The sequence below is a fragment of the Ulvibacterium marinum genome, assembly GCF_003626755.1.
Lineage (GTDB): Bacteria > Bacteroidota > Bacteroidia > Flavobacteriales > Flavobacteriaceae > Ulvibacterium > Ulvibacterium marinum.
Window position 1 is genome coordinate 749606 of record NZ_RBCJ01000002.1, and the last position, 57671, is coordinate 807276.

A 57671-nucleotide genomic window follows, 5' to 3' on the forward strand; every position below is an offset into this window, starting at 1 on the left:
AGTTCTTACTTCCCTCCTATACAAAAAACATCCTGCCGAGGTGAAGTTTATTCTTGTGGATCCCAAAAAAGTTGAACTTACCCTTTACAATAAGATAGAGCGGCATTTTTTGGCGAAATTGCCGGACTCGGAAGAAGCTATCATAACGGACAATACCAAGGTGATCAACACCTTGAACTCCCTCTGTATTGAAATGGACAATCGGTACGAATTGTTGAAGTCCGCCATGGTACGAAATATCAAGGAATACAACACCAAGTTCAAAACACGGAAATTGAATCCGAACGATGGCCATAAATTTTTACCTTACATTGTTTTGGTTATTGATGAGTTTGCCGATTTGATTATGACCGCCGGCAAGGAAGTAGAGACTCCTATTGCCCGTCTGGCCCAATTGGCGAGGGCCATTGGTATCCATTTGATCATCGCCACGCAACGACCCTCCGTAAATGTGATAACCGGTATAATTAAGGCCAATTTTCCGGCACGTATCGCTTTTAGGGTGACCTCCAAGATAGATTCACGAACCATTTTGGACGCCCAGGGCGCAGATCAGTTGATCGGACGGGGAGACATGTTGTTTACCCAAGGAAATGATGTTACACGTTTACAATGTGCATTTGTGGACACTCCTGAGGTGGCCAAAATAACGGAATACATCGGTTCACAACGTGCCTACCCGCATGCTCATGAACTTCCCGAATATGTAGGCGAAGATTCTGGCACAAGTATTGATTACGATATTCAGGATCGGGATGCTATGTTCCGCGAGGCTGCGGAGGTTATTGTAACTGCACAGCAGGGCTCCGCCTCGTTGATACAGCGAAAGTTGAAATTGGGCTATAATAGGGCAGGGCGTATTATAGATCAATTGGAGGCTGCTGGAATCGTAGGTCCCTTTGAGGGTAGCAAGGCCAGACAGGTTTTGGTTTCCGATATATATGCCCTGGACCAATTATTGAATAATGAATAAAATTAAGGTAGCATGAAGAAGTTTTTTTTGTTTGTGATAACCATTTTGATATGTACTGCTGGTTTTTCCCAGAATTCAGATAAAGCTAAAACTTTGCTGGATGAGGTATATACCAAGGTTAAGGGGTATGGAAATATCTATGTGGATTTTAAATATGTATTGAACAATACCGAAGCTGCCATTAACCAGGAGACCCGGGGCGATGTTACCTTGGAAGGGGACAAATACCTGATCAATTTTATGGGTTCCCAACAATTGTACGATGGCAAAAAAGTATATACCATTGTTCCCGAGAACGAGGAAATTACTATTGAGAACCGAATTGATGATGAAAATACGGTGACTCCCTCAAAAATGCTTACGTTCTACAAACAGGGGCATAACTATGAATGGGACATACTTCAGAATGTACAGGGCAAAAAAATACAATATGTGAAATTAATTCCCATTGACACCAATACAGAGATAAAATCCATCTTACTAGGCATAGATATAGAGACCAAACATATCTATAAATTAATAGAGACGGGCAAAAATGGCACCACCACTACCTTCATTGTTAATTCTTTTAAAACAGATCAGCCATTATCAAAAACCTTATTTACCTTTGATGAGGGCAAATACGAAAACGAGGGATACTACATTATAAGGGAATAATACATTGAGAATTCTAGACGGATATATCTTATCGAGGTTCCTATTCAATTTTTTTAGTTCGTTTGTCATATTGATGTTTATCTTCATTTTTCAGACGATATGGCTCTTTATTGATGATTTTGCAGGGAAAGGCCTAGACTTGGTCATTATAGGCAAGTTTTTCTTCTACATGATGCCCAATCTTACGGAAAAAGTGCTGCCTCTTACCGTTCTTTTGTCTTCCATTTTAACTTTTGGAACTTTTGCCGAGAACTACGAGTTTGCCGCGATGAAGGCTTCCGGTATTTCCCTGCAACGATCCATGTTGAGCCTTGTTGTGTTTATGGTCATACTAGGGGGGGTTACCTTCTACTTTGCCAATAGCGTCATTCCGGCATCGGAACAGAAAATCTACAATATGCGAAGGAATATCGCAAAGGTAAAGCCTGCGGTTGCCATTGCAGAAGGTGTTTTTAGTGATTTTGAAGGAGCGGACATGAATATCAAGGTTGAGAAAAAATTTGGCGAAAACGACAGGTTTCTTGAAAATGTAATCATCCATAAAAAAACAAAGACCAGCGTTAATAATACGGTCATTAAGGCCGAGACCGGAGAACTTAAGAGTAACGAAAATTCTGATATCCTTCAATTGGTACTTAAGGACGGTCATTACTATGAGAATGTAGTCAAAAAGAAAAGTGAAGAAAAACGGAAATATCCCTTTGCTCAGGCTGAATTTGAGACCTATGTTATGAATATTGACCTTTCAGAATTCAATAATGTGGATTTGGAAGAGGATCTCAATACCACTACAGACAAGATGAAGAACGTTTCGCGTTTGATCAAGGACATAGACTCCCTGGAGGAAAACAACCTTCGTATTGTGCAATCGTTTTCCAAAAGTATTTCCAATAGAGTCGGGGCCTTTGTTCCTCTGCAGCCCGTAGATACCAATTTGCATAAATCCAGGGCGAAAAATAGTGTGGACACCCTCGCCCTATCAAAAACGGAAGAACTTCCGAAAACAGTAAATGATTCTATGTATTCCGTTGATATCGTTAGCCTGTTCGAGAATTGGCAGAAAGTTCAATTGATCAACAGCGCAAAGAATAATGCGTCGAATATTTTAAACTCGGTACAGGGTAAGAAAAAGGAATTGCAAAAGCGATATGAAATCTATAACCGTCATATCCTTTCCCTTCATAAAAAATATGCCCTGGCCCTTTCCTGCATTATTTTATTTTTCGTAGGTGCCCCATTAGGGGCCATTATCCGGAAAGGGGGTATTGGACTTCCTATGGTCATAGCCATTATGCTCTTTTTGGTGTATTATTTTATTGGGGTGTTCGCGGATAACTATTCCAAGAAAAACGAAATTCATCCTATATTGGGGGCATGGTTGTCTACCATGATAATGTTACCTTTAAGCATATGGTTGACCAAAAGGGCCACCGCGGATAAGGGACTTATGAATTTTGCCAGTGTTTTGGATAGGGCCAAGGATTTTTTCAAGAAGAAGACCTCAAAACCCAGTACCTCATGATAACGACAATGGAAAAAAATATTCAACTCAATACAATAGAAGAAGCCATTGAAGAAATTCAAAACGGAAAGGTAATTATAGTAGTGGACGATGAAAATCGGGAAAATGAGGGAGATTTCATTGCCGCTGCAGAAATGGTGACCCCAGAGATGATAAATTTTATGGCCCAACACGGCCGTGGACTTATCTGTGCTCCCTTGACCGAGGAACGCTGTGATCGTCTTCAACTGGACATGATGGTGCAGAACAATACCGTACTCCATCAGACCCAGTTTACGGTATCTGTAGATTTGATAGGACATGGCTGTACCACGGGAATTTCGGTCCAGGACCGTGCAAAAACTATTTTAGCCTTGACCGATGAAAACACAAAGCCCCATGACCTGGGTAGGCCTGGGCACATATTTCCTTTACGGTCCAAAAGCGGTGGTGTCCTAAGACGTACCGGACACACGGAAGCGGCCATAGATTTGGCACGTTTGGCCGGTCTAAAACCTGCAGGGATTTTGGTAGAAATATTGAACGAAGACGGTACCATGGCCCGCTTACCAGAATTAATTGGAGTTGCCAAAAAATTTGACCTCAAGATTATCTCAATCGAGGATTTGGTGGCCTATCGCATGCAGCATGATTCCCTAATTGAAAAAAAGGAGGATTTTCAGCTAAAGACCCGTTTTGGGGATTTTAGGCTTAGAGCCTACAAGCAAACTACGAACAATCATGTACATATCGCATTGACCAAAGGGACTTGGAAAGAAGGCGAACCGGTGTTGACACGTATCAACGCGACCTTGGTGAACAGTGACATTTTAGGAACTCTTACGGACAAACCCGAAAAAAAATTGGAGGATATGTTCCATGCCATCAATTCCGAAGGAAAGGGTGCCTTTGTCTTCATCAATCAAGAGTCTCAATCGCTTAACTTAATCAAACGTTTAAGCGAGATGAAGGAACTACAAAAAAAGAATATTTATCAAGCCCCGAGAGTACATATGGATACCAAGGATTTTGGCATTGGGGCCCAAATCTTACATCACTTGGGTATCAGTAAGTTAAGGCTGCTAACAAATTCCGAACACTCTCAACGCCGCGTTGGCATGGTGGGTTATGGTCTCGAAATTGTGGAGTATGTTCCCTATTAAAACTATTTTAGCAGGTCCCTAATAATTTTGGCCATTTTTTTGGCTTTGTCCTGTACCTCACTTTCTGTCCATCCCAGTTTAATAAGGCAAGAAACGTTTCGACCGATCCACTCATCGGACTGCGCAAAATTGGATTTTGAATAATCGGGCAACTGTTCATGAACTTCTTTCGGCAGTTTGCCCAAGGATTTTTTATGAATAAGATGTTCCCATTCGCGATAGTAATGCCAATTATTGTCAAACCAATAAAAACAGCCGTCCACACCTTCTTCGCCCAAAGCTGTATGAACCTTTTTTGCCATCTTTACATTTGGAAGAAAGAAACTCAAAAAAGCATAGCTTTCCTCTCCACCTCGGGGAACACGTCTAAAGCTGATTTCGGGAATACTTTCCAGAGTTTCGCGTAAAATCAAGTAGTTTCTTTTTTGAATGGCCAAAAATTCATCCAACCGTTGAATCTGGGCCAATCCCACAGCCGCGTGAAGTTCCGATATTCGAAAATTATATCCTAAAAAGGGATGCCCCTCTGCTCCCCTATCCTTTCCAATATGATCGTGTCCATGATCGGAATAATGGTCGGCATTTGAATAATACTTCTCATTATTTGTGATGATAGCACCGCCTTCACCACAGGTGATAGTCTTCACATAATCGAACGAAAAACAACCCAAATCCCCATAACTACCCAAAGGTTTTCCTTCAAAAGTACCGCCTATGGCCTGGCAGGCATCTTCCAACAACAAAAGTCTATGGTCTTGGCAAATAGATTTCAAAGCCCTTAAGTCGGCCATAGATCCACACATATGTACAGGCATCACTGCTTTGGTGCTTTTGGTAATGGCTTGCTCTACCGCCTTGGGATCCAAGGTCAAGGTATCGTCTACATTGACCAAAATTGGAACGGCTCCAAGGGCCAAAATGGATTCAAAACTGGCCACAAAAGTAAAAGTAGGCATAATTACCTCGTCCCCAGCCCCTATTCCTGCACTTGCCAAGGCTATGGTAAGGGCAGCGGTACCACTACTCACCACTTGGGCATAGTTCACTTCCATTCGCTCGGCCAAGGCTTTTTCCAACGCTAGGGCTTTCCAATGTCCCTTACGCATTGCATCAAACCCGTAGCGCATTAACACGCCTGAATCCAAAACATCGTTTACTTCCTTTCTTTCCTTATCGCTAAAAAGCTCAAATCCTGGCATATACTAGTTGATGATTGATGGTTGATGGTTGATGGTTGATGAAAATCTAAAATATTTCAATAATACTGTCATCCATCTTTTTTCGAACTTTTTTAAAGCCGGAGAACATATCGTCCTTTGCCCGATACCCTACCGGCAAAACCAATACGGAATTCAGACCCTTTTCAGGAAGCTCCAATAGTTTGTCATAACCTTCTGGATTAAAACCTTCCATGGGACAAGAGTCGATCTTTTCCATGGCACATACAGTCAATAGGTTACCCATGGATAAATATGCTTGATTGATACACCATTGTTGAATTTCCGGAGTCTTTTTCTGTGAAAAATCATCCAAAAGTGCTACCAAATAGGGCTCCAAAACCTCATCAGGAGTATTCCTGATTTTTTTTACTCTTTTAAAATAGTTCTTAATGAAATCTGTATTGATAACACTTTCAATACAAATCACCAATACATGGGACGCCTGGGCTACTTGTTGTTGTCCAAAAGAATGGGATACCAACTGTTTTTGTAGGTCCTTATCCTTCAAAACAACCATTCTAATAGGCTGTAGCCCATAGGAAGTTGCCGTAAGATTGAAAGCTTGTTTTAGTAATTCGACCTTTTCCTGCGAGAGCACTTTCTCATGGTCGAATTTTTTCACGGCATAACGCCATTCAAGATTTTCTATACTGTTAGACATCGTAATATTTAAATTTTCCAATGCGATGGAAAGCTCAACTAATTAAAATGCATTATCCAAAAAACCACAGTTTTATGGACATAGCGATGACCATTATGACCAAAAACGTTTTGATAAAGCCATCTCCTTTTTTCACTGAAATCCTACTGGAAAACCAAGCTCCAGTCCCATTACCGATTGCTAAAATAAGACCCACTTCCCAGTTTACTTTGTCATTGATAACAAATACTATCAAAGCTGCAATCGTATAGATGAGCACCACGGCCACCTTTGTGGCATTGGCCCTCACGAGTGTCATTTGGTTTACATAATGCAAAAATAGGATAATTATAAATCCTAGACCCGCATTGATGAATCCACCGTAAATTCCAAAAAAGAAAAAAGCCAAGATCCCTATCCAAAGATGTTTGCCGGTTATCCTTTCCTGTAGCTCCATCAATTTCATCTTGGGTTTAAAAACGATGATAAGGACAACTATGACCATTATAATGGCCAAAATTCTATTAAAGGTCTCTCCCTTAATGTCCACGGCAATGTAAGCACCAATAATAGCGCCTAATAAAGCGGATAGTCCCAAATACAAATTAAATGGAAAAGTGGAGACTCCCTTACTTTTAAAACCAACGGTAGCAAGGCTGTTTTGAATGACCACGGCAACCCTATTGGTTCCGTTGGCAACACTTGGAGGCAATCCCAAGAAGATCAATACGGGCAACGAGATCAAGGATCCTCCCCCAGCTACTGTATTGATGAATCCCACAGCGAAACCTACAATGACCAATAGTGGATAGTGATACCATTCTTCCATGGATGTAAAAATAGTTCCAAAAATAGAATTTACAGGGATTCGTATTCAAAAAACACGGAAGCGGTAGCAATGCATGTTACTTTTTCTTCAGATGACGTTTAAAGTGAAGGATATAGGTCATATTGAAACCAAAATTTAGATTGGGGTTTCTAAAATTAAAGTTATTCCGTGTCTGGGTTATAAAAGAATCTTCTACCATTCGAACAGCATTGGTCAACATGAATTGAAGCATAACATCACCAATTTCCCAATTTACACCCAAGGCAAAGGGGCCATAGGTATCAAAGGATTCTATGGGATTTGCCGTATAATAGTATTCGGACACTACGGAAACATGATTGCCCAATTTATATCGTCCCCCAAAACCTATAGCAAAATGGCTTTGAGGATCCTCCGGTGAATATTCAAGTCCTCTATGAATAAAAGTAGGGGCTATTTGAAGTGAGAAATTGGAAGAAATCTTCTTGCCTATCAGCAATTGAGACGTAAATGATAGCCTGTTTGAAAAATCATCCTGTATTGATGGGGAAACCAGACCTTCACTAAAATAACTCGACCCCTGAAAAAAGGTCACGCTTACCGGAGAGCCTTCACCATCACTACGTTGTTTGATCAATTTATATTTCAGGTAAGCATCGAACAAACCATCATAGGTAGTTCCGCCAAACCCGACTGAAAGCCGATCGGAAATACCATATTCCAGTGCAATTCTTGAACTTAGACGATCAGCGGCAAAACTTTGGGTTCTATCTGCGGGTGTGTTCCAAAATCGGTTGGCAACAAAAACATCCAGAATTCCTTTTTTTCGGGTTTCTATGGAATGTCCAAAGGCAATTCTGGTGAATTTAAAAGTAGCCTGCGTATATTGGGGAGTATCCTCATATTCCTTGTCGAGTATACCCAGAAGGTCTTGCCCTATTGCAGCCGTCAAAGAGCAGAACCAGACTAAACACAAAACTTTTATTTTAGCTTTCATAAGGCCGATATTCAAATCTAAAATCCACCGAAATTGTTTTCGCAATATTACCTGCTAAAAGTGGAGGTATTTTAATGCTATAGTCCTTAACAAAGGCCTCAAAGGTCCCGGAAACTATATAAGTGCCTTCGATATTCTCTATTTTGGTCTTTATTTCCAATTCCTTGGACACTCCGTGCATAGAAAATGTACCCCTTACCATCCTGGTTTGTTCACCTTCCTGTGAAGGGTCGAAATCCGAAATCTTGCCTTCAAAAGTAGCTTTCGGATAAATATCCGATTCAATATAGCTTTCATTGAAGTGTTCGCGCATCAAGGCTTTTTCAAATACAAAAGCGTTCATAAGCATGCTAACGGCGATATCATGGGTAGATAAATCAATAATACTTAATACTTGATTATTCTCGGCCTTGATATTTTCTACGGAAGTATATGAAAAAAAGGAGACCCTCCCCTGCCGAGCGATAAATTTTTCTTCGGTTGGTTGTTGTCCGTAAAATATGAACAGGAAAAAAAGTGAAATCACTTTATTCATTGGTTTTTCTTTGGGAAATAATACAGTTTAGAAAAATGGCATCTTTTAAAAACCCCTTGAAAACTCCTTTTAACCGTATGGTATCCTTTGGTCTTAAATTTTCAATCCCTATGGTTTGGTCGGTCTGCATATCACATATTACACAAGCGGATTCATTGGCACCGCCTTCCAATAATATGGTAATCCTATTATTTATACTATTGATTTCTTTTATGGTGCCTTCTATTTCAACAATTTTTTCCGGTTCAAGATAATAATCGTTCTCTTTTTCAAAATGTGAAATAAGCGTTTCAGCATTCAAATGGAGCTCAGGTTCAGCATACAAAATGTTCACATCTTCTGAATCATACATTCTCCATAGCAAAAAGATACTTCCTAGAAAAGCTGTGAGGATCAATAGTCCAATAAATTTACCCAATCTTTTCAATATGAATGCTATAGATTATCATGCAATTACAAATACTTCTATTCCCGATACAAATTTAAAAGTAAAACCTAGGGTTTCGTTTGGAAACCCTAGGTTCAAAACTAACAAAAAAACATAATCTCCTTTTTCAATCTATTATCGTTAGGGTTCCTGTCATGGGACTGTGGAACTCGCAGTTGTAGAACAAAGTATCCGGCGCATCGTTTGGAATGGTGAATGTTACGGTTCCCGATGCCTCGCCGTTGTTGGTCACCCCATCATTGTACGCATTTCCCGTACCGGTACTTTGAACACTCTTGATGATGAACGGATGGCCGGGAGCATCAACATTAAATTCATAGGTTTCCCCTCTTTTTAAGGTCAAATCAGGGTTTACGGCATTATCCAAACCCTCACCGGAAAGGATATAAGCAGATGCCGCTTGATTGGTAACCTCATAGACCTTACTGCCACCTCCTGCATCCGGTGCGGCTTCCGTATCTGGGTTAAGAATAGGCCAAACACCCGCCACTGGGAAGCCTACGCCAAAGTTGTCGCCCCGTTGGGCATCCTGCCCAAAATAGTAGAGCGGCCATCCTTTATACGTGAGCTGTTGCCTCCCAAAAACATCGATAGAACCAAAATCGGACTCATCCAAAATACTCGGGATATTCTGTAAATTTTCCTCAAATATGGGCCATACCCCGTTATTGGAGAAGTCGTCCGCCGTAAAATTGTTCACCCCATTGGTGTCATTGACAAACCGGTACAAAGTGTTGCCCTCGGCATCGGTCATATAGAACGTTTGTGCATCTCCCGGTTCATAGGTGTCCGTAAGGTTGGTCTCGATTCCACCGGAATCCCTACCTACCAATTGGGCCTGGGTCATCATAATCGAGTAATCGGGTTTGGCCACGTACCAAACATCACCTACACCATCTCCATTTACATCACCGGCAACACCATCATTCGCGAAAAGATAAAGTGGCCAACCCTTGTACGTAGTCTGCATTTCCCCATCACTTCGCGTTATGGTATTAAAATCGTCCGCATCAAGCCCGTTATCAAGGGTAAGATCCGCTTCATAAAATATGGGCCAAGCATCAACACACCCATCAATACAATTGGAATCACCTGTGCTATCAAGCGAAAAGAAGTAAAGGGAAAAACCTTCGGAATTAGTCAAGATATTTCCGAAAGTAGCATCATTCTGCAATCTTACCGCATTAGGTTCAGCTTCTGGGGCGGTCTCGGTATCGAGATTAAGTATGGGCCAAACACCCGCTACCGGGAAACCTACACCAAAGTTATCGCCTCGCTGTCCATCCTGCCCGAAATAGTAGAGCGGCCATCCTTTATAGGTAAGCTGCTGCCTGCCAAAAACATCGATAGAACCAAAATCCGATTCATCCAAAATACTGGGGATATTCTGCAAAGTTTCCTCAAATATGGGCCATACCGCATCGTTGGAGAAGTCATCATTTGTGAAGTTGTTCACCCCATTGGTGTCATTGACAAACCGGTACAAGGTATTGCCCTCGGCATCGGTCATGTAGAACGTCTGTGCATCGCCTGGTTCATAGGTATCAGTTAAGTTGGTCTCATTTCCACCGGAATCCCTGCCCACCAATTGTGCCTGGGTCATCATAATCGAGTAATCGGGTTTGGCCACGTACCAAACATCATTAACACCATCACCATTTACATCACTTGTAGAGGCATCATTTGCAAACAAATAAAGGGGCCAGCCCTTATAAGTGGTCTGCATTTCGCCATCGCTTCGGGTTATGGCACCAAAATCTGCTGCGTCAAGCCCGTTATCAAGGGTAAGGTCCGCTTCATAAAATATGGGCCAAGAACCCACACAACCATCAACACAATTGGAATCGCCCTTGCTATCCAACGAAAAGAAATAGAGCGAAAAGCCATCTTCATTGGTCAGGATATTACCAAAAGTGGCATCATTCCGCAGTTGAACCGTGCTAACTTCCGGAGGCGGGGGGCCATCATCTCCAGGGTCGTTATCCGTTGGATCGTTATCATCGCTACTACAACCTAGCAGTGCCAAAAATGTCAGGGATACTAAAAAGAACTTTTTCATTTCAATCATTTTAAAATTAATGTCATATCAAAGCAACTATTTATCAATGCCTTATACCACAAAATGTGGGTCAAAGGGAATAATGGATCGTAAAAGGGAATAAAACGCCATAAACAAACGGGGCGTTTCCCTGCTATATTTATATAATGGTATCCACATGTTGTCCTTATCCCGTTTTGGTAAGTCCAACAAGGGAACTGTGAAACAGGGCTTCCCCCCTATTTTCTGAACACTTGCACCATGGATGCACATAATTCTTCATATTAATTCTTTCCCCTTTTTGAGGATAGCCCAATGCTGTTAAGGTGTTCAATGCCGTGGAAAGCTCATTGGCCCTTACGAAATTGAACACTACCAAGGAATCGAAGGGATAGAGATAGACATTGGTAATGTTCTCAATTTTTAGCAGCTCTATCTTTATCTTTCCAGAACACCTTGTACAAAATGAATTTTGCACTTCAATTTTCGCCATACCTGATTTCATATCCGTTCGTATTAGTTAAAAAACCCTTGAAAGGTTGAATCCAAAGAAAATATCCCCGTTGCCCCAATCTCCGGTAGCCTGACCTAAAAAGGTATTGGTATTCATAGGTTGGGCATTGGTAAAGTGTAATTGAAATACATGGCCCCCGGTTTCCAGATCAAACCCAATGGAAAGTGGATTTTTGAAAGGCGAATTGGCCGCCCTGTTCAGGTGTAGACCATAATCAATGTTAATAGACCACCTTTTTGTCAATTTATGCCTTCCCCCAATGCCAATGGTGTATTGTGAATTTTCCTGTCCATTAAAAGCCACAAGATTATCATGGAAAAACGTAGGAGCTAATTGCAAGGAGAGATTCTTGTTCAGTTTTCTGGAGATCAGGGCCTGCGTGGAATAGCTCAACCTATGCTCAAACTTCAGACCAGGCAAAATCTCTTCCTCCAAAGCAGTGTTCATTAATACACTGTTAAATACAACTACGGTAAAGGGAGACCCTCCCCTTCCTTGTCTCACAAGCCTTAACTTTAATGAGCCCTCGTAGGTTTTTTGAAAGGAGCTTCGTGAAATACCTATGTTTATACCGTCCGAGATTCCATAGATGAAATTGAGTCGGGTAACGGCCTGATCCAATCCAAAGAAATCCTCTATCCCTGTTTTCACTGATCCAAACCTATGGGATACCACAAAAAAAAGTTGTTTTTTGGAAACCATTTTTGTGGATTCAAAGTTTACAATTTTCAAGCCCTTAAAAGCGGCTATTTCATATTCATCCTCAGTGGAGATGTTATCTATTTCATCCAAGAGATCATCTTCCTGTGCCAAGGCAAAAAATGGTATCAATATGATTAGAATACTCAACTTTCTCATTTCTAACATGGTTTTTTTAGTGATTGTTAGTTATTATGTATCAGGGTGGCCTGATCAATTTTAACCAGTTCCAGAAGATCGTCATAACCTACACATCTTCCCTTTATGGTAACTTGGTCCGCTATGGATAAATCGTTCGGAGCATCCATGATAAAACCGGCCTGTACTTTATCATCGATAACTATGGCATTCTGCTCAATGACCGTAATTTTTCCGTGTATTTGTACCACCTGATCCACATACTTTGGCATTTTATCCTCCTTACCAAAATCCATATGTATTTGTGCAGCGGATATAGTATAGGCAACCCGTTCCGTAGCAATATCCCTATGACTTTTATAGATGTAGTTATACATGGAGATTGCAAGAATTAGCAAAACCAATACACCGGCCAATACGACATACAATTTTTTACCCTTCATTTTTTTGCCAGCTTAAAATCCAGTTTCACAAGAACTTCCTTAGCAATTTTATTCCGGACTATCTTGGGTATTTCAATAGCAAAATCACCCGGAGTAACTATGAACTCCCCAGTAATGGAAATGATATCCCCTATTTTCTGTATTTTCAATACGGTATGTATCTCTTTTTGCTCTCCGCGTACCTCAAGTATACCCTCAACCGGAACCTCTGTTACATTTTCATCGAGTTCAACCGCATTTAAGTCGATTAAATTACCCTTGAACTTGGCCTTTGGATAGATATCGGATTCTATGTAATTTTCATTGAAGTGTTCCTCCATCAATGAGTTTTTGAAATGGAAACCCTTTATGAGGGCCAAAGAGGCAATCTGTTTTGTCTCCGTGCTCAAAATAGCGGTAACCGATTCGTTGGTCGCTTTCACCTCTTCAAAAAGCTGTTCGGAGGCTTCAAAAATTACGATTCCGTTTTTATCGATGTACTTTTCCTGTGCCCAGAGTGAAGCGATTGCTCCATGTACAAGAACAAGAATTAGTAATGACAATCTGATGTTTACACTTTTCATGATAATATCCCTTTACTGTGTCCTATTGTTCCAAAAAACCTTCGTCTATCCATTGGTCTATCAAATCAATAGTGGTTTGGGGTAACCTGCCACCGGGTGGCATGGCACCTGCTTCCCCGGCCTGCTTGTTAATAGCCCTGGACAAGGAACCATTTTCCGCACGGGCGCTAACTTGTTGAAAATTCGTCAGGGAAAAGGGCGCACCATTCCGTGTGGGGTCGGAATGGCAGTTCAGGCAGTTACTGCCAATGATCGCCCTAATATTTGAGTTATAGGTCACAGGCCCACCAGGTTCTTCCATTTCCGTTAAATCATCTTCGCTATCACTTGTACAGGCGATAAGTGTAAGAGCCAATAGGGGCAGCAAAAATTTTACGTTCCTTTTCATAATTCTCAATTTTAGGTTATTAAATCGCTTGATCAAAAATTTAGGATTCACCCCACGGACTTTGCCAATTTTGATTTCCTAAACTTTGTTCAAAGCAACTACTTGCCAGTAGTTTTTGAAGACAAAACCTTTCTGAAAGGGAAGAATGAGGTTTAATAGGGAAAAATAGACCTTAAAAGGAATTGGATAAAAATGGAGAAAGCAACATTGGTCCCAAAGAATAACGTTCAAACCGTTTTGGTGAAAATCAAATTGTTATATTCGAGAAAAAATTGCCCTTAAACGCAATGCGAAAAGACAAACTCTACTTCCTCACCTTTCTATCAATTTCGGTTATTTATACTGCGATTGCCGGTGTTGCGCTACATTATTTGATTAAGGCCAGCACCCATGAATTGCTTGAAGCCCATCTCGAATTTAGCAAGAAGGAAGCCAAAACCTTTGCCACACTTCTTAGCCATCAATTGGCTAATGGTATTACCAAGGACTCCACAATTAGCTACACGCAAACGAGTTTAAAAGGCACTGATTTTGAAAGAGGTTTTTTAAGCGTTTATGACTGGTCCGGAAGAGTAATATGCCACCCGGACATCAAAAATGTTGGACAACCGGCAAGTGCCAACAAATCATTTGTATCGTCGGTAACCGATGATTTAAGTCCAGAAAATTTTTATGACCTGTTAATAGCAAGTCAAGAAGAACTGGCAGAGGATACTTCGGAAAATACGGGGCAACAATCCGAGGTCATACATCTATTTCCTGTTCAAAATTCGGATTGGATTGTGGCGGCACATGTCAACATTACCAATATTTCTTCGGAATTGGACGAAATAAAAAGAAGGTTCTATCTTATTTTTCTGGTAATGGGCCTTATCGTAATTCTTTCCTATGTAATTACTGTGCGATTAATAGGGAGCTCCTATGAAAAAAGATTAGAGCTTAAAAACCAACAATTGGAAGATGAAGTTATTAATCTTTCAAAACTGAACAGGGCCGTAGGGGACTATCAACAAAAAGTAATAGAGAAAAAACCACAGACCCGAACCAGCGATAACAATACCAAAAAAAGAATACTTACGTATATCCGCAATGAGCTGTTGCCTATTCCTATAGGGGAGATTGCCCATATTTATACGGAAAACACAATAACCTATGTGGTCTGCTTTAACGGTAAGCGTTCTACCTCAAATTTGAGTCTTGATGAACTTTTCTCCAACCTCGACGATAGCTACTTTTTTAGAGCCAATCGGCAATTCATCATTGCCATATCCGCAATAAATAAAATTGTGAAATATGGGAATAACCAGCTAAAAATATTGGTGAATCCAAACTCTGAGGTAGATATCATCATAAGCAAAAATAGAGCTGCCGAGTTTAAGCAATGGCTTAATTTGTAAACATTGCAGATTGCTTTGCCTCGTCCATTTTTCTTATCTTTTGTTCTCATTGAAAAGTATATTGGCGTACCGAACCTTAATGTGTCCGTTATCGGTTCTTACCAATCGGTAGTACGAGTAATGATTTCATAATCATGATAGATAGCATCCTTCAGTTCTTAATAGGAATAGGTATTTTGCAGTCCCTACTTTTGGGATCGGTACTCATCCTTAGTTATGGTAAGAACAGGCTGATCTCAATGATTTTAGGAATTATACTTCTACTTGCCTCTTTTTTACTATTGTCTGAACTATTAGATCTTCTGAACATAGGGCAAAGCTTTAAAAGACTTCGGAGGTATTCTATTTTGCTGGATTTGGTATTGGTCGTGCTTATATGGTGGCTTACCTTAACCATTACCGGCAAAATGACCAGGTTTTCAAAAGCGGATTATATACATCTTCTACCCTTTGCCATAGGCCTGCTTTGGTTGGAAACCGGTTTTAATTGGTATGGAAACGAAAGTCCAGGAACATTTTCCCATATTCCGGATGCCATCGGAATTTTTTTAGCCTATAAAGGGGTTATCTGGGCCATTTATGTCGTGGGCTGTATACGGATCATTTCATCAAAAAAACTACAGATCTCCGACTTTCCCAACAAAGTAAGGAAAAGACTGTTGCAAAAGCTGATCTGGCCTTTTATCGGTATTTCATCCATCAGTTTTTTTTGTTTTTGGCTGATGTTTTTTGGAATCGACCTGCCCATTGATTCCGATTACTTGGGAGCTATATTGATTACTGCTTTTGTATATTTTCTTACACTTTCAATTCTCTGGGAACCCCATCTTTTTATAAGGACCAGAGGGGAATCCATATGGCCCAAATACCACAGGTCAAAAATTGACAGCGCGTTGGATTCGGATTATTTACAGCGATTGAGAAATTATTTGGAACAAGAAAAACCCTACCTAGATAAAAAACTAAGTCTGCACGCACTTGCACAAACCTTAGGTATTTCCCCAAATACGATTTCCCGAATCATTAATGAACAGTTGGGTCAAAGCTTCAATGACCTCATCAATACCTATCGTTTACAGGAAGTAAAACAAAAATTGGTAGACCCTAAACACGACAATAAAACCATTCTTGCCCTAGCTTTTGAGTCCGGTTTTCAAAGCAAGGCCTCCTTCAACCGGGTTTTTAAAAAAATAGAGGGGAAAACCCCCTCCGAGTATAAAGAAAGTTTTAGGTCTCATCCTACCCTTTAGGTCGATTCGCATACTCCAAGATTCTAGTTTTACATCCTATTCATCAATCAAATGCATTATGAAAAAGTTATGTAATCTTCTCGTCGTATTATTTGCCCCTTGCCATTTAGTTGCACAACCGCTAATAGAGGTTGCAAAATCGCACTATACCCATGAATCCTGGGAGTTGGCCTACACATCTTATAAAAACGTATTGGAGATCAATCCCTATAACGATGTGTATTGGTATCGCTATGCAAATACCGCCGAAAAGACCAATCATCTTGATGAGGCCATAGAAGCCTACCGTAAAACGATTGCATTAAACACGGCCCATGGCTTGGCCATGTATAGGTTGGCCCGCTGTTATGCCCAGAAGGGTAATACAAAAAAGGTCCTTACATGGTTGGAGAAGGCCGACCATACCGGTCATTATAATATCCAAAGCGCAATAGGGGACCAAAAATTTAAGAACCTACACTCCAATGATCAATTCAAAACTCTTACAGGACAATTGTTCCAACCGGCCACAAACAAAATACAGGCATGGCAGCGAGACCTTGAATACCTTGTGGAACAGGTAGAAAAGGAGCACAAAAATTTTACACATTCCATTTCTTTGGAAGAATGGCAAAATGCAGTACAAAAAGTCCATAACAAGATTCCTCAAATGACAGATCTGGAAATCATCGGCGCCTTTATGGAGCTGTTGGCCAAAATCGGCGATGGCCATACCCTGCTCTATCCTCCCTTTCAAGGAATCTATGCATTTAAGGCTCTGCCTTTGGAGTTTTATTATTTCGAAGACGAATTGTATGTGAGAGCGGCCGAACCGGAGTATCAATCGCTCGTAGGCGCCAAGGTTGAAAGAGTGGGATCAATGCCCATAAAAGATATCATAGATGCTTGCAAGGAATATTTGGGTTATGACAATGAAATGCAATTAAAATGGATTATTCCCGTTGCACTTGGCTTTAGTGACATTTATGAATTGATAGGGGCCAGTAAGAACAGGGATTCCATTGAACTCACTTCACGCTCATTAGATGGACAGACCCTGACGGTTTCCATAAAATCAGGACCTCTTACCAGGGATCCCATGGCCAGATTTGCCCCACCCCATTGGATAGATTTACAAAACTCTAAAATCCCATTATGGAAAAGAGATCCGGAAAACCAGTATTGGTATGAATACCTGTCAGATAAAAAAATTGTGTATTTCCAATTTAATCAGGTACGAAACAAACCTGATCAAAGTTTAGCCGACTTCGTCAAAGAACTATTTCAATTTGTTCATAAAAATGACGTTAAGGCCCTGATTTTGGATATTCGACTTAACAACGGAGGCAACAGTTTTTTAAACCGAGCATTGGTTCATGAAATCATTAGAAGCGACAAAATAAATACCCATGGAAAACTCTTCACCATTATTGGAAGACGGACGTTTTCCGCGGCCATGAATTTAACATCAGATCTGGAAAAGAACACGGCCACGCTCTTTGTTGGTGAACCTACCGGTTCCAGACCCAACTTTTATGGTGAAGACAATGAATTTATACTGCCCAATAGTGGTCTTACCGGAAGTATTTCCAGTAGGTACTGGCAGGGTGGGCAAACATCAGATGATACCAGAACCTGGATTGCTCCCCATTTGGCAGCTGATTTAAGCTTAGAGAACTATCAGAAGGACGAAGATCCAGCATTGGAAGCTATTTTTGCCTATTTGGAAGCTTTAAAAACCGAATAGATTTTGAGTTGTTCAGTAGTTTTGTGAGTAAAAACTACTATTTAATTGGCATTTATTTTTTCTCTATTTTTATAGAAATCGAAGTTGTCATATTTCGGATTGACCAATCAAAATTTAAAGTGCCATGAAAATAACCCGATTTGCTGCAATCCTGCTTTTTACATTCTTGTTAGCGGGCTGTTCTTCCTATCTGACCAGTTCGGAAAATGTGGGTAAAACAAAAAAAGCCTATGAAAAAATTTTGGTGTTGGGGCGTTCAAAAGATAATACGACCCGTTTGAAATTTGAAAACCAAGTAGTGGAACAACTTAAGGCAAATGGCGTTAGTGCCATAGCCTCATATACTATTGATGGAACCAAGAACGTAAACCGGGAGTTTTCTGAAAGCGAAGTTCAGGATGTAAAGAAAAAATTGGTTTCGGCGGGATTTGATGGAGTCATCATAACCAACTTGATAAATTCCGAGGAGTATACCGATGTTATTCCAGGAAACTCTTCCACAACTTATATTCCGGCCAGATATGGAAGGTTTGGTCGCTATTATGCCTATTATCCGGTTACTACTTGGGAACCCGACCAGCTGAAGACAGGTATAAAATATGTCCTTGAAAGTAGCCTATATAATATTAAAGGCAATGATGGGGATAACTTACAATGGGTAGGCAGGTTTGAGCTGAAAGATCCAACTTCATTGGAAAAGACCTCTGCAAATTATGCCAAAGAACTTGTCGGAGCTTTGTTAAAACAAAGTGTCGCTACCAACTGATAGGTTACTTCAATGAAAATTAAAGGTCTAATCCATTGGATAGGACTTTTTCATTCCGTTTACTATTAATGAGTATCTTAAAACTCAATTCACAGTTTTCGTTAAATGGCCATGGGCAAAACATCAAAATTGGCAATAGGTGTCGTTCTCTTGGGAATTGTCACAGCTCTGGGAATAGTCTGGGCCAAAAATCGGATACGTAATTTGATTCAGGCGGAAATCATCCATTTCAATGATACCAAACCCTATACTTTTACATTCGATGATCTTGACTTCTCCCTGTTCAAAAGTTCGGCCAAATTTCAAAACCTGACCATAACACCAGACAGTGTGTCCACGGCCGGGGACATACTGGATAGTTTTGAACATCCCCATATTTTCGTTCAAAGTTTACAGATGGAGGGACTTGATGTATGGGCCATACTTATCCGTAAGCATCTAATACTAGAGGATATTGCCATTGATGGCATTGAAATAATGTACCAAAAAAATGCCGATACCAACACGGGACCATCCCGACCTATCGAAAAAGGTACTCCAAAGACCATTCTGCTCGATAAACTAAAGGAAATTAAGTTAGGTAGATTTTCCGTGGATGATTTCTCCTTTACCCTTACCGGGGTCAATAAAGATACCCTAGCGTCCTATATGTTGAAGGAGTTTGAAGTTGATGGCATCCGCTTACAAAGGCAATCCCATGTCCCGGGCTTATTTAGCATTAATACGGACGATTTGAGCTTGAGGCTTTCAAACCAAAGACTCGGCCTTGCCCAAAAGGAATATGACCTTCAGTTGGGCAATGTACAATTCAATGCCAAAATGGGATTGTTAAAAATGAATGATGTGTCCTATGTCCCTATGCTTTCCAAAGAGGATTTAGGCTCAAAATATCGCTACAATACGACAATTATGGAATCTCGGATACCCAAGGTGTCCATTTACGGCTTAGCTATCGAAAAACTATTCTTTAATAAGGGGGTACATTTAGATAGTGTTATTTTAGAAAATCCGGAGTTTATAGTTTATAAGGACATGAGCAAGCCTTGGAACAAAAATAAGAGGCCAAAACTGCTATCGGAATTATTAAGGGACATTGAGGATCGATTTCATTTTAAATCAATAATTCTTAAGCAAGCATCCCTGGACTATACGGAAAAAACCGAAAACCAGGGAAAGCTATTAAACGTGCCCATGAGAAACCTGGATCTGACCATGAGTAAAATTGAACAAACAAAGAACGGTAGTACATTGGATATTTCCATGGGTTGCACGGTTTTTGAAAATTTGTCCTTGGCATTGGCCCTTTCCTTCCCAAACCCTAATTCCAGTGATGATTTTTATTTTAAAGGTTCTACGGGCAGTACCACCTTTCAGTCCTTTAACCCAGTATTGCTTCCTACCTCCGGCATTAAGTTTGAAAAGGGAGACCTCATGGAAATGACCTTTAAAGGCCACGCAAACTCTTCTCGCGCGGAAGGAGATCTTACTATGCTATATAATAATCTACAAGCTACTGTTTTGAAGAAAAATCAAACTGAAAAGAATAAAACTATTTCCTTTTTGGCCAATCAAGCAGTTAGATCATCAAACCCTTCAAGAAGTGGGAAGACCATGGTAGGAGCCATTGATTTTGATCGAGTAGAATATAAGGGATTTGGGAACTTTCTCTTTAAGTCGATTGAATCGGGAATAATAAACTCGGTCTATCCTTTTGGAAATCGAAAAAGGAAAAAATAACAGGGTCATTTAAAAGTCCGTTATTTCTTTTTCTTGTTCATGATATATTTTTCTACCACCACCGCGGTAATAATTACAATGTAAAATTGGCCAATTAACCCTGTAAGAACGGTTGCTTTTTGTGCTATAGGGGTAAGCGGTACAATATCGCCATAACCAATGGTAAGCAAAGTGATATAACTAAAATATAGCAAGGCATCCGATTTTTGTTCGATGGTTCCTACTATTGCACTCCCTGAAAAGGAGGAAGGATGAATAAGTTCAATGGACAGGAACATAAAAAAAGCCAATAATCCCAAGGAAAGATAAGCGCTCATTAGGCCTATTATGACATTTTTACCCACTTTTTTGGCATGCCAGACTTGCCGAATTATTTCTAAGGTTACAAGGGCATAGAAAAGTGTATAAATAGCGAGCCTTACCACCTCGTAATCGGCCTCTATACTAAGTTTTTGCACAAGGGTATATACAAAAAACAACACCCCCAATATGAACAGAATCACATAGCCCAATAAAAAGCTTCGGGTTTTTGATACCAAAAGAATACCCGAAAGAATATTCACAAGAAAAAAAATATGGATTATTTCTTCTTGAAAAATAACCATGGGAAAAAGTAGGGAACCGAACAGAATAAAGAGCATACTCAAAAAAAATAGCTCAAATCGGATATGGTACAATTTATTAATCACTAGTCTTCCATTAGGGCCGGGTCAAAAGTGTAGCCCTTATAATTTACTTTATAAACGGCGCTGTAAAAAGTGGGAATAAAAATCAAGGTGATGACCGTCCCAAAGAGTAGGCCGATCATAATACTAACAGCCATGCCCTCCCACATTTCACCACCGCTCAGGTATAAGGGAATTAGGCCTAAAACCGTGGTGAAAGTCGCCAAAAGAATGGGTCTAAACCGTTGAAGGCAAGCGGTAATTATGGCATCTTTCTCTGCCCTCTTCAATACGTTCTGTTCAATTTCCATTCGGTCAATGAGCACAATGGCGTTATTGATTACTATTCCCGCCAAGGAGATTACCCCTAGAAACGGCATAAAACCAAAAGGTTCCTGAAAAATCAATAATCCAATGACCACTCCTATTACGGCCAATGGAATGGTTAAGCAGACCATGGTCATTTTTCGGAAGGAATTGAATTGAATAATTAATAACAAGAGAATAATAAAGCCGGAAAGCGGAAGGTATCGTACTACGGCCCCCATATTTTCCGCAGTGTTTTCCGCATCACCCCCAAATTGATAGCTATAATCCGCGCCCCATGTGACTTTTTGTTCGTCCAACCAAGGTCTAATCTCATTGGTAATGGCAGAAGCGTTGGCATCTTCCCGAAGTTCACTGGATACATTGACGGTCCTATAAATATCCAATCGCTTGATTTTACTATATTGCCATTGGGGTACAATGCTCGCCACTTGGAGCAAAGGCACGCTCTTTCCAGAAGATTGGGAATAAATATTCAATGTTTCCAAGGACTCCAAGGTTTGTTGTTGACTGGCTTCGCTTCGCATCACAATGGGTATGGATTTGTCATCTTCCCGATACTCACCGGTTTGAAATCCGTCCAAAACCGTTTGTAGCGAGGTGGCAATATCCTGATTGGAAACACCGGCCGTTTGCGCTCGGTTCTGGTCAATATCAATAACGAATTTTTTACTTTTTGGTCCCCAATCATCCTTTACGTTTTTTGTGCCGCTTACTTCATTAAGCCTACCCTTTACGGAATTTGCAATGGTCGCAAGAACATCCGGTTCAGGACCGGATATCTTTACTTCTATGGGTGTCCCACCACCACCGGAACCCAATAGACCTACCTTAATATCCGCGTTGGGAAAATGTTGGAAACAGTATTTGTCCAATTTCTCTACCATGGCATTGTTGAAAACAAAATTTGATGTGTTTACCAATAAATGAGCATAACTTGAGTTGGCCTCATCCGGTGAATAACCCAAATCATAGGACTCCGGTCCTTCCCCAATGTATGAAGACCAATCTACAATACCATTGGGCCTATTATTGTTTACTTGCAATGAATCGGAAATGTATTTTTCAATCTCCAGTACCACATCCGAGGTAGTTTCAATTTTTGTACCCAGGGGCAGATTGATGTCTACAGTAATCATGTTCCTATCACTATCCGGGAAAAAGACAAAGGCTATCTTGGTAAAACCGTAAAGGGAAAGAAAAAAGGCAACGAAAATTCCAATCAGTACCAGCCATTTATGGGCAAGGGCCTTAAGAATCAAATTTTTGTAATATCCCTTAAGGGTATTGATAATCCGATCTATGAAGCTTTCCTTTTTTTCTGATTTCGGTGTGATTTTTAAAAAGAGATAACAAAACAGGGTAATTACGGTAAGTGCTATGATCCATGAGGACAAGAGCGCCATGGAAATCACTACAAAAATAGGCCCAACGATATCACCCATTATCGATTCGGCCAAATAAAAGGATAGAAATGCCGCCGAAGTGGTCAAGGTAGAAATAAGTAAGGGGGTAAACAATTCCGAACAGGCTTCAATTGCCGCCTGTTTTTTGGGAACACCTTGCTCCAGTTTAACCATAATGGTCTCAGCAACTACAATGGCATTATCCACCATCATACCTAAAGCCATGATCAAAGCAGCCAAAGTAACCTGATTTAGACCCATACCGATAACTCCCATTAGCATAAGGGTCATGACCACTACTATAGGGATTAGACTGGCAATAATGGTTCCTGATCGCAATCCCAAAAACACAAGCATTACTATAAGTACAATACTAATAGACTGCATAAGATTAATAACAAAATCACTAATTTTTACATCGATATAGGTATCCAAAGAGGAGAGTCGGTTTAGTTCCAGGCCTACAGGTAATTTTTGTCGCCATTTGGCAAGGGTTTTATCTATATCCTCACCCAATTGTATAACATTGGAACCATCCTTAAGGCTTACATGTAACGATATGGCGTCCTTGCCATTTACTCGCACTTTTTGTTTGGGTGGATCAATATAGGATTGGGTAATTTTGGTAATGTCCCCCAATGGTAATAGTTGGGTGCCGTCAGCACCTACCGGAATCAGGGTTTCCTGAATATCTTCCAAGGAATTGAAATTACCCGTGGGTTCCAAAATAATGCGTTCATCGTTTAGATTGATTTGCCCTCCACTGCTTAAAATATTGGTCGATGCAATAATATTCTGCAACTTACTGGCGGAGAGGCCATATTCCTTCAATTGCGAATTATCGAATTCCACAAAAATCCGTTCATCCTGTTCGCCTCCCACCTCGACCTTCGCCGCATCAGGAAGTTTAATCAAATCGTCCTTGATATCATCTACATATTCTTTCATTTGGGCATAGGAAAACCCGTCAGAGGTCATCCCTACCACAATGCCATAAACTTCCCCGACTCCATCATCCTTAAGATCGGGCGTCACACCTTGGGGCAAGCCTTCTATAGCATCTAATTTTCTTCTCAAGCGATCCCAAACGGCCTGCATTTTCTCGGGAGCCACTTCGTCCTTTAAGGTTACGGAAACCACGGAGAGTTCGGTTCTGGAGGTACTGGTCACTTCCTTGAGTTCCGGTAGCTCCTGTGCTACCTTTTCTATCTTATCCGTTACCAAAAGTTCCACACGCTCCGGACTTGCTCCTGGAAAGAACGAGACCACCGTCGCCACTCTTACCGTATACGGAGGCATACTATCCCTAGGCAATGACTGATACAAGGTTATGCCCAAAAGCATAATGGTACCCAGAATGGTAAACGTGATTCTATTTTTATTTATCGAAAATTGGGTAAGGTTCATAGGTCACAATCGTTAGTTGAAAATATATCGCCTTTTTTGGCGGACAAGACTTACGGTTTCTTGAAATTTTCGTTTCTCAGGAATTGATTGGTTATTTAGTAATTAGTTACTAGGTGAAAGTTTTTAATAACTTTAAAATCAATAACCTAATAATTTTTTGATGTTTCATTGCTTTTCAAAATCCATAGGTCTTCCGTCCCTTGGTTATGAGAGAATCACTACTTTATTGTAAGGAGACATGCTGTCCGTCCAATAACGTTTGTAGACCTGCTGTGGCAATTCTTTGTCCTTCTTTAAGTCCTTGTACCACCTCAAATCCATCAGAGTTTAAGCCGCCCACTTTCACCGGATTTTTTTTAACGACAGATTTTTCACCCTCCTCAACTATCACATAAACAAATCGGCCGGAACTGTCCTCCCCGACTGCATGGGCAGGAATGCGAATCGCATTGCCCTTATTTTTGTTTTCGTCCAATTCAAAGGTGACGTTGGCCGCCATCCCGGTTTTAATGTCCTCGGTTGCCTCATCCAACTTTACCCGTGCCGGATAGGTAGCCGTGTTGTTATCCACTGCCGGTGATAGTTCCGTTACCCTTCCCATAAATGTCTTGTCGACCACAGAGGGTAACGTAATGCGCACAGGCATGTCCAAATGCACTTCATTAATAATGCTTTCAGGAAGACCGAGGGCTATCTGCATCTCGGTTCCGGCGTTCAAGACGGCAACGGTCTGGCCCGGACTTATATTTTCGTCCACTTCTGCGGTTACAGAGGTTATTACCCCATCTTCCGGTGCATACAAATAACCATAATTGACCTGCTCTTGTTGTATGGAAACACTTCTCTTGGCGGATTCATAGCTTTGCTGTGCCGTTTTAAAGGAGTTCTTGGCCGATTCAAAATCGGTCAACGAGGCACTTCCCTTTTCATACAACACCCGAAACCTATCCAAGGAAAGCTTGGCGGTATTCATTTGGGATTCGGCACTGTTCAATTCAGAAACGGACCGTTCATAATTCAACCGGGATTCCACATTGTCCAATTTTCCCAATAATTGCCCCTTCTTGACCGTTTGGCCCAATCGCATATCCAATTGCATTAAAATGCCCGTGTTCCTAAAACTCAGATTAATGATTTTTTCCGTCCTAGCGGTTCCACTAAAGGACCGTTCCTTGCCCCCGTTATCATAAGAAACTTCAATGTATTCCACGGGCCGTACGAATTCTTCCTTCACCTGTTTTTCTCCCCCACAGGCCAACATACCCAGAAGGGTTACCAAGACGGTTGTTTTTTTAAATGGTCGATATAGTTTCATATTCTTTGTATATAGCTATTAATATTAATCAAAATTGGCATCAAGAAATTCTGCAAATCGTTGTTTAAAGGCATTGTTTTCCTCCTCGGTATGTAACAAAAAGTTATAGCCCATAAAACGCTCCAATTGAATGGCATTCAATAAAAAATTATAGGTTGCACTGGCTTGTGCCAATTGCGCCTGTAGGTAATTATTCTGGGCATCGATCAACTGAATGATACTAACGGCACCTTCCGAATAGGAGGTCTGAACCAGTTCCAAGGCCTCTTCGGCCGCATTTACGGATACCTCCGAGAGTCGTATGTTGGAAATTTGGTTGAATACGTTCAAAACTCCGACGCTTACATTGCTCTCAATGGCCAGTTCTGTATTTTGTATATTGATTTCTAACTGGTCCTGTTGGATTTTGGCGGTCTGTTTATTGATGTTATTTCGGAACTGATTGAATATGGGTAATGACAAGTTGACCCCCACATTATAATTGTTGGCCGGATCTGGATCAATACTCCCTACCCCCCATTGATTAAAGTTCTGGTTGTAATTGCCTTGTAGTGCCACCGTCGGTATCAAACGCCCAAAGGAGTTCAATCTAAAATTTCGTTCAACCGCCTTTAAGTTATGATCCAATGATACCAGTTCCGGTGAATTGTTTTTGGCCTCCTCGATCAAAAAAGCGACAAAAGGATCCTTCAACAACGGGTTATCCAATATTTCCGCCAGTTGATTATAATTGTACGCCTCAAAAACTCCTTCACCAAGTAGGGCATCCTCAACATCCAATTCAAAATCAATAGGGTTGTTCAACAACTGATTAATACCTATTAAAGCCTGATCCAATTGGTTAATCGCTTCGATCATGGTTTGGGTATTTTGTGCCATTTGGCTCTGAAAGCGCAACATATCCGATTTACCGGACTGGCCTGCCTCATAATTCTGCTTGGCCAACTTTAAATTCTCCTTGGTCAATTGTAGGTTTTGATTCTGAATTTTTACATTCACCTTGCTGACCAAAGCATTGAAGTACAGATTGGAGGCTTCCAAAATAGCATCGAGCTGGGCTGCATTAAAATTGGCTTCCTGAGCTTTCTGAAGGTTCTTTTGAACGGTAATGTTCGCATTGGCCGCCTCCGAATAAATGGTCTGATTTAATTGTATGTTTCCATCCGTGGAGAACTCAGGTGAAATAGGCGCAACGGCTACCCGATCATCCACATTGGTAAAGGTTGCATTGGCCGTAATATCGGGATAATAATTGCTCTTTGCCGTTTTTACATCCTGCTGGCTTAGTTCCACATCCTTTTGTTGAGACTGCAGGGATAGGTTTCGTTCAAAATTCTCATTGAGAATATCCAACAGCGAATAGGTTTTTTCGGATAACGGGTTTTTGAACTCCCCCACAAAATCTGTTCGTTCTATTAGGCTATATCTGATAGGTATGCCCAACTTCTGCATGGTATTAAAATTTGCAGTGAGCCGCTGTTCAAAATCGATAAAAACATTTTGCTCGGATAAAGGGTTCCCATTTACATAGGCCTCAATGGTCAAGGCAATGCGCCTAAAGATCTGGTTTACATTATCATCGCCACTATTAGTTGCCATAAGACCAAGTCCTACATCTTCTGGAGCGGTACTGGTAAATGAAGGAATACCTTTTTCAATCAATACATTACTTAGCATTTTTATTTCTTCATTGGTAAGAAAGAAACCTCCTGCCAAATACAATGCATCCAGATTTTCTATACCAGACACAATGTCCTCTACGTTTTCAAAAGGAATGATTTTAAAACTTGTCCCGGTTCCCTTCAAAATATCGCCAAGGGTCGTATCCAATGGCAACACTGCGGCTATTCCCGACTCTATGGCCACCCCCACACTGCTAAAATCAGACAATTCCTTTAGGGTTTCTAAATCTTGACTAAAAGACTGGACACCCATTAAATAGGTGAAATTTTCAATACCCGAGGTCCTCTTTTCCAAATCCAAGGTGGTCATATCCGTATTAATGGAACCAAAAAGAATAGTAGGTTTGGCATGACTGGTTTGACCTTGAATTACAATATTACTTGCCGATCCAATGGCAATTATGATGTCTACATCACTATTTATTAGACTCTGATAGTTTTTGCGAGCCAGATTTACATCATAGTTGTGAATCATTCGGTACTCCTCTGGAAAGATAATCTCGGCATCCTCCCCTACTACCGAGCTTACTTCGTTCTTTAGTCGTTCCAGTAGCACTTCGGTCTCGGAGGTACTAATATCCACGAGCATTCCTATCGTATAGGCTTTTTTAGTTTGGGACCAGCAGCAAAAGCTGACCAAAAACAGTATAAAAACCAAATGTTTTCTCATAATCTATATGCTTTTACCGTACTACAGTAGGATTGATGTTAATTTAATTTAAGCTTCTTTATCAGTTTCTCCACCGTAAGTCCTTGGACTACGATCGAGAAAATAACAACAATATAAGTAACTACCAAGAATAAATCCCGTTCCATGGCATCGGTTAGGCCCAAGGCCAATGCAATGGAAATTGCTCCCCTAAGTCCGCCCCAGGTCATAATGAGATTGGTATTGGGTACAAAATCCAATTTTTTCTGGAACAGATAAACCGGTAAAATAAGCGAGAGGTATCGGCAAATTAGTCCTATGGGGATAATCAAAAGACCTGCTATGATATATTTTGGTTCCAAATCCAGCACAAGAATTTCCATTCCAATAAGCACAAAGAGTACGGTATTGAGCAAAATATCTATCAGTTCCCAGAACTTGTCCACATACTCCTCGGTTAACTCGGACATGGCCGCCTCCCTGGTTTTATTGCCTCCTACGATCAAACCGGCGACTACCATGGCCAATGGGGCGGAAACATGAAGGTATTGTGCCAAAACGGTACCGGTCATCACGGCTGCAAGAGTAATAATCACTTCAATATTATAATCATCTATACTTCGCATAAACCTATAGGTAAGCCATCCCAACAAAGCCCCTAAGAGTAACCCGCCAAAAACTTCAACTGCAAACAATTCCAGAACCTCATTAAAGGAGAAACCGTTCCCTGTGCCACTGGCCAGTCCAAAAATGGTCAAAAAAATCACTACCCCTACCCCATCGTTGAATAGGGACTCCCCTACTATCTTGATTTCCAATTTCTTTGGAGCTCCGGCTTTCTTTAAGATGCCCAGCACGGCAATGGGATCTGTTGGGGAAATCAAGGCCCCGAACAGCAGACAATATATAAATTTCACATGGAGATCTATGGCCATAAGTACAAAGTAGACGGAGCCTCCTATTAAAAAGGTAGATACCAAAACTCCAAAGGTCGCGAAGGCGAGTACGGGCCAACGCTGTTCCTTTAACTTTTGAAGGTCGGTATGCAGGGCGCCGGCGAACAGCAAAAAGCTCAGCATTATATCCAACAATACGGTCTTAAAGTCAATATGGGTAATAATGAAGCGTTCGGCATTGAGCAAGGTGTCATCTATATAACTTAGCAAAAAGATGATTACGGTAAAGAAAATGGTAATTACGGTAAGGCCTATGGTATTGGGTAATTTGATAAACCTAACATTGATGTAGCCAAAGAGGGCCGAAATGAATACCAGGATGCTCGTAATAACAAAATAATCCATTCAAAAAGAGAAAATTGGGTTGTGCGTAAAAATATGTTAAATATATCAAAAGAAAGGTGCGTGCCTATAAAAAATAGGGCCTTGCGAAGGTTCAACTACATTTTTTGGGACACACAAAAACCCAAGGAATATACTACATACCCAGTAAAATACAGCACTTGACACGTCTATAAGAGTCCAAATATCAGTATCTGGCGAAGTTTAAATTTTAGTACAACCCCATCCCCAAATTCTAAAAACCCATATAAACGGTTGAATATTAATCAAACGACTATTTGAATATAATTAAAGGACGCTTAAAAGGCCTCATTAACTCCAAAATAGATACCATTTTGACCATCTTTTCCGTTACCGATATCCAAACGCAACCAAGTGCCTTGATCTTTCAATAATTTAAACCTCACTCCTGCACCATACCCAGGTTTAACAGAATTAAATCGTAACAGATCCGATGCGTCGCCTGCCACACTTCCGATAAGGCCAAAAGCGGCGAAAGACCATCTAGGTTTAAATCGATAGCGATATTCTGCCTGGACAACATACATGTTCTTATCCAAGAATCGACCATAGAAATATCCTCTTGCACTGTTACTACCTCCAAAAAAGGCCATGCCTTGAAAAGGCACGTCCCCATAGTTGTTTTCAATATATACTTGGGTGGCCAGGGTACTTCGTGCCCCTAAAGGTTCATAGTTTCTCAAATCGAGAGTGAACTTATTGAAACCATGGGTCGCTCCTAAAATAGGGCTTGAAAAATGAGCCCCAATACCAAACAATTGCCCATCCGTGGGCGATCCGATATCATTTCTTGTATCCAAATTAAATTCAGCCCCTATTCCACTTATAATTGTTCTATCCGAACCCAGAATGGTTCCCAAATCCAATAATCCCCCTTCCTCAACTTCAGTGACCTGATGATTTGCAAAATTATAGGTGAACCCAAAGTTCAAGTCCGGTGGTAAACGCTTTAAAAAACTTACCTTAAGCTTGTGCGTGGTCTGATCATACAGTTCTTCATTTTCTTCAGGAGTTTCCGGGCCAATCCCCCAAAAAGAATTCGGATATATTTCAAATAGGTATTCGGCGTCAATAAAATAATCTCCTTTTCCAAGGTAAACTTGGGGCGTTACATTGAACATAATTTGTCCTGCCGTGGTATAAATTCCACTGAATAAAACATTGGAAAGACGCTGATTGTATTGATTGGTGTTGTTCAACAGGAACATTTGTCCACCACCACCAACTCCAAATTGTGTCTCCGGGGTGTAAAAAGCTATGGGCAGACCAATAAATTTTATATTCTTTGTTTTGCCCAGTGTATCGGTACGGACAAATCCTTCCTCCCTCCCCTGCCCAATAAGAAAAATTGGAAGTACGATAAAAAGTAGGTTATTTAAAATCTGTTTCGTCATTAGAAAAAGAAATCGTCTAGAATCACATTAAAACCAAAGGAAAAAGCAGTATTGCTAATCGATATGTTTTGGGAATCTATGATGCCTGAGGGCTGTTGTTCTTGATCTATACCGACCCAAAAAAGATTCAGATCAAATCCAATGTCAAACGCAATTTGGTCATTGATCACATACGAATAGCCAAGACCTATCAATACACCAAACCCATCTCCTTCGGAAATCTCTTGAATAGGGTTGTTCAAATCGTTGAAACTTGTCTCTTCCCCATAGCGCACGTACCCTGAGGACAGCTTTGCAAACAATGAACCTCTTTCGTTTTCAGTAAGATAATAGGAAGTAAACGGCCCAAGGAACAAGGATTCTGTAGTGCGATCAATATTTCCGGAAGAGCTACCTCTATCCGCTCTTAAATTGCCACCTAGAAGCCATCTATCCTTAATGAATTTTCCAGTGGACAGATTAAGCCCGAACTCATTGGTAATTAGTTTTACATCCGAACTGCGTTCTTTATTTGTATTTGAGCTTATATTGCCTGATAATCCGGTAAGCCACCTCCCTTTTCGAAAAGGGGTATGCAATGAATCCTGTGATTTATTTTGCTGCGCTTGTAAAGGAAATGACAACAACAGAAATAGGACAAATATGAAATATGCATTAATCCTTTTACAATGATTTACTTTCATTTAAGTCTGGATGGACATTTATTTGATGCTATCAATATACTAATATAATTGTGGATACAACCTTTTGACGATCTTTGGTATATTAGTGAGAGTTATAAATATCGAATTATGTTAATAAAGTTTTTCGGGACCCGAGGTTCAATTCCCGTCTGTGAGGTAGGTTTTCAGGAGTTTGGTGGGAACACCACATGTGTTGCCGTTATGGACGACAGTAAGCAGGGAGATGTGCTGATTTTTGATGCGGGGACGGGTATTCGGGCCTTGGGAAAGGAATTGATGCAGCGCCCTTTTAATCCGGAAGATAAAATTGTAATGGCCTTTTCCCATTTCCATTGGGATCATTTACAAGGATTTCCCTTTTTTGCCCCCGCCTATGACCCTTCCAAAAAGATCGATATTATTGCTATGGGCGAGGATCTGGATATTCCTGATCTTAAATCCATCTTTGCGAAGCAAATGGAAAGCACTTTTTTTCCTGTGAGCCTGGAGAACATGGGGGCGCATTTTAACTTCCATTTAAAGAAAAAGAATGAAGAAATTTTTACTACGGGCAAAACCGGAAGCTTATTGGCCAAACGGCATTCCCATCCCGGTGGTGCCTACGGATACCGATTGGTAGTGGATGACAAGGTTTTTGTTTACTGTACGGATGTAGAGCACGGTGAAACCCTGGATCCCGAAGTTGTTGAATTTGCCAAAAATGCCGATCTATTGATTCATGAAGCGCAATATACCCCCGAAGAACTTCCTAAATTTAGAGGTTGGGGACATAGTAGTTGGGAACAGGCCATTGAAGTTGCCCAATTGGCCGGAGTTAAAAAACTATACTTGACCCATCATGACCCGGAACATAATGACGAGTTTATAAGGGCAGAGGAAAAAAAATGTCAAGCCCTATTTAAAAATTGTTTTTTTGCTCGTGAAGGAGATGAAATCAAAATTTGATTTAATTTCGCAAACGTTCTATTCACTACAGAAATTGGAAAAAAGCGAAATGAAAAAGAAATTCTTCAAAATTTTATTCGGCCTAGGCGTACTCTTTCTATTTAGTTTACAGCAAGCCTGTGGCCCTGCCAAAATGGGTTCCACCTGGACTAAAGAAGGCTATGAAGATAGAGGTTATTCCAAAATAGCGGTAATAGGTATCGGTAAGGACCTTGCAGCTCGCAACACCTTTGAAAAAGATGCGGTTACCCTTTTAAAAGAACAAGGAATACATGCAGTTGCAGGAATCTTGATGTTTCCTCCAGGTGGGACTGAAGAAATTAGAACTGCCGGAGATTATATCAAAATCATTAAAGAGAATAATTTGGATGGCGTTATTACCATGGCTTTGGTAGATTCCAAAGAAACGGACCGTTATAAACCTGGGGAAACATTATATGTACCCTCGTATTATAGGGTTGGTAAATATATCGCCAGAGGTTACCAAACTTTTAATACTCCTGGCTATTATACTACCGAAAAATCATATCTAATCGAAGCCATTCTTTACAATGTAAAAGGTGAATTGAGTGAAGGAAAAGAAACAATGGTCTGGACGGGGCAATCTTCGCTTTTGGAACCTTCTTCGTTGGAAAATGCCTCTAAAAGTTTTACCAAAAGAATGGTAAATCAACTGATTATAGACAGAATTATAGCCCCTAAGTAGCTTATGGAAATAGGTCCTAGAGACACCATCATGATTGCTTGTCTGGTCTTATTTTTAGGCAAGTACCTGAACAGAAAAATCTCCTTTTTTAGGGCATACAACATTCCTGAACCCGTAACGGGAGGCGTTATCTTCTCTATGCTTTTTGGTATTTTATATGCGGCAACTGGTATTGAGGTCAGCTTTGCGTTGGAGTTACGGGATGCCTTGCTCATCATCTTTTTTATCACCATCGGCCTTTCTTCAAGATTAAAAACACTATTAAAAGGAGGTAAATCCTTACTCCTACTTTTAGTATTGGCCGTGGGTTATCTTTTTATCCAAAACCTTACCGGCGTCAGTATTGCTTATCTTACGGATTTACCCAATGTTACCGGTGTTTTAGGGGGATCGGTTTCTTTTAGTGGCGGCCACGGCACTACCATTGCCTGGGTGCCAACGTTTCAAAATGATTTTGGGATTTCAAATGCGATGGAAATGGGCATTGCCTGTGCAACCATTGGCTTGGTATTAGGGGGATTTATTGGAGGCCCCATTGCCAAATTTTTAATTAAAAAATACAATTTAAAGCCAAAAGATAGCGAGCCCGTCTCAGTAGGTGTCCGTCATGGTAAAGGCGATCATGTAGAGATGAACTACAACAGCATTTTGCAGATGATCTATTTCATCTTCTCAACAGCAGGTCTGGGTATAGGAATAAATGAAGTACTGGTATGGATGGGACTTGCCCTTCCATCTTTTGTAACCGCGTTGTTCGCAGGTATCCTTATTACCAACTTGATTCCTGTCTTTTCCAAGAATTTTCATTGGGAACCTGAAAATTCAAAAGCTTTGGCCATGGCCTCGGATTTATCTTTAGGACTTTTCTTGGCCATGTCCTTAATGAGCCTTCAATTATGGACGCTTACCGATTTGGCCGGACCATTGCTGTTGATCGTACTAGCACAACTCGTAGTGATTTCACTTTTCGTAATCGTAATTGTTTTTCGAGTGATGGGTAAAGATTATGACGCTGCCGTAATGAGCGCAGGATATGCTGGCTTGGCCTTAGGTGCTACTCCTACGGCAATTGCCAATATGACCGCAGTAACAAAAAAGTTCGGTGGATCTCCTAAGGCATTTATTGTAGTACCGTTGGTAGGCGCTTTTTTTATAGACCTCTCCAATGCCTTGATTATTAAATTCTTATTGGGTGTTTTTGGGTAGTTGTTACCGTAGTTCACTTTGACCCTAAGCGGGGAAAATAGTATTTCACTTTAGTCCCGATAGCTATCGGGGTGGACTAAGGCTTTTCATAGGAGCCATTGTTAGCAAGCGTATTTCTAGTTTATTAATCTAATTCGAAGTGGTGTTTAATCCATTTCTTTATTTCTTTTGTTTTTATACGAACAGAAATATCTTTGATACTGCCTATTTCTATTATTTCTGGTTTGTTAGTGTTTCTGTAAGAAAAACGATATTCTTGCTCTATTGAGTAAGGGTCTTTATTTTTTAGATAAGGGTTAGATATTGCTGAAAAAAGTTTAAGATCTTCTTCTCTCATATAAGTAACGCTTCCACTTTTAATATTATGCTTACCGTTCTCTGCTAAACTTCCTATGACCTTACCTCTAAATTTTAAAGCATTTGTGATAATAACTGCCTCTGTTCCGAATTTAGATTCATCGTAATTTGATAAAAATTGTTCAACGTTATCTTTAGTTACTAAAGTAAAGCAAGCCACGCTTTCCATTCCGCCCGCTTCAATACTTGCTTCGAAAACCGTTCCTTTTCCTGGGCCACCCATACTAATTTTATCACCACCAATATTAAAAACTGTTACGCTATTATCAATAACTAATGGTTTGTCTTCCGTAACTAAATCTATGTGAATTGGTCGATTTTCATCGGGGTCTTTTCTAGCTAGATCTGAAGTTTCTCTATAAATTCTAGTAGGAGTAAATTGGATTTCTCCTTTACTATAAAGGTTATCGGCATGCAAAGGCTTCTTCATAACTCTTAACAATATATCATCGTTTTTGAGTCTTGGAATTGCCATTCTTTTATCAATAAATTCCTTTTGCAGAAAATCATTAATCTCATTTTTTCTTTTCAACTGAAGGCTTTCATGCTTCAAAGATGAGATTATTAATGAACTAACATGCCAAAAATTCTCCCACGACATTTTTTCATCTGGAATCACAATTACAGCTCTTTTTGCATAATGCAAAGCCGAATCATACAATTTAAGATTAGCAAGTCTTACTGTAATATCATTCAATGAACCCCAACAGTTTGGATTATGACTTAGCGCCGAAGATAATATTTGGATTGGTATTAATGTGTTATTTGGGTTCTCCTTTGAGGCTTTGTGACTTAGCGCTTGTAGTTTTTTAGATTCTTCTTCTTCTAACTCCATTTACCTAAAAAGTTAATTATTTTGTTAATGCTTGCTAACAAATGCATAGCATCATTGATGGTATTCTATTTATAAAAATACTCTTTAAATTTCTAGTGATTTTTCTACATAGTCCTTTATTCCACCCGAGTATATTCTCCATAGAAGTAATCAATTTCTGGTGAGTCGCCTTCGTAAGACAACCGTATTGTATTATGGTCAAGAAACGTTATTTCTGATCGGTATAGGTCCGTTCCGCCATCTGTATACGCGATGAATATACTGAGCTGGTCATTTTCCAAGAGGGCCCAGCTCCCGATTTCCATAGTTGAAGATTCCATATCCTGTTTACAACTTCCGTTCGCATTTGCCTTGAATTCTTCTTTAGAAAACCGGCCGCTTTTAGTAAAAGTCCAGCGGTTACTTTCTCCGCAACCTTCATACGTTTCGACACTATTGGCAGTGCCATCTTGGTGGACGGCTACGAATTTTATAGGTTTCCAAGTCCCGAGGATCAGTTCCGTTTTGGTGTTCTCCATCCTATCTTTTTCTGCATCCGTTGAGCACGCTCCTAAAAGAATAGCAACTGTTAGTAATAAAATACTTTTTACTGTATTCATGAGGTCTACGTTTTAAATACAATCCAAAGGTATTCCGGGCAAGCTCCTGTTTTTGGGCAAAATCGACTCAATCGACTAAAATTAAAAGTGAAATGCCCCTACTAAAAAGTGAAGTGATTTTCTACGAAACCTTAAACAGGCTCTTAGAGTCACGGAAACATCCTTGGAAAGAGAATAGATGGAATTGCTATCGAAAGAAAAGTCGATGTTAAGATGAAATCAAGTAAACGTACGGCAGGCGGGGAAAATAGTGTTTAATATTAGTCCCGATAGCTATCGGGATGGACTAGGGCTTTTCATAGGACACCTTGGTAGCATCGTTTTTTGAATTAGTTCCCTAAAAGAGTATTAATTTGGATTAGATTTTCAATATATTGTTCGATTTCGGAGTTAGTATTTTCTTTGGCTTCATCAAATATCCAAGTTTTTGATTTGCCATTAACTTTCAATTGTATAAAATAGTCAAAATCGGCCAATGTTTGATTTCCAATTTCACCCTTGTAATCTAATAATCCGTTAGGTATTTCTAGTAATGAATTAGCCAATTCAAAATTGTTCATTGGAAGTGCTTGATTTTCGAAAGTGGTATTTTCCCAATTCCCAAATTCAGTATCTTTATTAGAATCTTTAAAAATTTCTTGTTCTGTTAATAGGTATAAGTTTCGACAATCTCCTGCACAATTGCCATAAACTTCTCCAAATATAATTGTTTTGTTAGATTGAAGGTTTTGCTCATCACTATTGCTACATCCCAAGGTTATAGTTGAAAGAAAAATTATTAATATTAAGTTTTTCATAATTTTACTTTTTTTATAGAGATGCTAATTTCTGTATCTGGTTGCGTTAAAATGTGCTACAACTATTGAATAGTATCATTGATGATATTCCACTTTTAAATTACTATTTAAAGTTCTTGTGACTTCTCTATAGGGGTTTCATTACAATCCAAAGATATTCCGAACAAGCTCTTGTTTTGGGGTCAAAGCATAGGAATACCATTTTGCGTTTCTAAGAATTCACCCAATTTTTAAATGGCGTTGCCTTGGCCTTACTGATAACAATCCGTTCAGATGTTGGTGGATTTACATTGACTATGAGCTTCCCACCAAAATAGGGTTTGATTTTTGCAATGGCATTCCTGTTAATGATAAACTGCCTGTTGGCCCTATCAAATAAAGTAGGGTTCAATTCTTGCTCTAAATCCTCCAACTTTTTATCCATCGAAAACACTTTATTCTGAAGGGTTACCACTTTAACTATTCCCGTATCAATATAAAAATAGGCGATGTCTTTGGTCTTAATGGGAATCAATTCATCACGATGTGAAATCAGGTAATTCGATTTGTATGCTTTCTGCTGTCCTTGAAGTACATGTAAGACTTCTGTAATGTCCGTTTTAGACAGTGATTGCGTATGCGTAAGGTTCCTGAACTTGTACAGGGCCTTTGCAAGTTCTTCTTGATGCACCGGTTTTAAAATATAATCGATGCTATTTACCGTAAAGGCCTTTAAGGCATATTCATCATATGCTGTGGTAAATATTATGGGAACGCTTAAATCTACATGGTCAAAAATCTCAAAGCTTAGACCATCACCCAAATGAATGTCCATAAAGACCAAGGCTGCATCAGTTGGTTTTGAGAAGTAGGCGATGCACGATTTTACGGTATCCAATACGGTCATTACTTCAATATCCGAGTCAATAGCGCTTAGCAGATATATTAGATTATCACTTGCCGCTACTTCATCTTCTACGATTACAACCTTCATACGTTTCAATTCAATGGAAGCCTCACCCTAAAGATATTACTTGTATTCGAAATAACGATTCTCTTGTTTTCCAATAGGTCATATCGTTTGGCCAAATTAGCCAAACCATTACCCGTACTATCTACAGCAGTGCTTTTGGGTTGGATTTCATTTTCTACAATCAAGTGACTCTCATCCGTAAAAACGTTTACCTGAAGGGGCAGACTTTCTGAAATCTCATTGTGTTTCACCGCATTTTCTATCAGTAGTTGCAGTGATAAAACAGGAATCTTAGCAGGAAGCCATTTTTCATCAATCTCAATGGTAATGGAAAACCGATCTCGATATCTTGTTTTTATCAGATGCACATAACTTTTTAAAAAAGCCAGTTCATCGCCAAGGGGCACCAAATCCTGACTTCCACTTTGCAAAATATAACGATACAAGGATGACAGTTTGTTAACGAACATGGTGGCTTCTTCATTGCCCCGTACCAAAGTATTCAACGAGTTTAAAGAGTTGAACAAAAAATGTGGGTTTATCTGGTTCTTAAGAGCGGTGAGCTCGCTTTTTAATTTCTCCTGCTTCAACTTTTCCTTCTCAATAACATCTTCCTTATGGATAAGCTGATATCGCAATACCCCAGATACAAAAACAAGAATGAGGGCAACGATAAAATATACGAAGTGTACTAGACCTAATTCATTTTTAGGAATATTTTGACCTACTAAAATTGGATAGAAGTAATTGAATATGCCTACAAAAAAAACAAAAAGTAACGTATTCGAAAAAACGAGAAACCCTATTCTCTTATTTCTGCTGTTGTTTTTTAAGACATACTTCCAATTTGTATTTAGTTGCAATACGGACCAGAAAAGTACAGTAGCGAAAATGAATCGAAAGACAATATCATGTATAGAAGCCTTAGTAAAGGAATCAACTAGTTCTTCTGTTATACTATAACGGGACAAAACCCTAGGTAAGGTAAGAAGAAATGCTACCAATAAAGCAATGGGCAAAAGAACCTTTTGTTGTACGCTTTTAAACTTCAATGCGCTTCGAATTTTTGCTAATTTGACTTGTAAGATAGTATACGAATTTAAAGGAAATTGCCTTAGTGGTTCCCTAATACTTTTGAATAACTCCATTTTAAATAAATCTTTAGGGGCGTTTTAAGCAAAAAACTGCTGGAGTTCGAGGGAAATCTCCAGCAGTCTACCAACAACATCATTCATCCACATAATCCTAACCAACCATAAGTGATTACAAATTGTATTAAATCAAGTTTTTGATAGTGGTTAAATAAATAAAGGAGGTGTTTCTTCCCTCAGTTTCTTTTTATCTGATTTGATTCTGTTCTTCTCAACGAATTCACTAAACCAAGTACTCAATTTTTTACTCGTCATAATAACAAACTTGATTAAGGTATTTTCATTTGAAATGGTACCTACACCAAACCCGGTTACATTTCTTGTACTGATACTAATGGTATTATTTTTCATGATTTCTTGATTTTCAATTTCAGGTCAAAAGTATTGCCATCGCAGTAATACGTAGCGGTTAGATTAGTTTAAGCGACTAAAATTAGTGGCGAAACACCCTTAGTCCAAAGTGAAGTGACATTCGGATAATCTATCGCATCCTAATCGAAAAAAAGAGCAGTAGCTAACAGTAAACTATTTCATCGATTACTTTGGCCATTTCATTAATCTTTTTAGTCGTTTCACATGAAAATCCATGATGATGGCCAGGACTTCAGTCTACATTTGTACAAGAAATGAAACATAAACTATTGGAAATAAACTAAATATATAATTATGGAGTCGCATTATTTAAAATTGGAAACACTGGCCAAAAATAGAAAGCCCGACTTTGTGCAGATCTCTTCTAAATCTATAATTAAGAGATGTAACAGCTTCAAAGCATTATCCAAAAGGGTATACAGCCGATTAGAAAAATATGGTGCCGCAGCAGGAGCCGCCATAAGAAACTAGGAATGCTTGAAACGATAAAGACAAACAATTTAAAATTCAGGGATCATGAAAAAGGTAAGTCTAGTATCCGTTTTGATTTTACTCTTCTTTTACACCCTTTTAGGTCAAAATGAACTTGAACAAAAACAGTTAAGAGAAAAAAAATCAAAAATTGAATATATACAGATCAAAAAATTAGTAGAATCCAAATTGTACAAATTCGAAGTTCAAAGGGTAAGCCGGGTCAGATCTTCGCCTATTAACTTTATGGGTGGAGGTTATTATTTGACAGTTACCAAAGACAGCGTCAACACCCACTTGCCCTACTTTGGAGTACGACATTCCGGTGGAGGATCAGGAGAAAGCAACGGTATTGAATTTAACGGTCTTATGGAGGATTACAAGGTAGAATATGATGATAGCAAAAAAAGAATAATCGTGAAATTTATAGGTAGAAATACCAGTGAAAGTTTAGATATTACGCTATCCATATTTAAAAATGGTAGTTCACAGCTATCTGTTAGATCAAGCCACAGAAGTTCGATGAACTATTCAGGTAAATTAATAAAATCATGACCCTTAATAAAAGTATGATCGGTCGATTTTTCATATTTTTAATTTCCCCCTTTTTGAAGTACCAACCTAAAAATTTAATCTTATGATCCCAATTGGACTCACTTCACCCGCTATTTTTTATCTTTCTACATCGAAAAATGAACGAAATCGGTTATTAGGTAACCGAGCATAGCTGTCCTGTCCGTATTAAACTATTTTAAGAAATAATTAATTACAGCAATCATGAACATCAAAAAGATCACTATTGCCATTTGTGGCTTCCTTTGTTTTTTCTCTGCAATAGCACAAGACTTGACAGAAGAACAGAAAGAACAACTCGAATACAAGGTATCTGTATTTACCTCCAATGATAAGGAACTTCAAAAATTATGGTATGAAGACCGCATGGATGAAATGAAAATCAGAGGAAAGTCCCGGGAAGATTATCTGAAAATAGTAGAGTATCATGCCTTAAAAATGGAACAACTCAGAAAAAGCAAAAATAAAATCAGTGCTGACCAAATGAAGTCGAAGCTCCAAGAACGTGTGGTATTTATGGAGACAGACGTAAAAGAGATTCTGGACCAAAAGCAGTTTGAAATACATCAAAAAACCTGGAAAGCCATAATCAAGGCGGTCATTCTGAAAGAGGGCCTGGATGTGAAATAAGGTCAATTGCTGATTTCATTTAAAAAAACAGAGTATAAACCCGTTGTGCATTTTGATTTATTTAGCTAAACTAAATGTCAGTTCGAGTGATTTTCAACAGAAAATTGTATCGAGAACAGGTTTTGAAATGGAAAATTTTATTCTCGATACAAATTTCACTCATAAAAATGAGCAAAATTCACTCGAATTGACAAATTTTCTTCAAAATGCACAACGGGTAGTATAAATTTTAAACTTAGAATACTATGATTTGGATAGAATTACTCGTCGTTCTCTTTTTTATCTTCCTTGGTTCCAAAATGGGAGGTATAGGTATTGGCTACGCCGGTGGTGCCGGTGTAGTAGTATTGACTTTGATTTTTGGGTTGGATGCCGGTTCGGTGCCAGTAGATGTCATTCTCATTATTATGGCGGTTATCTCTGCCATATCCGCAATGCAAAAAGCGGGAGGTTTGGATTACTTGGTGCATCTCTCTGAATCCTTACTTCGCAAAAATCCAAAGCGGGTTACATTTTTAGGGCCTACCGTAACGTATTTCATGACCTTGTTTGCAGGTACAGGGCACACCGCCTATGCCGCCTTACCGGTCATTGTGGAAGTTTCAAAAGAAGGAAATGTGAGGCCTTCAAAACCTTTGAGTATTTCAGTAGTGGCCTCACAAATTGCCATAACCGCTTCGCCTATCTCAGCCGCGGTAGTGATTTTTGCCAGTTTTTTGGAACCTCTGGGAGTTTCATATCTGCAACTATTGGCCATAGCCATTCCATCCACGATTTTAGCATGCGTAGTGGGCGCCATTGTGGCGAACAAGTTGGGTAAACCACTTGACGAGGACCCTGTTTATCAAGAACGTGTAAAAGCAGGTTTGGTTAAGCGCAAAAGCACTGAAACACATAAGGATAGCAAAGAAGCCAAACGATCAGTAGGTATTTTTTTGATTGCCATAGCAATCATTGTAACCTATGCTACCATTATCTCCAAGAAAGTAGGGCTGATTGAAAATCCGACAATCCCACGGAATGAAGCGATTATGGCGGTCATGTTGTTGGCAGCGACTGTCATTGCCCTGGTTTGTAAACTTAAAATGGCGGATATCCCAAGTATGTCGACTTTTAAATCGGGCATGAGCGCAGCTATTTGTGTATTGGGCGTAGCCTGGTTGGGCGACACTTTTGTCAGTAACCATATTGAAGAAATTAAAGAGGCAGCCGGGGGAATGCTAAACCAATACTCTTGGTTACTTGCCGTGGTGTTGTTCTTTGCCAGCATGCTATTATATTCCCAAGCCGCTACAACTACGGCGTTAATGCCAGCAGCTTTGGCCTTGGGAGTAAGCCCCATAGCGGCTATAGCTTCATTTGCCGCAGTAAGTGCCCTGTTTGTATTGCCTACCTACCCTACACTTTTGGCAGCAGTGGAAATGGATGATACGGGAACCACCAAGATAGGCAAGTATGTGTTTAATCATTCCTTTATTATTCCGGGTACGGTTACCATAGCAGCAAGTGTAGTTTTCGGATTTCTCATAGGAAGTATCGTATTATAAATCAAGAAAAGAACAAGATTATGAAATGGGCCATACGAATTGGTAATACCTGCCGAGATGTTTAACGGCGAATTACATACTTGTGCTGAGCATAGCCTAAGTATGACTTTTAAAAAACAATAATATTTAAACAGATGAAAACAAGAAAAGAAACGGATTTATTGGGAGAATTGGAGATTTCCAACGAATACTATTATGGTGTCCACACCCAAAGGGCCATTGATAATTTTAAAATTTCGAACTCCAAAGTTGGCGACTTCCCCATTTTCGTAAAAGGATTGATGTTGACCAAGAAAGCCTGTGCCGCGGCCAATAAGGAAATTGGAACTATACCAGCGGAGAAAGCGGATATGATTATACAAGCCTGTGACCACATCCTAAACGATTTGGAAAAATATGCCGTGTTCTTTCCTTCGGATGTATTTCAAGGTGGTGCCGGAACTTCGGTAAACATGAATGCCAATGAAGTCATTGCCAATGTAGCTTTGGAGCTTCATGGTCACGAAAAAGGAAGTTATGATATTTTGCATCCCAACGACCATGTCAACAAATCGCAGTCCACCAATGATGCCTACCCAACGGCGTTTCGGGTTGCGGTCTTTTACTATATGAACCATCTGTTGGAAAAAATCAATGTGCTTACCACCAGTCTTGATAAAAAGGCAGCTGCCTTTAAGAATGTACTCAAGATGGGGAGAACGCAGCTTCAGGATGCCGTACCCATGTCCTTAGGCGATGAATTCGGTGCGTGGTCTACCAACCTAAAAGAGGAAACAAAAAACCTAAAACATTGTCGTGACCTTATTTTAGAAGTGAATCTAGGGGCCACGGCCATCGGAACGGGTGTAAACGCGCCGGATGGGTATTCCGAATTGGCCATCGGTTTTTTGCAACAGTATACCAAAGCAAGTTTTGTAAAAGCCGAAAACCTAATTGAGGCCACCTCGGATTGTGGTGCCTACGTAATGATATCAGGGGCTTTAAAAAGAACCTCAGTTAAGCTTTCAAAAATATGCAATGATTTACGTTTGTTGTCTTCTGGACCACGATGTGGACTGAACGAAATCAACCTACCCGAAATGCAGGCAGGTTCTTCCATTATGCCGGCTAAGGTGAATCCCGTTATCCCGGAAGTCGCGAATCAAGTTTGCTTTAAGATCATTGGCAACGATGTGACCATTTCCTTTGCCGCGGAGGCCGGTCAACTACAATTAAATGTCATGGAGCCTGTAATCGCACAATGCATGTTCGAGTCGGTTGAATTGCTTTCCAATGCTTGTGTGACCCTTGCGGAAAAATGTATCAATGGCATTACGGCCAATGAAGAGCACACCAAGCAAATGGTGTTCAATTCCGTTGGAATCATCACTTTTTTGAACCCGTATATAGGGCATCATATGGGTGATATTATAGGAAAAGAGGCAGTTGCTACCGGAAAGAATATCCGGGAATTAGTGCTTGAAAAGGAGCTGCTCTCCGAAGAAGAACTGGATAAAATATTGAGCGTGGAAAATCTTATGAATCCAAAGTATACGGCAATGCTGCATAAGTAGGACTGATTATCCAAAGAACAAATAGTAAACCACCTCGGGGCAAACCCAAGAGGTATTCGTTTGAAAAAACATTTGAATTCGAGACAAGCCTCGGATCAATGAATTGTTAGCCTCCGATGATGTAGACGGCATAGTGATTACCCATGGTACCGATACCCAAGAGGAGACCGCCTATTTTTTGAGCTTGGTGGTCAAAAGGTTTCGGAAGTTATACTTTTACAGGTGCCTGTGAGGTGGAATGTCCTGAGGGAATTTCTATCATAAATATCGCGGAAATGAATGCAAGAGTTGCCAAGTCAAAAGTCTTTGGATAAAAAACAATCAAATAAAACCTTATGAAGAAATTACTTGCTACATACGGAAAAACAATGTGGTTAGCTGCGGCCTTATTGTTACTACAAGAAATACAAGCTCAGACGGATACGGTGAAAAAAGATTCTGGTGTGGATTGGATCGATGCAATTACCTCTAGAGTTACTCCCTATGGAAGTCTCCGGATCGGTGCTGGTTTTGCCGAAGAAGGGGAAATCGGAATTTCAAACAATGCCCCAAGAATAGGTATTAAAGTAAAACACGCCCTTTCTCCAAATGAAGCCGATAATTTCAATGTAATTGGTGGAATAGAATTTGGCCTCAATCTGGTTTCAAGGGATGAAACCGTTGAATTTGCTGTGGATCCTGGCGCGGGCATTGCCCAAGTAGGTGATGCAGTCTTTGCAAGGTTGGGTTATGCAGGCTTCTCCTATAAAGATTTGGAATTTACTTTTGGGAAGCAAAACTCAGTTTACTATCAATTGGGTGCCAATCAGGTAGATAAATTTTCGGCATTCGGCGGAGCTGCCATTGGTGTATGGAATATTTCGGATGGTGGTGTATCGGGAACGGGAAGGGCCAATCAATTATTAAAAGTGAGTTATGCGAATTCGGGTTTGAAAATTGGTGTTCAAGGGCAAGCAAGAAATATTTCCGTAAACAGCAAATCTTTGGATACCTATGGTTTAGGAGCCAGTTATACGATCGGCGGATTTGCAGTGGGCTTAGGATATAATAAGGTACTTGATGGCGTTGAAGACCCATTGCCCAATCAGGCCAAAGATGGTGATGAGGCTTTTGTAACCTCGGCCTCCTACGAAAAAGATAGGTTTTCGGTTGCAGCATCCTATGCCAATTTAAAACAGCACCAAAGATTAGGAGACACTTTTTACGATGCTACTGGAATCGAATTTTATCTAGGATATATCTTTTCCAAAAATAAACGTTGGAAAGCCGCAACAGGATTCAATTATCTAACTCCCGACAGTGAAGCAGGATTAGGGGATTTTAATAACGCTTTTGCCATTGGTGAAGTCAGCTACGCCTTTAAAAAAGGAAGCAAATTATTTGCGGCTGCCAAGATTGACCAAAGCGAAGATACCACAGGCGACCGTAGGAATCAAAGTGTTTTTGGTATTGGGGTTAAATTTGATTTTTAATCCAATGTATTAGTCAAAAACTGCGAATGGGATTTTTCGATATTCTTGATATGCTCGGTACAATTGCTTTTGCCATTTCTGGGGCATTGATGGCCATTAAGCGGAAAATGGATGTTTTTGGCATCTTCATTGTTGCCTTTGTTACGGCCTTGGGCGGAGGCATTTTAAGAGATGTCTTTATTGGAAATACCCCGGTGTGGTGGATGGAACACTTCTACGTGGTTCATTTTATAAGCGTCTCTGTTCTTTTGGCCATATTGTTCCGAAATAGGATATATTTTTTGGCGAAGTCCCTTTTCATCTTCGATACGATAGGGCTTGCCATATTTACCATTAGTGGCGTGCAAATAGGGGTTTCCGCAAATCTAGATCCAGCGGTAAGTGTTGTTCTCGGAATTATGACGGGATGTTTTGGAGGGGTGATCCGTGATATTTTATGCAATGAAATTCCTATTATTTTTAGAAAAGAAATCTATGCCTTGGCCTCTCTTGCGGGTGCAGTATGTTTCATTATTCTATACTCCTTGAATTTCAATGAAAATATATCACATATAAGCACCATTACCTTGGTTGTTGTTATAAGGGTTTTGGCCGTAAGATTCAGTATTTCCTTGCCAACCTATACCATCAAAAAGAAATAAAAATGGATACTTAAATGCCTATTAAAATTCATACTTATGACAAGATTCCTTACCATTTGTCTACTTTGTTCTTTGTTCCTTGTTAACGCCCAGACGATATCAAATAAGGAACCTTCCAATAAATTTCGATCTATTGAATTCAAATCGAATTATGGCAGTTACCTCTATACCGGAACGGCATTAAGCGAAGCAGGATTCTTGGATGCAGGTTATGGAGCCATCAATGTAAAAATAGGATGGCAATCCAGCAATCCTGAAAGCTGGGCCGGGTATTATAAGTACCCCACTTATGGAATTGGTTTGTATTCCGGATTTTTGGGCAATGCAGAAGTTTTTGGAAATCCAAGTGCCTTGTATGCCTTCATGGACTTCCCAATCGGTAATCCGAACCGACGAAATAAATTCAGTATAGAACCTGCCCTGGGGATTACCTATAATTTGCAGGAATACAATGCCGAGGAGAACCCAATAAACGATGCTTTTGGTGCTCGTGCGGCCGTTTACTTTGGGCTTGATATTGGCTTTGAATATCGTTTTACAAGGGAGTTGGATCTGACCTATGGGGTCGACTTTACCCACTTTAGTAATGGTAGCAGCTATCAACCCAATTTGGGACTAAATCTATTTGGCATCAACCTAGGGGTAAAATACAATTACAATGCAGCGCAGCGGTTTGTTGACAACGATCCGTATACTAAAAATCTACTTCAGGCTCGATTTAAATCCCCAGAAAAAACCAAACCGACAAAAATCAACGAAAACTCAATTTCGATATATCTTGCAGGCGGAGGCAAGCAAACCGATGAAGACGGTGGAACCGACAGACAATTTGGAGTTTTCTCAGGGGTTTTGGACTACGAACATCGCTTCAACGCCATACATGGTATTACAGGTGGTTTTGATTTCTTTTATGACAATTCATTTCAAGAGTTTGACAAAGCGGCGGACAGAACTTCAATCGGTATTCACGCCGGATACGATTTTCATTTTTGGAAAATGGTCATTAAAGCACAATTGGGTACCTATATTACCGACGATTTAGGAAAAGGCGCTTTTTTTATGCGGCCAGCCCTTCGCTATAACATTACTGAAATTCTCTTTGCTCAATTTGGGCTAAAAACCCTTGATGGAGGGGCAGCGGATTATATTGAATTCGGGGTCGGGTTTAAGCCTTTTAAATGGTAAGCCTAAATTGTTTCGACACCAAACAACCTGGTGCCATGTAAATAAATCACAAATTCGTTGACTAAGTTTTAAACGGACTGAAATATGAAAAAGACCACATGAATGCAAGCAAATCAAATGGTCTTTTCTTATTCTTTATACTTCTTTTTTTTAGCATTGAAGGTAATGCGCAAAGACCTGATATTTTTAGTAGCGAGATTTCACTTTCCTCGGCAAATGATGCCTATGTAATCTGGCAGAACTCGGACCGGTTTTATAGCTATGGTGCTGGCGTAAATTTGAAATTTAAAAAGGAAAAAATGCTCAGGCTACAAAAGTACTTCCCTAAAAAGACGGGTTATTTTTTTGAAATAGGCCTACGTTTGGAAGGGTTCACACCAACAAACAAGACGGTAACTCCTAGTGAAATACAACAAAGCACCATTTCTTTTGATCGTCCATATGCCGGTTTGTTATTCGGTACATTTAACGTCACCTATGCCTTTGAACGGTATTTTTTGAAGGGAGGCGCATTGCTCGGCATCATGGGACCTTCATCTTTAGCGGGCGATTTTCAAGGCTGGTTTCATGATAAGATCACAGATGACCCCATTTTTGAAGAATGGCGGTTTCAAGTGCCAAATCAGCCAATAGTAAACTTGAACGTTGCATATGCCTATGACTTTATACCACAACAAAAATGGTTCGATGTCTATGGAATGCTTGATACCCGATTAGGAAACTTATATATTGATGCTACCCCCACACTGGGATTTCGATTTGGAAAGTTTAATAAATTATCCGAGTCTGTGGGCATGGATAACAACATCCTATCAAATTCTGGTATAGAACTCTTTTTTCAATCGGCGATTAGCGGCTCCCTAAATATATTTGATGGCACGGCGCAAGGAAATCTGTTTAACAACGATTTTGAGTATGCGGTGAATGAATTAAATACGTTTAGCACCACAATGACACAGAGTGTCTATTTTTCCTCAAGACGCTTCTCTCTGGGGATCGAGCATTATTTTACCTTCGGAAAAGTAGTTCCGAACGAACGGCATGTTTATGCGAGAACAATTTTAAAGTATAGATTTTGAGAATTGAGAAAAAATGTCTTAGATGTGATTTCGTTACCTTAGAAGTAATTTATAAATGTAGTATTTAACATAAGAAATATAGAAGTACAATTTTAAAATTAGTCCTATCAATTTTAACCATAAAAAGTATACAAATGCACAAAATACTGAGTCTAGCCCTATTCCTACTCCTATTTGGATGTAATGGCAATAAGACAAAAGACAATTCGAAAAGCGAAAATACTCCTATCGAAAACAAGATTTTAATCAATGATGTTTGGGCCTTGACAACAATGCTTGAAAGCCCAATATCCGATGATATCGAAAAACGGCCACAATTGGAATTCAACCTTAAGAACAATTCCTTTTCCGGCAATAACGGCTGCAATCAAATTACCGGAAATCTGGAGAAATTAACAAATACCGATTTGCAGTTTGGCCCGATCAATGAGACCAGAATGGCCTGTCGTGAAATGAAAGTGGCCAGCACATTTCTAAATCAGCTTCGCGAAACACGACTATACAAAATAAAGGACTTGAACCTAACCTTGATGGATTCCAATAGAAAAGCGCTATTGATATTTAAAAAAATAGATTAACATTTTTTATCTATACTAAATAACCATATCGAAGGTTTTATGTCGATTCTAAATTAAAAATACCATCCTAATGAGAATCAAGAGGAATTTAATTCTATTGGTCGCCCTAGTGCATTCATGGGCTACTTTTGCCCAACAAAAAATTTTGCTGAAACATCGGGTTCAGGAGAAGATTCTTAACACTAATACGGGAATTGTGTTGGTCAAAACTTCGGGGTCCATCTATGGAGTAGACCCTGAAAAACAAGCTATCATCTGGGAGAATAAGAGTATAAGAGAATTGGACTTTAGCCGGTACTCCGAGATTCCCCTTACCCATTATGTTTTCTTTGAGGATAAACCTTTAATCAACTCAGAAATTCTTTCCAAGACATTGAATACAAAAGGTATTTCGCGGGCCATTGTAGATGTGGCAACTGGAAACATTGTTTTCAATTCAAATGAGCGGGGATTTCAGGCTGTCTTTAATACCCTCCTATTGCCTGAGCGAGGAGCTGTTTTAGTGGATGGCAAAACCGAGGAAGGGTTTGGCATTGGTCTCTTCGACGTTGAAACGGGTAAAGAACTATGGATGACCCAAGTAATCAGTGATTTTTTTACAAGAACAAAAGGGGCCATCCTAAACGAGGAGAAAGTCCTTTTGGATGCCGATCACAACATTTTTTGGTTGAAGAATCGCCATTTGCTAAAAATAAATGCCAAAACGGGAACAGTTGAATATGACAAAAAGGGAATAACCAGTATTTTATTGAATGACAAGGGAAACAGACTCTATGTATCCTCCAATAACATAAGCAGCAAAAAGCTAAATCAAGAAACCCTTATTTATGCCATGAATCCTAGAACAATGGATAGTTTATGGGCAGGGCCGCCGGTGAGCGTCATTGGAAATATTATAGAAACCAACTTGGATAAGAATCAGTTAGTAGTGATTACCTCCAAAGGTTTCGATATTGTAAATACGGTAAATGGAAAGAAAAAATGGGATCGATCGGATCCCTTGCCCTTGATAAAAAAAGTAGTCCCTACCAAGGATAGCTATTTGGTGGTTCAGGAAAATCAGTTGACAAGAATCGACAAATCCGGTCACAAGGCCTGGGACGATCCATTGAAAATTACGTACTCAGACGAAGAAAATCCAGTTCACATTTTTGATAACGATCCATATGCGCTTTTTATAACCCCCTCAAGGGCCAATAGAATTGAAATTGAATCGGGGAGGAAAATTTGGAAGGAAGACCTTGCCTTATTTGATGCGGATTTTATCAATAGAAATTTAAAGCTGGAAGTTCCTTATCATCGCGTATGGTTTAATCCAAAAACCGAACAGTTTCCCGTTTATAGTGAAAATAACTTCTATCTGTTCAATAATAAGGACACTGTGGCACCGAAATCTTTACAGCGTTTTGATTTTGGAAGGGAATTTCCAGAACTAAAAATTAGACCGAAAGCCTACTTTCTGTATCAGGGTAACCGGTTTTACCTGTTCGATTTTTCGGGAGACCTCATCTACCAAAAGGAATATCCTTCGGTGAAATCCGGTTCCTTTGTACGTAGGTCTTTTCGCGATTCGTTTTACTGGCTTAAAAGAGGCCTTCAAATAACATCGGCCACTTTGCTCTTTGCCCCCACCCAGGCCAACCGAGCAATTAGAAGTACCATCGTATCCAATAATTTGGGTGCTCTTGGCACAGGGGTTTCCGGCGTTTATGGGACATATCGTTCCTATACCCAAGGGATAGACGACTTTAAAGATTTTGACGTTGATCTAGATTCCAACTTGGAGTACGTTTTCAAAAGAATCCGAAAAAGTCGGAAAAATGATGACACTATGATAATCACGGTCCCTGCTGATGGGCAAATACGGATAATCGATTTTCAAATCGACACGGGAAAAGAAGAGCTTATAAAGGAAATGGATGCTCGGCAAGGAACTTTTATCATCGACGAGATTGAAAGAACACTATATATTTTTGATGGCAAGGAAGTTTCCATTGAAAAGTTGTAGACAATCGATTATTCTTAAAGCATACGCTTTACTTCGGTTCAAGCCTCTGTCTTTGTTACTTTAATTGATCGGCCACAATTTTGGCAAACCCTTTACGGACCGCAGGCCCGGAATCAGGATCGGTGACTTCGGCAGTAGTGACCGACACCAATCTTTTTTCCTCTTCCAAAGCCAAATTATAGGTTACAGCTTCCAATACATAAGTAGTCTCTGTTCTATAGGTAGTTTCTTCGGGCACTTCCCTTGGCGGTAATCGTGGCGGCGCGTTTAGGTCATCATAGTACCCCTTGAGGGTAACATAATGGTTGCCATAATAGTCCATCAAAGAACTATACCCACCTTGTTTTTGCATTACTTCTTGCTCTTGAACGTCTTTGAGAGACGTTAATACCACAACATCAAACCCGTTTTTTCTGAACGTAGCTATTACTTTCGCAATTCTATCCACTGTTTTGTTGTCGATACGTTTTAGGTCTGGAAAAGCTATGTGACTGGCAACCGCATTTACCCCTCTTGCTCTTAACTTCCTCGTAATTTCCAGTTCGTAGGCCTTGCGTACATCTTCTATTGGTGTTCTGGAAATGACCAAAACTTTTTGATTTTGAATGGTTTCAAAGCTATCCGATTTGTAAGAGTTGGCCAGTTTCACTCCCGAACAACCCGTTAAAAAAAGACCTACAATGGCAATAACTAGAAATTGATATGCGATTCTCATAGTGCTCAAGGTTTTAAAATGGAAAAATAAGGCTATTCCCAAAATTTATATCAACATGATCTTAAAAAGTATAAATTTTTAATCGACCACCTCGAAACAATTCGAAGATTCCAGATACTTATAACCTCCCTTTTTGTTCTTTTCAAAACACTCCCCAAAAAGTTTAAGGAGGTTGATTTCATAGGTTTGCAATGAGCCTTCCAACCGATCTAGTACCGATTGGTGTATCTTTAATTTTTCCTTCTTGTAACCTTCGCTAGAAGTAAAGAAGACCAATTTGCGCCCTTTTTTAGGGAAAATTACTTTCATGAAACCTTTACGGGGATCATTGGTAACATCATGGCGGTTTTCATATACTTGGGTTTCCATAGGAAGCAGTTTGTACTCTCTGATCTGATTGATCATCCAGTTTAAGGAAACCCCGCTGATATTGGTATTGAGGGCTCCGCCACCAACATCCGAATGCGCTCCAAAGAACCAAACTTCTTCAGCAATATCTTTTGGGTCAATGCTGTTACAGTCACGGACCAAATACTCGTGGGTCAATAGAGATGGAGTGAAAACAGATCCTCTATTATCATTTAAGGATAATGCCTGAACCGCACGCTTTACATTGCATAGCTGGTCGTTATATTTCGTTTCCTCAACATAATAGTCGTCCTTATAGTCGGGAATGCCCAAAGCTGCAACCGTATCCCATAAGCCCATAAATTCAATTTTATAGGTGTCGAAATCCATATGCTGTTGCGTTACTTTAAAAACGTCGTCCCTTCTCTCCTGGAGCGTTTTATCTCCCTTATGCGCATTATAGATTTTCTTAATAAACTTTAATCTTTTGTCCTTCGGAACAGCTTTGATATCAACAATACCAGCGGAATGAATCATTCCTGCCAGAATACGGGCGGCATATGCCCCTCTGCTAAAACCAAACAAGTAAATCTCATCTTGACGCTCATGATCATAGTGTTCGGTAAGATATAGATAAGCATTGCAAACCTCTCCCCGGATACCTGATCCAGTTAGTATTCCAACAAAATCGGCACCGTTGCCAACACCTCTTAAATAAGCGGCGCCTATATTCGGATTGTTTTGCAAGGAAACCAAATTATAAAGTTTGGAAACGTTTGTGTGACTACTCTCGTCATTGGTGGTACCATCCAGAAAGACAACTAATTTTTTAGGAGCGATCTCCAAAGGAACTGGTTCATGTACAATGGCTTTTTTACTACCGCACCCTATAAGAAATAGGGAGATGAAAACTATAATTGGGTATGTTGGTTTTATCACGAACACTATTTAAACTGATCGGCAATAATCTTGGTAAAGGTTTTTTGGATCTTATCCCTAGAGTTAGGATCGGTAACATCCACCAAACATACGTTTACCAGTTGATCGTCGTCGTCTAACTCAAGATTATAGATTAGTGCTTCCAATATATAAGTTTTTGACGTTGAAACAGGAAAAGCATTGCTATCATTTGCATTTGCACCAAAGCTAGATTTGTCGGCATATGCTGCAGGAATTACGTTTGGGGAAGACAACTGACCATTCTTTGTTTCAATAGTCTGTTTAAGAGAGGTCAAGATTATACCATTAATATTGGCTGTTTTAAACATTTGTATGGTCTTTTCGATTTCCTCGGGAGTTTTTGCTTCTGTTAAAGTAGGGAACTTCAAGTGTGAGGCAACGGCATCAACTCCCTGTACTCTCAATTTGTCAGTAATCGCTATCTCATATGATTTTCTGATGGATGCTTCAGGGCTTTGGGAAATAACTACAATTCTTGAATTGGATAATGTGGTGAACTTATTTGATTTCCAAGAATCGATCAGTTTAGTAGTCGCACAACCTGAAAATAGAATAAGTAAACTAACTAAACTTAGATTGTGTTTGATTTTCATATTTATTGTGAGGTTATAGCTGTAGTGAAAGTGATTCTACGATATTTCGATGTAAAACCCTCGGCGAGCTGAATTTCCTGTACAAACTCAGAAAACCATTGATCTTTGCAATTGCATTCTCCTTCTGTGAATAGAGATAATGGTTGATCAAGGCCTTTTGCATCGGAATCGGTTTGTGCAAAAGAGTAACCTGAAACGAGTAGAACTAAAAAAAAGAATTGAAAACGTAAAAACCTCATCTTAAATAGAACGTGTTCTGAACGTACTAAATATATAAAAAATAGAAGTAAGGGAATTTGTGATAAGATTTGGAAAGAACCATAACTGTTGGATATAGCCTTTTAATTTTTAAGGTATTGACCTTCCGAAAAGCGGCCATTCAATTTGACTCTAAAATTATCAATGATAATAAGGTCGATCCATCCTATTAGTAGTTCTTTTTGTTGATTTAGTTTTCAAAAAGTTGGATCGAAGCAAGAGGACACGACACCATACTACTAAACAAGCTTTAGGAAGCGTCCGGTATGTCTTCATTTGGATAAGAATACAGCTTTTGTTGCTCCTCAAGATCAATAGCATGGTACAAGGCAGTAAAGGCTGCACCAATCCACATAATCGCAATAAAGGCCCCAACAATAAAACAAATTAGACCTCCTATAAAAATAGGAATTGCCAACAGGGCCATGCCAAAAATCCTCCAACCATGACCCTTGGTCATTTCCCAGCTTTTTTCAACCGCGGCAATGGGCTCCATGTTTTTGTCCATAACCAAAAGTGAAACAAAGGCCAGTCTACAGGCTAAAATAATCCCTGGGATTATGAAGAAAACAAATCCTATTCCTATAATTGCAAACTTCAGCAAATGTGCCAAAACAATATTGAAGTAGTTGTTTTTAAATCCTTGGAATAGCACTTCAATTTCCATTTTCTCGTTCCGGATACCGTGTAAATACAGTAAATTACCTCCATAGCTGATGACGGGAAATAGCAGGAAAAAATAGGCCGCCGCGAAAATTTGTAGCATAACGGTCAATGGGGTGATATCCGTCTCGGAATCATGAGCGATCGACACCGGACTTTCAAACAAAGCAACAACTAAGGTCACCAAAAAGAAATATAAAAAATAGCGTTGTAGTTGTTGCCAGGCGTATCCATAACTTCCAAAAGTTGTGGCCTCGGGAACTCTTCCTTCGTATACTCTTTCCATAATCCTTGGTACTTTAAAGTTTATATAAAAATAAAGGGATCTAGAAACTATTCCTTCCAACTTTGGTAGTGTTTTCAAAATCACTACTAAGGTATTTATGCCTTTCGATGACATTTACATAATTTTAACCTTAAAAGGAGGTTTTGTTGAGTTTTGTATATATAGTTGTATTCTTATTTTGCCTGGCCATTGCGGTGGCAGGTATTTGGGTATCACATCGATCTATCAATACCTACCACACCGATTTCCACCAAAACTATTTCTATTATCTGATTACTTTTTATGCCTTTGCCTTTTACGGAATTTGGGCACAAATTTTAATGCGGGGCTTACTTTCCATTATAGATTCGGATAATGCCCTAGTAACCATGACAGCCAATTTTTTACCGATATTGGGCATACCTTTTTTATGTATTTCATGGATAATGCTGGTAAAAATGGGATATTCCTTGGTTGAAACACCAATTGGTAGAAAGGTATCTTATTTTCACGCCATTTTCTTTGTGGGCCTTGTCCCAGTGGCTTGGGGGCTTTATGTGGTTCTCTTCCAAGAGGATTGGCTTCTTGGTGAACAATTGGCCTATGCCGAAATGGGTTTGATGCTCTTCATAGAACTGGCATCCATGGTTGTATTTGCCGTACCAGTGTTGGGTCATTCCAAAAAGTATAAAAAACCAAAACGAAAAATACTGAATCTATTCGTAGTCCTAATGGTATTGGCGTTTTTGCTGCGAGGGACATTTCTTCCATTCTTGTTTTCCGGTACATGGTTCGTTGCCCCCATCCTCTTGTTCTATTTTTTATCCAACTTTATTCCGTTGTTTTACCTAAAGCTCAAATCCGATATTGCTTTTATCCCCGTATATGCCGGGCGCCCCAATGCCGAAAAAAAGACGCTGCTCTGTAAAGCGTATGGGATTACGAAACGGGAAAGGGAAATTGTGGACGGAATTTGCGAAGGAAAGACCAACCAACAAATCGCCGATGAACTTTTTATAAGTCTTCAAACGGTAAAGGACCATACCCATCGTATTTATTCCAAAATTGGTATCAATAGCAGAATGAAACTGGTACAATTGGTGAATGGATGACTAGTTTTTATACTTCCCTGATTTTCAGTTTATAAAATTGTTTTTAGAGTATGAATTCTTGAATCGAAACCAGTTTTTCTACTCTAGCAGAATTGGGTTAAGTCACGTTTTGTATTGTCAAATTTATCAAACTAATCCATTTGGAATAAAGTTCAAGTTATCCGTTACCCTCAAACTTATTTGGATCTTCCCAATTTTCTCGTCCACCCATTTACATAGCGAAAAGTCATAAATGAGGGACTTTTGTCCTCCTTTTTATCGAAATGGAATTTAACCGTAAAATAAAAATCGTCCAGCGTGGAATAAAAAGTATCATCGCCCATAAAGACCAATTTTCCAGTCGTCTTAATGTAATGATCTTTAATCGTAATGGATAAAGAATCTTTTACAATCGCAATGGATTGAACGTTTTCTCCATCTGAATACTTCCCAATATATTTTTTTAGCTCAGCTTTAGTAGTAGCAGGTAGTGTATATAATGTGGTTTTATTCACGTTCAAAGAATCCAACATTCTTACCACAGGGGGATAACCCGGATTTAATTTGTAGGCTTCCTTATAATACCGAATAGCCTCTGCCCTATTTTTTAGTCCAATATGCGACCTCGCTACGGCCTCATAAAACTCAACCTCTTTTTTTCCTGTTTCAATTAAATAAAGGGCGGTCTCCAATTGTTCCTGAAATCTTTTTTCTTCATTTAGCCTATACAAAAAATCGGAGAGCATATCATAATCCAAAACCCATTCCTGATCGAATTCATTTTTGATTTTTTCCGCCCTCCATTCAAAGGCCCTTAAGCCAAACTTATCCTGTTCCTTGAGCAGATCTGTCATATGCCAATCTTTATAGAAAAAGTGAAAACCTTCCATTGTTCCTACCACCGGGATGGATCCATGGTGCTCATTGGGGTGTACTTTATAATCCCATCTCAGGTTCTTTGGAGCCTCCGATTCCAGTACTCCAACCAATTTCAACAACCCGCCCAACATTTTCCCGCGCTCATTGGCAATAGTTAAGTATAGAAGTCCCTTCATATCCGGATTGGCCTTCAAACGTTCCTCAAAGTAGCTGACCACTTTCTGGTCGTTCCACCATAGGCTGGGACTAATGGCCAAGTAGGCATTGAACATTTCAGGTTTGGTCGCCAAGGAATGAATTGCAAATAGGCCTCCATAGGAATGGCCCACCAAAGTTCTAAATCCATTGATGCTATAGTTTTGTGCTATGAACGGAAAGAGATCGTTCTCGATCATTTTCATAAAATTATCTGCCCCGCCCATGGTAGAATCAGATTTAACTTTTCCTTCCTCCATTATTGCCGAGGTCAAATCCCTTGATCGATTTGTGTTAACAATACCGACTAGGATACTTTTTGGCACCGATCTAATTTCAAGTTGTCGTAGAAGCCCTGCAGTATATATAAAATTATTAGGTCCGTCCAAGAGGTAAACCACAGAATATTTGGACGCCTTGTCAGCATTGTAGCCTACTGGTAAGCGCACCCATATTTCACGTTCCTCATTTAATACTTTGGAGTAAAAGCGGTGTTTTTTTCCAAGTTCTATTATACCTTGATCTGTTGCAGTTTTTTCTTGACCATAGCATATAGAACATAGTACCAATACCAATTGTAACATAGTTATTTTTCTAAG

53 protein-coding genes and 1 pseudogene (2 of these 54 running past the window's edge) are annotated in these 57671 nt (G+C 39.7%); 24 read left to right on the forward strand and 30 right to left on the reverse strand.

Translation table 11 applies throughout. The features are described from left to right. The 4 genes in view from D7Z94_RS10430 to ribB are tightly spaced (at most 12 nt apart) and all read left to right on the forward strand, a layout consistent with a single transcriptional unit that may run on beyond the window. A protein-coding gene (locus D7Z94_RS10430) for an FtsK/SpoIIIE family DNA translocase (RefSeq protein ID WP_120711498.1) crosses the window boundary here: on the forward strand, positions 1–973 show its end. The gene continues 1385 nt to the left of window position 1, outside the view; 973 of the gene's 2358 nt are visible here — the last part of the coding sequence; its start codon lies beyond the left edge, outside the window; the stop codon is at positions 971–973. A gap of 12 nt (positions 974–985) precedes the next feature. Further along, on the forward strand, positions 986–1630 hold the full coding sequence (locus tag D7Z94_RS10435) for a LolA family protein (protein WP_120711499.1): 645 nt from the start codon (positions 986–988) through the stop codon (positions 1628–1630). Positions 1631–1634: 4 nt separating this feature from the next. Next, entirely contained in the window at positions 1635–3152 is a 1518-nt protein-coding gene (locus tag D7Z94_RS10440; protein ID WP_120711500.1) for an LptF/LptG family permease, read from the forward strand. Next, a complete protein-coding gene (gene ribB / locus D7Z94_RS10445) occupies positions 3149–4294 on the forward strand; it encodes a 3,4-dihydroxy-2-butanone-4-phosphate synthase (RefSeq protein WP_120711501.1) in 1146 nt (381 codons plus the stop codon). Before D7Z94_RS10440 ends, ribB begins: the two co-directional genes overlap by 4 nt. Positions 4295–4296: 2 nt before the next feature. On the opposite strand, the gene D7Z94_RS10450 is transcribed toward ribB, so the two are convergent. The 12 genes from D7Z94_RS10450 to D7Z94_RS10505 form a co-directional block, all read right to left on the reverse strand. Continuing rightward, a complete protein-coding gene (locus tag D7Z94_RS10450) occupies positions 4297–5493 on the reverse strand; it encodes a DegT/DnrJ/EryC1/StrS family aminotransferase (RefSeq protein WP_120711502.1) in 1197 nt (398 codons plus the stop codon). 46 nt (positions 5494–5539) lie between these two features. After that, a complete protein-coding gene (locus tag D7Z94_RS10455; protein ID WP_120711503.1) occupies positions 5540–6175 on the reverse strand; it encodes an NAD(P)H-dependent oxidoreductase in 636 nt (211 codons plus the stop codon). Between the two features lie 52 nt (positions 6176–6227). Continuing rightward, complete coding sequence (locus D7Z94_RS10460) at positions 6228–6983, reverse strand: sulfite exporter TauE/SafE family protein (RefSeq protein ID WP_120711504.1); 756 nt, start codon at positions 6981–6983, stop codon at positions 6228–6230. Positions 6984–7059: 76 nt separating this feature from the next. Beyond that, positions 7060–7959 (reverse strand): DUF5777 family beta-barrel protein, encoded by a 900-nt coding sequence (locus D7Z94_RS10465; protein WP_120711505.1) that lies wholly within the window; start codon positions 7957–7959, stop codon positions 7060–7062. Next, positions 7949–8494, reverse strand: coding sequence for a YceI family protein (locus tag D7Z94_RS10470; protein ID WP_120711506.1), 546 nt, complete (start codon positions 8492–8494; stop codon positions 7949–7951). The genes D7Z94_RS10465 and D7Z94_RS10470 overlap by 11 nt, the downstream gene beginning before the upstream one ends. Continuing rightward, positions 8487–8912 (reverse strand): OB-fold protein, encoded by a 426-nt coding sequence (locus D7Z94_RS10475; protein ID WP_147415869.1) that lies wholly within the window; start codon positions 8910–8912, stop codon positions 8487–8489. Before D7Z94_RS10475 ends, D7Z94_RS10470 begins: the two co-directional genes overlap by 8 nt. A 136-nt stretch (positions 8913–9048) precedes the next feature. After that, positions 9049–11001, reverse strand: coding sequence for a hypothetical protein (locus tag D7Z94_RS10480; RefSeq protein WP_147415870.1), 1953 nt, complete (start codon positions 10999–11001; stop codon positions 9049–9051). A 166-nt stretch (positions 11002–11167) separates the two neighbouring features. Next, on the reverse strand, positions 11168–11485 hold the full coding sequence (locus tag D7Z94_RS10485) for a hypothetical protein (protein WP_120711509.1): 318 nt from the start codon (positions 11483–11485) through the stop codon (positions 11168–11170). 15 nt (positions 11486–11500) lie between these two features. Continuing rightward, entirely contained in the window at positions 11501–12352 is an 852-nt protein-coding gene (locus tag D7Z94_RS10490) for a DUF5777 family beta-barrel protein (protein WP_120711510.1), read from the reverse strand. Between the two features lie 26 nt (positions 12353–12378). Continuing rightward, complete coding sequence (locus D7Z94_RS10495; RefSeq protein ID WP_120711511.1) at positions 12379–12774, reverse strand: hypothetical protein; 396 nt, start codon at positions 12772–12774, stop codon at positions 12379–12381. Next, entirely contained in the window at positions 12771–13337 is a 567-nt protein-coding gene (locus D7Z94_RS10500; protein WP_245967179.1) for a YceI family protein, read from the reverse strand. The genes D7Z94_RS10495 and D7Z94_RS10500 overlap by 4 nt, the downstream gene beginning before the upstream one ends. Before the next feature lie 22 nt (positions 13338–13359). Then, positions 13360–13725 (reverse strand): hypothetical protein, encoded by a 366-nt coding sequence (locus D7Z94_RS10505; protein ID WP_120711512.1) that lies wholly within the window; start codon positions 13723–13725, stop codon positions 13360–13362. 287 nt (positions 13726–14012) lie between these two features. Here D7Z94_RS10505 and D7Z94_RS10510 point away from each other — a divergent pair, with 287 nt between their 5' ends. From D7Z94_RS10510 to D7Z94_RS10530, 5 genes are all read left to right on the forward strand, one after another. Beyond that, positions 14013–15122, forward strand: a complete 1110-nt coding sequence (locus D7Z94_RS10510; RefSeq protein ID WP_120711513.1) for a LytR/AlgR family response regulator transcription factor — start codon at positions 14013–14015, stop codon at positions 15120–15122. A gap of 134 nt (positions 15123–15256) precedes the next feature. Continuing rightward, the gene (locus D7Z94_RS10515) at positions 15257–16372 is read left to right on the forward strand and encodes a helix-turn-helix domain-containing protein (protein WP_120711514.1); all 1116 of its coding nucleotides are present in this window, start codon (positions 15257–15259) and stop codon (positions 16370–16372) included. A gap of 58 nt (positions 16373–16430) precedes the next feature. Continuing rightward, positions 16431–18098 (forward strand): TPR end-of-group domain-containing protein, encoded by a 1668-nt coding sequence (locus D7Z94_RS10520; RefSeq protein ID WP_120711515.1) that lies wholly within the window; start codon positions 16431–16433, stop codon positions 18096–18098. A gap of 124 nt (positions 18099–18222) precedes the next feature. Next, positions 18223–18864 carry a hypothetical protein gene (locus D7Z94_RS10525; RefSeq protein WP_120711516.1) on the forward strand — a complete coding sequence of 214 codons (642 nt, stop codon included), beginning with the start codon at positions 18223–18225 and terminating at the stop codon, positions 18862–18864. A 111-nt stretch (positions 18865–18975) separates the two neighbouring features. Next, positions 18976–20601, forward strand: a complete 1626-nt coding sequence (locus D7Z94_RS10530; RefSeq protein ID WP_147415871.1) for an AsmA family protein — start codon at positions 18976–18978, stop codon at positions 20599–20601. A 20-nt stretch (positions 20602–20621) separates the two neighbouring features. On the opposite strand, the gene D7Z94_RS10535 is transcribed toward D7Z94_RS10530, so the two are convergent. From D7Z94_RS10535 to D7Z94_RS10565, 7 genes are all read right to left on the reverse strand, one after another. Continuing rightward, positions 20622–21290: a potassium channel family protein gene (locus tag D7Z94_RS10535; RefSeq protein ID WP_147415872.1), complete on the reverse strand. Its 669-nt coding sequence runs from the start codon at positions 21288–21290 to the stop codon at positions 20622–20624. Continuing rightward, positions 21290–24406 (reverse strand): efflux RND transporter permease subunit, encoded by a 3117-nt coding sequence (locus tag D7Z94_RS10540; protein WP_120711519.1) that lies wholly within the window; start codon positions 24404–24406, stop codon positions 21290–21292. Before D7Z94_RS10540 ends, D7Z94_RS10535 begins: the two co-directional genes overlap by 1 nt. Before the next feature lie 223 nt (positions 24407–24629). Beyond that, complete coding sequence (locus D7Z94_RS10545) at positions 24630–25721, reverse strand: efflux RND transporter periplasmic adaptor subunit (RefSeq protein WP_120711520.1); 1092 nt, start codon at positions 25719–25721, stop codon at positions 24630–24632. 24 nt (positions 25722–25745) lie between these two features. Continuing rightward, positions 25746–28073 carry a TolC family protein gene (locus D7Z94_RS10550; RefSeq protein WP_120711521.1) on the reverse strand — a complete coding sequence of 776 codons (2328 nt, stop codon included), beginning with the start codon at positions 28071–28073 and terminating at the stop codon, positions 25746–25748. 38 nt (positions 28074–28111) lie between these two features. Then, complete coding sequence (locus D7Z94_RS10555; protein WP_120711522.1) at positions 28112–29353, reverse strand: cation:proton antiporter; 1242 nt, start codon at positions 29351–29353, stop codon at positions 28112–28114. A 296-nt stretch (positions 29354–29649) separates the two neighbouring features. Continuing rightward, complete coding sequence (locus tag D7Z94_RS10560; protein WP_120711523.1) at positions 29650–30765, reverse strand: BamA/TamA family outer membrane protein; 1116 nt, start codon at positions 30763–30765, stop codon at positions 29650–29652. After that, a complete protein-coding gene (locus D7Z94_RS10565) occupies positions 30765–31448 on the reverse strand; it encodes an outer membrane beta-barrel protein (protein WP_120711524.1) in 684 nt (227 codons plus the stop codon). Before D7Z94_RS10565 ends, D7Z94_RS10560 begins: the two co-directional genes overlap by 1 nt. Positions 31449–31556: 108 nt before the next feature. Between D7Z94_RS10565 and D7Z94_RS10570 the strand changes: the two genes are divergently transcribed. From D7Z94_RS10570 to gltS, 3 genes are read left to right on the forward strand one after another with little or no spacing between them, the layout of a single operon-like run. Then, positions 31557–32393 (forward strand): MBL fold metallo-hydrolase, encoded by an 837-nt coding sequence (locus D7Z94_RS10570; RefSeq protein WP_120711525.1) that lies wholly within the window; start codon positions 31557–31559, stop codon positions 32391–32393. 49 nt (positions 32394–32442) lie between these two features. Beyond that, a complete protein-coding gene (locus D7Z94_RS10575; protein ID WP_147415873.1) occupies positions 32443–33099 on the forward strand; it encodes a hypothetical protein in 657 nt (218 codons plus the stop codon). Positions 33100–33102: 3 nt separating this feature from the next. Further along, positions 33103–34305: a sodium/glutamate symporter gene (gene gltS, locus D7Z94_RS10580; RefSeq protein WP_120711527.1), complete on the forward strand. Its 1203-nt coding sequence runs from the start codon at positions 33103–33105 to the stop codon at positions 34303–34305. 124 nt (positions 34306–34429) lie between these two features. Here gltS and D7Z94_RS10585 read toward each other — a convergent pair whose 3' ends face one another. From D7Z94_RS10585 to D7Z94_RS10610, 6 genes are all read right to left on the reverse strand, one after another. Continuing rightward, entirely contained in the window at positions 34430–35497 is a 1068-nt protein-coding gene (locus D7Z94_RS10585; protein WP_120711528.1) for a hypothetical protein, read from the reverse strand. A gap of 116 nt (positions 35498–35613) precedes the next feature. Next, on the reverse strand, positions 35614–36096 hold the full coding sequence (locus tag D7Z94_RS10590; protein ID WP_120711529.1) for a lipocalin-like domain-containing protein: 483 nt from the start codon (positions 36094–36096) through the stop codon (positions 35614–35616). A gap of 329 nt (positions 36097–36425) precedes the next feature. Beyond that, positions 36426–36893 (reverse strand): hypothetical protein, encoded by a 468-nt coding sequence (locus tag D7Z94_RS10595; RefSeq protein ID WP_120711530.1) that lies wholly within the window; start codon positions 36891–36893, stop codon positions 36426–36428. Positions 36894–37104: 211 nt separating this feature from the next. Further along, entirely contained in the window at positions 37105–37866 is a 762-nt protein-coding gene (locus tag D7Z94_RS10600; protein ID WP_120711531.1) for a LytR/AlgR family response regulator transcription factor, read from the reverse strand. Between the two features lie 5 nt (positions 37867–37871). Next, positions 37872–38897, reverse strand: a complete 1026-nt coding sequence (locus tag D7Z94_RS10605; RefSeq protein ID WP_158594621.1) for a sensor histidine kinase — start codon at positions 38895–38897, stop codon at positions 37872–37874. A gap of 246 nt (positions 38898–39143) precedes the next feature. Continuing rightward, positions 39144–39347, reverse strand: coding sequence for a hypothetical protein (locus D7Z94_RS10610; RefSeq protein WP_120711533.1), 204 nt, complete (start codon positions 39345–39347; stop codon positions 39144–39146). A 537-nt stretch (positions 39348–39884) separates the two neighbouring features. On the opposite strand from D7Z94_RS10610, the gene D7Z94_RS10615 reads away from it, so the two are divergent. The 11 genes and pseudogenes from D7Z94_RS10615 to D7Z94_RS10670 all read left to right on the forward strand — a co-directional run bounded on the left by D7Z94_RS10615 (position 39885) and on the right by D7Z94_RS10670 (position 51105). After that, positions 39885–40394: a DUF4251 domain-containing protein gene (locus D7Z94_RS10615; protein WP_120711534.1), complete on the forward strand. Its 510-nt coding sequence runs from the start codon at positions 39885–39887 to the stop codon at positions 40392–40394. Positions 40395–40616: 222 nt separating this feature from the next. Then, entirely contained in the window at positions 40617–41042 is a 426-nt protein-coding gene (locus D7Z94_RS10620; RefSeq protein ID WP_120711535.1) for a hypothetical protein, read from the forward strand. Between the two features lie 245 nt (positions 41043–41287). Next, the gene (locus tag D7Z94_RS10625; protein ID WP_120711536.1) at positions 41288–42589 is read left to right on the forward strand and encodes an anaerobic C4-dicarboxylate transporter; all 1302 of its coding nucleotides are present in this window, start codon (positions 41288–41290) and stop codon (positions 42587–42589) included. 134 nt (positions 42590–42723) lie between these two features. Next, complete coding sequence (gene aspA / locus D7Z94_RS10630; protein WP_120711537.1) at positions 42724–44142, forward strand: aspartate ammonia-lyase; 1419 nt, start codon at positions 42724–42726, stop codon at positions 44140–44142. A gap of 91 nt (positions 44143–44233) precedes the next feature. After that, positions 44234–44338, forward strand: a pseudogene (locus D7Z94_RS10635) (asparaginase domain-containing protein); the annotation flags it as partial. A 139-nt stretch (positions 44339–44477) separates the two neighbouring features. Continuing rightward, positions 44478–45614 (forward strand): porin, encoded by a 1137-nt coding sequence (locus tag D7Z94_RS10645; RefSeq protein WP_120711538.1) that lies wholly within the window; start codon positions 44478–44480, stop codon positions 45612–45614. A gap of 26 nt (positions 45615–45640) precedes the next feature. Continuing rightward, a complete protein-coding gene (locus tag D7Z94_RS10650; protein ID WP_120711539.1) occupies positions 45641–46255 on the forward strand; it encodes a trimeric intracellular cation channel family protein in 615 nt (204 codons plus the stop codon). A 36-nt stretch (positions 46256–46291) separates the two neighbouring features. Continuing rightward, complete coding sequence (locus tag D7Z94_RS10655) at positions 46292–47440, forward strand: acyloxyacyl hydrolase (protein ID WP_120711540.1); 1149 nt, start codon at positions 46292–46294, stop codon at positions 47438–47440. Between the two features lie 98 nt (positions 47441–47538). Further along, entirely contained in the window at positions 47539–48519 is a 981-nt protein-coding gene (locus D7Z94_RS10660) for a lipid A-modifier LpxR family protein (protein ID WP_120711541.1), read from the forward strand. A gap of 134 nt (positions 48520–48653) precedes the next feature. After that, positions 48654–49097, forward strand: coding sequence for an META domain-containing protein (locus tag D7Z94_RS10665; RefSeq protein ID WP_120711542.1), 444 nt, complete (start codon positions 48654–48656; stop codon positions 49095–49097). 70 nt (positions 49098–49167) lie between these two features. Next, positions 49168–51105 (forward strand): PQQ-binding-like beta-propeller repeat protein, encoded by a 1938-nt coding sequence (locus D7Z94_RS10670; RefSeq protein WP_120711543.1) that lies wholly within the window; start codon positions 49168–49170, stop codon positions 51103–51105. 55 nt (positions 51106–51160) lie between these two features. On the opposite strand, the gene D7Z94_RS10675 is transcribed toward D7Z94_RS10670, so the two are convergent. The 4 genes from D7Z94_RS10675 to D7Z94_RS10695 all read right to left on the reverse strand — a co-directional run bounded on the left by D7Z94_RS10675 (position 51161) and on the right by D7Z94_RS10695 (position 54928). After that, positions 51161–51820, reverse strand: a complete 660-nt coding sequence (locus tag D7Z94_RS10675) for a hypothetical protein (protein WP_120711544.1) — start codon at positions 51818–51820, stop codon at positions 51161–51163. Between the two features lie 78 nt (positions 51821–51898). After that, on the reverse strand, positions 51899–53107 hold the full coding sequence (locus tag D7Z94_RS10680; protein ID WP_158594622.1) for a phospholipase effector Tle1 domain-containing protein: 1209 nt from the start codon (positions 53105–53107) through the stop codon (positions 51899–51901). 5 nt (positions 53108–53112) lie between these two features. Further along, complete coding sequence (locus tag D7Z94_RS10685) at positions 53113–53721, reverse strand: hypothetical protein (RefSeq protein WP_120711546.1); 609 nt, start codon at positions 53719–53721, stop codon at positions 53113–53115. Positions 53722–54229: 508 nt separating this feature from the next. Then, positions 54230–54928, reverse strand: coding sequence for a hypothetical protein (locus tag D7Z94_RS10695; protein ID WP_120712018.1), 699 nt, complete (start codon positions 54926–54928; stop codon positions 54230–54232). A gap of 146 nt (positions 54929–55074) precedes the next feature. On the opposite strand from D7Z94_RS10695, the gene D7Z94_RS10700 reads away from it, so the two are divergent. Continuing rightward, entirely contained in the window at positions 55075–56019 is a 945-nt protein-coding gene (locus D7Z94_RS10700; protein WP_120711548.1) for a helix-turn-helix transcriptional regulator, read from the forward strand. 176 nt (positions 56020–56195) lie between these two features. On the opposite strand, the gene D7Z94_RS10705 is transcribed toward D7Z94_RS10700, so the two are convergent. Then, on the reverse strand, positions 56196–57671 hold the 3' portion of the coding sequence (locus tag D7Z94_RS10705; protein WP_120711549.1) for an alpha/beta hydrolase-fold protein. It continues 15 nt past the right edge of the window; 1476 of the gene's 1491 nt are visible here — the last part of the coding sequence; its start codon lies beyond the right edge, outside the window; its stop codon occupies positions 56196–56198.

Bases quoted from the DNA above. Each gene is read 5' to 3' on its own strand.
- D7Z94_RS10435 (WP_120711499.1), top strand. From the start codon at position 986: ATGAAGAAGTTTTTTTTGTTTGTGATAACCATTTTGATATGTACTGCT.
- ribB (WP_120711501.1), top strand. From the start codon at position 3,149: ATGATAACGACAATGGAAAAAAATATTCAACTCAATACAATAGAAGAA.
- D7Z94_RS10450 (WP_120711502.1), bottom strand. From the start codon at position 5,493: ATGCCAGGATTTGAGCTTTTTAGCGATAAGGAAAGAAAGGAAGTAAAC.
- D7Z94_RS10455 (WP_120711503.1), bottom strand. From the start codon at position 6,175: ATGTCTAACAGTATAGAAAATCTTGAATGGCGTTATGCCGTGAAAAAA.
- D7Z94_RS10460 (WP_120711504.1), bottom strand. From the start codon at position 6,983: ATGGAAGAATGGTATCACTATCCACTATTGGTCATTGTAGGTTTCGCT.
- D7Z94_RS10465 (WP_120711505.1), bottom strand. From the start codon at position 7,959: ATGAAAGCTAAAATAAAAGTTTTGTGTTTAGTCTGGTTCTGCTCTTTG.
- D7Z94_RS10470 (WP_120711506.1), bottom strand. From the start codon at position 8,494: ATGAATAAAGTGATTTCACTTTTTTTCCTGTTCATATTTTACGGACAA.
- D7Z94_RS10480 (WP_147415870.1), bottom strand. From the start codon at position 11,001: ATGAAAAAGTTCTTTTTAGTATCCCTGACATTTTTGGCACTGCTAGGT.
- D7Z94_RS10485 (WP_120711509.1), bottom strand. From the start codon at position 11,485: ATGAAATCAGGTATGGCGAAAATTGAAGTGCAAAATTCATTTTGTACA.
- D7Z94_RS10490 (WP_120711510.1), bottom strand. From the start codon at position 12,352: ATGAGAAAGTTGAGTATTCTAATCATATTGATACCATTTTTTGCCTTG.
- D7Z94_RS10495 (WP_120711511.1), bottom strand. From the start codon at position 12,774: ATGAAGGGTAAAAAATTGTATGTCGTATTGGCCGGTGTATTGGTTTTG.
- D7Z94_RS10500 (WP_245967179.1), bottom strand. From the start codon at position 13,337: ATGAAAAGTGTAAACATCAGATTGTCATTACTAATTCTTGTTCTTGTA.
- D7Z94_RS10505 (WP_120711512.1), bottom strand. From the start codon at position 13,725: ATGAAAAGGAACGTAAAATTTTTGCTGCCCCTATTGGCTCTTACACTT.
- D7Z94_RS10510 (WP_120711513.1), top strand. From the start codon at position 14,013: ATGCGAAAAGACAAACTCTACTTCCTCACCTTTCTATCAATTTCGGTT.
- D7Z94_RS10515 (WP_120711514.1), top strand. From the start codon at position 15,257: ATGATAGATAGCATCCTTCAGTTCTTAATAGGAATAGGTATTTTGCAG.
- D7Z94_RS10520 (WP_120711515.1), top strand. From the start codon at position 16,431: ATGAAAAAGTTATGTAATCTTCTCGTCGTATTATTTGCCCCTTGCCAT.
- D7Z94_RS10525 (WP_120711516.1), top strand. From the start codon at position 18,223: ATGAAAATAACCCGATTTGCTGCAATCCTGCTTTTTACATTCTTGTTA.
- D7Z94_RS10530 (WP_147415871.1), top strand. From the start codon at position 18,976: ATGGGCAAAACATCAAAATTGGCAATAGGTGTCGTTCTCTTGGGAATT.
- D7Z94_RS10540 (WP_120711519.1), bottom strand. From the start codon at position 24,406: ATGAACCTTACCCAATTTTCGATAAATAAAAATAGAATCACGTTTACC.
- D7Z94_RS10545 (WP_120711520.1), bottom strand. From the start codon at position 25,721: ATGAAACTATATCGACCATTTAAAAAAACAACCGTCTTGGTAACCCTT.
- D7Z94_RS10550 (WP_120711521.1), bottom strand. From the start codon at position 28,073: ATGAGAAAACATTTGGTTTTTATACTGTTTTTGGTCAGCTTTTGCTGC.
- D7Z94_RS10555 (WP_120711522.1), bottom strand. From the start codon at position 29,353: ATGGATTATTTTGTTATTACGAGCATCCTGGTATTCATTTCGGCCCTC.
- D7Z94_RS10560 (WP_120711523.1), bottom strand. From the start codon at position 30,765: ATGACGAAACAGATTTTAAATAACCTACTTTTTATCGTACTTCCAATT.
- D7Z94_RS10565 (WP_120711524.1), bottom strand. From the start codon at position 31,448: ATGAAAGTAAATCATTGTAAAAGGATTAATGCATATTTCATATTTGTC.
- D7Z94_RS10570 (WP_120711525.1), top strand. From the start codon at position 31,557: ATGTTAATAAAGTTTTTCGGGACCCGAGGTTCAATTCCCGTCTGTGAG.
- D7Z94_RS10575 (WP_147415873.1), top strand. From the start codon at position 32,443: ATGAAAAAGAAATTCTTCAAAATTTTATTCGGCCTAGGCGTACTCTTT.
- gltS (WP_120711527.1), top strand. From the start codon at position 33,103: ATGGAAATAGGTCCTAGAGACACCATCATGATTGCTTGTCTGGTCTTA.
- D7Z94_RS10585 (WP_120711528.1), bottom strand. From the start codon at position 35,497: ATGGAGTTAGAAGAAGAAGAATCTAAAAAACTACAAGCGCTAAGTCAC.
- D7Z94_RS10590 (WP_120711529.1), bottom strand. From the start codon at position 36,096: ATGAATACAGTAAAAAGTATTTTATTACTAACAGTTGCTATTCTTTTA.
- D7Z94_RS10595 (WP_120711530.1), bottom strand. From the start codon at position 36,893: ATGAAAAACTTAATATTAATAATTTTTCTTTCAACTATAACCTTGGGA.
- D7Z94_RS10600 (WP_120711531.1), bottom strand. From the start codon at position 37,866: ATGAAGGTTGTAATCGTAGAAGATGAAGTAGCGGCAAGTGATAATCTA.
- D7Z94_RS10610 (WP_120711533.1), bottom strand. From the start codon at position 39,347: ATGAAAAATAATACCATTAGTATCAGTACAAGAAATGTAACCGGGTTT.
- D7Z94_RS10615 (WP_120711534.1), top strand. From the start codon at position 39,885: ATGAAAAAGGTAAGTCTAGTATCCGTTTTGATTTTACTCTTCTTTTAC.
- D7Z94_RS10620 (WP_120711535.1), top strand. From the start codon at position 40,617: ATGAACATCAAAAAGATCACTATTGCCATTTGTGGCTTCCTTTGTTTT.
- D7Z94_RS10625 (WP_120711536.1), top strand. From the start codon at position 41,288: ATGATTTGGATAGAATTACTCGTCGTTCTCTTTTTTATCTTCCTTGGT.
- aspA (WP_120711537.1), top strand. From the start codon at position 42,724: ATGAAAACAAGAAAAGAAACGGATTTATTGGGAGAATTGGAGATTTCC.
- D7Z94_RS10645 (WP_120711538.1), top strand. From the start codon at position 44,478: ATGAAGAAATTACTTGCTACATACGGAAAAACAATGTGGTTAGCTGCG.
- D7Z94_RS10650 (WP_120711539.1), top strand. From the start codon at position 45,641: ATGGGATTTTTCGATATTCTTGATATGCTCGGTACAATTGCTTTTGCC.
- D7Z94_RS10655 (WP_120711540.1), top strand. From the start codon at position 46,292: ATGACAAGATTCCTTACCATTTGTCTACTTTGTTCTTTGTTCCTTGTT.
- D7Z94_RS10660 (WP_120711541.1), top strand. From the start codon at position 47,539: ATGAATGCAAGCAAATCAAATGGTCTTTTCTTATTCTTTATACTTCTT.
- D7Z94_RS10665 (WP_120711542.1), top strand. From the start codon at position 48,654: ATGCACAAAATACTGAGTCTAGCCCTATTCCTACTCCTATTTGGATGT.
- D7Z94_RS10670 (WP_120711543.1), top strand. From the start codon at position 49,168: ATGAGAATCAAGAGGAATTTAATTCTATTGGTCGCCCTAGTGCATTCA.
- D7Z94_RS10675 (WP_120711544.1), bottom strand. From the start codon at position 51,820: ATGAGAATCGCATATCAATTTCTAGTTATTGCCATTGTAGGTCTTTTT.
- D7Z94_RS10685 (WP_120711546.1), bottom strand. From the start codon at position 53,721: ATGAAAATCAAACACAATCTAAGTTTAGTTAGTTTACTTATTCTATTT.
- D7Z94_RS10695 (WP_120712018.1), bottom strand. From the start codon at position 54,928: ATGGAAAGAGTATACGAAGGAAGAGTTCCCGAGGCCACAACTTTTGGA.